Source organism: Xanthobacter tagetidis (assembly GCF_003667445.1).
GTDB classification, from domain to species: domain Bacteria; phylum Pseudomonadota; class Alphaproteobacteria; order Rhizobiales; family Xanthobacteraceae; genus Xanthobacter; species Xanthobacter tagetidis.
In genome coordinates, this window is the sequence record NZ_RCTF01000020.1 from 1 (window position 1) to 55,414 (window position 55,414).

A 55,414-nucleotide genomic window follows, 5' to 3' on the forward strand; every position below is an offset into this window, starting at 1 on the left:
AATCGTCGAGCGTGGTGGGGTGGGGCGTGTTGTTGGTCATGTCGATGCACATGGTCACGCCGCCGACCGCCGCCGCCGCCGAGCCGGTCTGGAAGTCTTCCTTGTAGGTGTGCCCCGGCTCGCGGAAGTGGCAGTGGACGTGCCAGATGCCCGGCAGCACGTCCCGTCCGGCGGCGTCGATGCGCTCCGCCGCCGCCTCGAACGGCCCGCCAATGGCCGCGATCCTGCCCTCCAGCACCGCGATGTCCGCCCGGTACGACGACGTCGGCGTGTGGATCGTGCCGTTTTCGATCACGAGGTCATAGGGTCGGGACACGTCACGCTCTCCGCACGTCAGTTGAGGCCAAGATAGGCGGCGCGGATATCCTCGCGCCTCAGGAGTTCATCGGCCGGGCCGTCGATGGTGATCCGCCCGGTGTCCAGCACGTAGCCGCGGGTGGCGATCTCCAGCGCGAGGCCCACGTCCTGCTCCACCAGCAGGATGGTGATGCCCCGCTCGCGGTTCACCTGCCGCACCGCCTCGGCGATGCGCTCGACGATCACCGGGGCGAGGCCGAGCGACATCTCGTCGATCAGCAGGAGGCTGGGGCGCGCCATCAGCGCCCGGCCGATGGCGCACATCTGCTGCTCGCCGCCGGACAGGAGGCCGGCCAGCCGGTCCTCCAGCCGCACCAATTCCGGAAACAGCTGGAACACCAGCGCCAGATCGTCGTCCTCGCCCTCGCGGGTCGCCCGCGCGGTCGCGCCGAGCTTGAGGTTCTGGCGCACCGTGAGGCCGGCGAACAGGCGCCGGCCCTCGGGAACCATGGCGATGCCGCGCCGGGCGCGCTCGTAGGGCTTCAGGGGCTTCAGGTCCGTGCCGGCGAAGCGCATGGTGCCGCCGCGCGCCGCCACGAGGCCGGTGAGCGCCCGCAGAAGCGTGGTCTTGCCGGCGCCGTTGGCACCCACGAGGGCGACGATCTCGCCCTGTGCCATGTCGAAGCTCACGTCCCACAATACCCGGCTGTCGCCATAGGCGACGGCGAGGCCGTTCACCGCCAGAAGGCTGGTCGCGGCGCTCATGCGGCGCCTCCCGCGGCCGGCTGAGCGGAGGCGTGCGCCTTCGCGAAGCGCTGACCGAGATAGGCCTCCACCACCTTGGCGTCGGACACCACCTCGCCCGGCGCGCCCTCGGCGAGCTTGGCGCCGAAATTCAGCACCATGATGCGGTCGCACAAGGCCAGCACAGCCTTCATCACGTGCTCGATGATGACGACTGTCAGTCCCGCTTGCTTCAAGCTTTTGACGAGGTCGATCATGCGCTCGATCTCGGTATGGTTGAGGCCCGCCATCACCTCGTCGAACAGGATGATGCGCGGACCCATGGCGAGGGCGCGCGCCACCTCCAGCCGCTTGCGGTCGGCCAGCGTCAGCTGGGGCGGCATCAGCTCCGCCTTCGGCGCGAGGCCGGTGCGCTCCAGCGCCGCGTCGGCCGCGGCCAGCCACTCGGCGCGGGTGCGCAGGCGGGCGTGGCCGAACATCGCGCCGATCGCCACGTTCTCGCGCACGTTCATGGCCTTGAACGGCTGTACGATCTGGAACGTGCGGGCGATGCCGAGGCGGGAGAGGCGATGCGGCCTGAGACCGGTCACGTCCGCACCGTCGAAGCGGATGGAGCCACCGTCCAGCCGATAGACGGCGGAGATGGCGTTGAGGAGCGTGGTCTTGCCGGCGCCGTTCGGGCCGATCACGCCGAAGATCTCGCCCGCCTCCACGTGGAACGAGACGCCGGCGAGCGCCTTCACGCCGCCGAAGCGGATTTCCAGGTCGCTTGCCTCAAGCAGCGCCATGGCGCGACCTCCAGCGCTGGATCAGGGTGCGGCCGGCCACCAGCATGCCGTTGGGGGCGACCAGGCAGATGGCGACGATCAGCACGCCGAAGACGATCTGATGCGCGGTGACGAAGCCGCCCCACACCAGGGTCGACAGGAATTCCAGCACGAAGGCGCCGAGCACCGGCCCGACCACCGTTCCCATGCCGCCGAGGATCAGCATCATGTAGGCCTTCACGCCGATGGCGGGATCGAAGGCGCTGGCCGGCTCGATGAAGGTGATCCAATAGGCCCATACGCCGCCGGCAAATCCGGTGATGCCGGCGGAGATGGCCCAGGCGGCGACCTTGCTGGCGGTGGTGTCGATGCCCATGACACCCGCGGCGCGCTCGCCGTCGCGGATCGCCCTGAGCGCATAGCCGAACGGGCGGGTGAGGATGAAGGCGACCAGCAGCGTCGAGACCACCATTCCGGCCAGCATGACAAGGTAGATGGCGCGGTAGAGCGGGCCGGGCGGCAGATCGGAGAGTGGCAGCGGCAGGCCCTGCGCGCCTCCGGTGATGCCTCCCACCTGGATCACCAGCTGGATCGCGGCGAGGTTGAGCGCGACCGTGGCGATGGCGAAGTAGTGGCCCCGCAGGCGCAAAATGGGCCAGCCGATCACGCCCGCGACCGCGGCGGAGACCGCCACCGCCGCGACCAGCGCCAGCGGGAACGGCAGGCCGAGCGTCATGGCGACACCGCAGCCATAGGCCCCGAAGCCGAAGAACACCGCATTGCCGAAGGCGTGGTAGCCGGCGAGGCCGACGATCACGTTCAGGCCCTGGGTGACGATGGCGTACATAAACACCGTCGTCAGCACGCGGAGCCAATAATTGTTCAGCACCAGCGGCGCGGCGGCGAGCAGGGCGACGCCCACGATGGCGAGCGCCCAGAGGACCAGCGCGCGGCGCCGGATGCGCGGAGCCGGGCTCATGCGTGCTCCCCGAAGAAGGCGCGACCGAACAGGCCCTGCGGGCGCAGCACCAGCACCAGGAGGAACAGCGCGAAGCCGACGATCTCCTGGTAGTTGGCGCCGAGATAGTAGCCTGACCAGGCCTGGACCAAGCCGTAGATGAAACCGGCGACGATGCAGCCCTCCACCGACCCGATCCCGCCGAGAACGGTGATGACGAACACCGCGCTGAGGAAGGTGAGGCCCATGCCGGGCATGATCGGAAACAGCATGGAGGCCAGCGAGCCGGTGGCACCGGCGAGCGCCGCTCCGGCGCCGGCCGTGAGCGCGTAGATGCGCTCGGGATTGATGCCCATGAGCGCGGCCACCTCCCGGTCGAGGGCCGTGGCGAGGATCATCTGTCCGGCACGGGTGAAGCGAAGGAAGGCGTAGAAGGCGATGCCGAGCGCGATCGAGAAGCCCGCCGCCACCAGCCGCACCACCGGGATGAGGACGCCGAACAGCTCGATCGAGCTGGCGGCGTACGACGCATTCACCGATCGCACGTCCGAGGTGAAGGCGTTGGAGACGGCGTCCACCATCACCAGCTCGATGCCGAAGGTGACCACCAGGGACAGAAGCAGGCTGGTGCGGATGATCTGGTTCAGGATCAGGACCTGAAGCACGTAGCCCAGCGCGAACATCGCCGCCATCGAGATCGGGATGGAGGCGATGGGATCGAGGCCGACCCAGTGATAGAGCCCGTAAGTGGTGTAGGCGCCCAGCATGATGAAGCCGGTGTGGGCGAGATTGATCACCCCCATCACCCCCCAGACCATGGAGAAGCCGATGGTCGCAATGCCGTACAATCCACCCAGCAGCAGCCCGTTAGTGGTCGCCTGCCAAAGCACGTTATTCCCTCCAAAGCGTTGAGAGTGCTTATTTTATGCTGGACAAACTACGGTAATTATGCATAGTTTATGCAAACTAAATCGGATCGTGCAACACCTCATGTCTGAACGCAGCGCACAAAGAAGACGCAGTGCTGGCGCCGAAGCCGGCACGGGGCGGAAAGTGGCTGGCCCGAAAGGCGGGATTTCCAAGGGCGGATCGAGCGAATTCGCCTATCAGGTGATCCGCGGCGAGATCGTCTCGCTCGCGCTCGCGCCGGGCAGCGACCTCGACGAGGCGGCGCTGGTCGCCCGCCTCGGCCTATCGCGCACGCCGCTGAGGGAGGCGGTGGTGCGCCTCGCCGGCGAGGGGCTGGTGCAGATCCTGCCGAACCGGGGTGCCCGGGTCGCCCCCATGGGCTGGAACGACATCCGAGAGCACCTGGAAGCCTTCGACCTCTCCCAGCGCCTCGTCACCCGCTGGGCCGCGCTGCGCCGGACCGAGGGGCAGATCGCCCAGATCGAGTCCGAATGCCGCGGCTTCGAGACCGCGGCGCAGAAGCGCGACAGCGAGGCCATGCTGGAGATCAACTGGCGGTTCCACGCGGCGATCGCCGCCTGCTGCCGCAACACGGTGATCGAGCGCTTCTACCTGCAATTGCTGACCACCAATCTGCGCATCTCCCGCCTCGCCATGACCTATGACTGCTTCCCGACCGAAGAGTCCTACGGGCTGCATGTGGGCAACATCCTGCGCGAGCACCGCGAGATGGTGGAGGCGATCCGCGCCCGCGACGGCGACCGGGCCGATGCGCTCGGCAGTTCGCATGCCGGGCTCGCCCGCAAGCGCGTGTCCGAGTGCCTCACCCAGAGCATGCTTTCGGACATGGAATTGCCGCTCGGCGGCGTGCCGGACAGTTTAGGCTGAGCCGAGAGAGGACGTCCGCCATGTGCGAGGTATGCGCGATCTTCGGCGCCGGCGAGCATTGGAGCGACTTCGCGCGCCAGCGCGACACGCGGTTTCCGTTCGCCGACATCCTGCACTATCGGGCAGAGCGCAAGCGGCGCATCGCCATGCTCAATGCCCTGCTCGTCCCTCTCGGCCTCCTGTGCGAGGACTGGGATGGGGAGGCGCTTGCCCTCACGGACGCGCGCGGGCGCACCCGCATCGCGCCGACGCTCGCCGACGTGTGGCCGGTGGCGGAGGGATTGTCCGGCGCCCGCGTCGACCCGCTTGCGGACGCCTTCTTCGCGCCGTCTTGCGAGATGGAGCGGACCGATGGATGAGCGCCTGCCCCTGATCGTCGTCACCGGCTTTCTCGGCAGCGGCAAGACCACCCTCATCCGCCGCTTCGTGGAGACCCCGGAAGGGGCCGATTCCGGCATCGTCGTCAACGAGTTCGGCGAGGCCGGCGTCGATCACAGGCTGCTGGTTCACGCCAGCGAGGCGGTGGAGCTGATCGACGGCGGCTGCCTGTGCTGCGCCCGCCGCGCCGACGTCGCCAAGGCGCTGCACGACCTCGTGCGCATGGCCAAGACCAAAGGCGGCTTCAGTCGGGCCATCCTGGAGACGTCGGGCCTCGCCGATCCGGCGCCGGTGATCGCGACCCTTGCGCGCGACCCCTGGCTGAAGGCCCATGTGCGCCTCGCCTCCGTGGTCGCGGTGGTGGACGCCGTGGCGGGCATCGGCAACCTGGAGCGCCGGCCCGAGGCGCGGCGGCAGGTTGCCATCGCCGACACGGTGGTGCTCACCAAAGGGGACCTGCGCGCCGCCCAGCCCCGCGCCGCCCTTGAGGCCGCGATCCGGGCGGTCTCGCCCGACGCCCGCATCCTCGATTCGCAGGACGAGAACTTCCGTCCGCGCGATGTCCTTGGCGGCACGGAAAGCTTCGCCGCCCCGCCCTCGCCCTTCCTGGCGGACGCGCCCGAGCACGAGGCCGACGTCGCCTCGTTCACCCTGCCGCTGGACGGCCGGGTGGACTGGCCGGCCTTCACCGTCTGGCTCTCGGCGCTGCTGCATGCCCACGGCGACCGGATCCTGAGGGTGAAGGGGCTGTTGCGCACCACATCCTCGGACCAGCCGCTGGCCATTCACGGCGTGCAGCACGTGATGCACCCGCCGACCCACCTCTCGGGCGCGGAGGCCGGCCCGTCATTCCTGGTGTTTATCGCGTCGGGGATCCGCAAGGCCGAGATCGAGCGCAGCCTGGGCCGCGCGCTCCGGCATCTGACGATGGCGTCGGCCTGAAGGCGCCCTCTTCGGCGCTTCGACGGGCGCGCGGCGGCGGATCGGGTCACTCCGGTTCCGTCGGGTGCGCGCCGGGCGTGCGCGATTTCGCAGGCGCGGAGAGGCCTTTGAGCGCCAAGGCGACGCCGGTCAAAGTCAGCGCCAAGGCGCCGCCCTCGCGCAGGCCGAACGGGTCGCCGAGAATGGCGGCCGCGGAGAGAGTTCCGAGCAGAGGGACCAGCAGCATGGTGATGGTCGCGATGCCGGTCGGCAGCCGCCGCAGCGCCCCGAACCAGGTCAGATAGCACAGGCCCATGGGCACCAGCGTCATATAGGCAAGGCTCGCGGCCGCAACGCCGGTCAAGGCGTCGAGCTGCGGATGCTCGAACACGAGGCCGAGCACGATCATGGGCGCGCAGCCGACCCCCACCACCCATGCGGTCTGCGCCAGCGGCGCCAGCGGCAGCGGCTTGGGGTTCGCCACCGTGCCCCACGCGAACAGCACAGCCGCCGCCAGCGCGAGGCCGACGCCGAGCATCTGGTCCCTGCCCGCCAGGCTGTGCTGTCCGCTCAGGAGCAGGACGACGCCGGCGATCGCCAGGGCCAGCGCGACGAGCGCCCGCAGGCCCGGCCGTTCTCCGCGCAGGGGCCACGCCAGCAGCATGGCCCAGATCGGCATCGAGTAGACCAGCAGGGCGGCCTCCGCGACGCTGATGAGGTTCAGGCTCACGGTCGCGAAGCCCATCCAGGCGAACACGCTGGTGAACGCCGTCAGCCCGAGTTGCGGCCAGATGCTTCTCGGGACATGCAGGCTCTCGCCCCGGCTGAGCGCCAGCAGGCCGAGCAGAAGGGCGGCTCCGACGCCGGCGACCCCGCGCGCGAAGAAGGCCGGCCAGACCTGCAGCAGGAACTTGATCGTCGGCCAGTTCAGGGCCCAGCCGATCGCCGTGATGAGCAGGAACGCCACGCCCCACAACCGGGCACGATCCATTGCGGGGCCTCCCGGAATTGCGGCGCGGCCGGTGCGCGCCTCGCCGCCCGGGGCACCCTATGATCCGAACCGCGCCATGGATGCAAGCGCGTTCGCGCCGCGGGTCGACCGGCGCAGGTCTCGCCCCGCCGCCCGCCGCGCCGGCTCAGCCGCCCGTGACCGGCGCTCCGGTCGGTCCGTAGCCGATGCGCGCGAGGCCCGTGGCGCGCTTGGCGAGCCACCACCCCGCATTGGTCGGCCAGCTCTCGAAGGCGGGATCGAGGCCGAGCGCCTGGGCCGCGTGGCGCGGCCAGTAGGGATCGTAGAGCGCCTGGCGGGCGAGGGCGACGAGATCGGCATCGCCGGCGCCGAGGACCGCCTCCGCCTGGTGCGCGTCGAGGATCAGCCCCACGGCGGCGGTGGCGATGCCGGCGCCCTGGCGGATCGCCCGCGCATAGGGCACCTGGTAGCCCAGCTGCCGGTTGGTGTTCTCGATGGCGGTGGATTCCCTGAGGCCGCCGGACGAGCAGTCGATCACGTCGACGCCGCGCGCCTTCAGCTCGCGCGCCAGGATCACCGAATCCTCGATCTGCCAGCCCTGCGGGTGGCCGTCGACGCTGGAGATGCGGAACATCAACGGCTTGTGCGCCGGCCACCGCCCGCGCACCGCCTGCGCCACCTCCAAGGCGAAGCGCATGCGGCCGGCAAGGTCGCCGCCATAGGCGTCGTTGCGGGTGTTGATGACGGGCGAAAGGAAGCTGGCGATGAGATAGCCGTGCCCGCCATGAATCTCGACGAGGTCGAAGCCGGCCGCGTCCGCCCGGGCGGCGGCGGTGGCATAGGCTTCGAGCACCGCCGCGATGCCGTCCGGCCCGAGCGCCCGCGGCACGGCGTGGCCCGGCCCGAGCGCCTCGGCGGTCGGGCTCACCACCGCCCAGGGCGGCTCGCCGTTGCGGGCGTCCGCGTCGGTGAGCGGCCCGCCGTCCCAGGGCCGGCGCGACGAACCCTTGCGCCCGGAATGGCCGAGCTGGATCGCCGCCAGAGCCCCCGCGCTCCGCAGGAACCCGGTCACGCGCCTGAGGCCGTCGATATGGTCGTCGGACCAGATGCCGAGGTCGCCGGGGGCGATCCGGCCTTCGGGCGTGATGGCGGTCGCCTCGGTCGTGACGATGCCGAACCCGCCGAGGGCGAACTTGCCGAGATGGACCAGCAGCCCGTCGTCGGCGAAGCCGTCCTTGGCCACATGCTGGTTCATCGCCGACAGCATGGTGCGGTTGCGGGCGGTCACGCCGCGCAAGGCGAGCGGCGTGAACAAAGCGGGCAGGGTCTCGCTCATGGCGCGCCTCCGGTCGTGGCTCAGGCCGGCTGCGAAAGGCGTGCTTCGCGCCAGGCCAGCGCCTTGCCGAGGCCCTGCTCGCGCACCACCTTCATGAAGCCGCGCTTGAGGTCGGTGCCCTCGGCCTCGATCAGGAGGTCGATCTCCAGCGCCTGGCGCAGGGCCGCCTGCATGCCCATCAGTTCGTAGGTGCGGTTGATCGCCATCTTGGTGCGCTTCATCACCATCGGGTCCATGCGGGCGAGCTTGCCCGCGAGCGCCAGCGCCTCGTCCATGAGCCTGTCGGGCGCGACCACCTGGTTGATGAGCCCCCATTCCAGCGCCTGCCGGGCGGGGATCGCGTCCTCGCCGGTATAGATCACGCCGCGCGCGACCTTGGGCGTCACGTACCAGGGCAGGATCATGGCGACGATGCCGGCGCCGAACTTCAGCTCCGGCTCGCCGAAGGTGGCGCCTTCCACGGCGATGGCGAGGTCGCACGCCATCATCAGCTCGAAGCCGCCCGCCAGCGCCGGGCCGTTGACCGCCGCGACCGACGGCTTCGCGAGGTTCCAGAACGACATGATGCCCTTGAAGTCGGCCTCCAGCAGCGGCGTCCATTCGGCGACGCCGGCGGGCTGGGCTTCCGCCTGGTCCTTGAGGTCGAAGCCGGCGGAGAACGCCGCGCCCGCCCCGGTCACCACCACGCTGCGCACCGCGTCGTCGGCGCTGATCTCCGCGCAGATCTCTTCCAGCTCGCGCAGCATGTGCTGGTTCATGGCGTTGGCGCGCGTCGGACGGTTGAACGTGACGCGGCCGATGCCGGCCTCGGGCTTGTCGTAGATCAGCGTTTCCCAGCTCATGGGACTGTCCTTTCGTGGTGATCGGTTAGCGGCGGCCGCCGGCGATGCGCGCGGCCGCCGGCTGGTGGCGCAGGCGCCACATGGCGAGGACGCCGAGCGCGGGGCCGATGGCGAGCACGGCGAAAGCGTGCTCCCAGCCGAGAGCGGCGATGACGAGCGGCATCGCCTGGATGGTCAGGAAGGTGAGCAAAAAGCCCATGGAGGTCTGGATGGTCAGCATGGTGCCCACCAGATGCGGGGCGGCAAGCTCGGCGATGCAGGCGGAGAACTGCGCGGAATCCGCCACCACCGTAAGGCCCCAGACGAGCGCGACCAGGATCAGCGCGCCGGCCCCGAGCGGCGGCAGCAGGCCGATGATCGCGGCACAGGTGCCGCTCGCCGCCATGGCCCCCATGGTGACGACGGTGCGGCCGAACCGGTCGGCGAGCAGCCCGGCGGCGACGCTGCCGACCGCGCCCGAGGCGATCACCAGGAAGGTGACGATGCCGGAGTTGCCCCGAAAACCGGTCTGCGGCAGCGCCCAGGCGAGGAAGGCGCCGATCCACGCCCACATGGCGTAGAGTTCCCACATGTGGCCGAGATAGCCGGCATTGGCGAGCAGAACCGGTCTCTGCCGGAGCGCTCCGAAGGCTTCGGCGAAGCGGAAGCGGCTCGCCTGCATGTGCTTGGGGCCGAGCGAGATGGCGAGGATGCCGGCGGCCGCCACCAGCGCGCAGGCCGTGGAAACGGCGATGGTGACGCGCCAGTCGATGCCGGCGACGGCGTTGAACAGATAGGGCAGGGAGGAGCCGAGCGTGAGGGCGCCCACGAGGGTGCCGATCATCAGGCCCACCGCGCGCTCGGCCCAGGCGGCGGCCATCTTCATTCCCACCGGGTAGACGCCGGCCAGCGCCGCCCCCGTGACGAAGCGCAGCGCCACGGTGAGGGCGCTGTCGAAGCCGGCGGCGAGCAGGCAGAGATTGGCGGCGGCGCCGACCAGGGTCGCTGCCGCGAACAGGCGGCGCGGGTCGAGCCGGTCGGCAAGGCCGGTGAGGGCGCTCGCGAGCGTGCCGGCGACGAAGCCGAGCTGAACCGCGCCGGTCAGCAGGCCCGCCTGCTGGCCGGAAAGGCTGCCGGCGGCGACGAGCGCGCCGGCGGCCGCGGTGGCGGAGAACCAGAGCGTCATCCCGCAGACCTGGCAGATGACGATCATGATGATCGAGCCGGCCTTGCCAAGCATCGGGAAATCTCCGGGAGGGTTCGATTGGTCGACGCGCCCGGAGCGGGGGCCCGGGCGCGTCGGGTGCGGCTCGCCCCTGATCCGGAGCGAGCCGACACGGGTGTCAGAGGCCCTTGCAGCCGGTGTCGGCCAGCTCGACCTTCATCTGGTCCCAGGTGATCGGGTCGAGGAGCTTCCAGCCCACCTTGGCGCCGAACATCTCCTGCGGCAGGGCCACCGCCTCCGCCATGTAGGCGCCCACCATGGCCTGGTGGTCGCCCTTGCGGATCTGGATCGGCCCGACGATGGTGTCGGCCTTCGTGGCCTCCAGCGCCTTGATGATGGTGTCGGGCGCGAAGTCGCTCGACGCCTCAAGCGCGGCCAGCATGAACTGGAAGCCGGCATAGGCCTGGATCGCCTGATAGCCCGGCACCACCCCGTTGGCCGCGTGATACGCCTTCACGAAGTCGCGGATCTTCGGGTTGGTCGCCTCCTGCATCCAGGAGGCGGTGAGGCCGCCCGCCACCATGCCCACGCCGTTCTTGCCGAGCGCCTGGAGCATGGAATCGGGGATGCCCACCGGGGCCATCATCACGAAGTTGAGGCCGAAGGCGCGCGCCTGGTTCACGAACGCGGTGAGGTCGTCGCCCACCGCCAGCGCGAGATAGATCGCGTCCGCCTTGCTCGCCTGGATCTGCGAGATGGCGCTCGACCAGTCGGCGGTGCCGACCGGACGTCCCGCATCGCCGGCGATCTTGATGCCGGGGATCTTGGAGAATTCCGCCTTGTTGGAATGGCCGTAGGCGAAGTCGTGGTAGACGATGAACCAGTTCTTCGCGAGCAGATCCGGCCGCTTCTGCATCATGATGCTGATGGCCTTCGCCGACATGGCATCGTTCGGCACCGTGCGGAACAGGAAGCGGCTGCACTGCTCGCCCGTCACCGCCACCGCCTGGGCGTTGGTGGTGATGATCGGCACGTTGAGGCGCGCCGCCTGGGCGTTGACCGCGAGCGTCACGGCGCTGCTGGCGCCGCCGATCAGGATCTTCGCCTTGTCCTCCAGGACCAGCTTCTGGGCCTTGCGGACCCCGTTCGCCGGGTTGGCGGCGGTGTCCTCGATGATGATCTTGACCGGCTGGCCCTTAACCGTCGCGCCCTTGGCCGCAAGCTCGAAGCCGCGCTTCATGTCGTTGCCGAGCGGGGCGAGCGGCCCCGTGGTAGGCAGGAACACGCCGACCACCAGGTCCTCGGCGCCCGCGGCCTGCGGCAGGCCCCACGCCGCGGCGGCGAGTGCGCACGCGGCGGCGAAATAGCGAATTGTCCTCATTGGCGTCGTTCCTCCCAAGGCTTTGCCTTTTGGTCATGGCCCCGTCGAGGGCGCGCCCGGCCGGGACCGGACGCGCCGCGAACGCGGCTTCTCCTCCGTTCCGGCCCCGTCCTCGCGGGATGCCGTGACAGATTTCGCGGACTGGTGGGCGGCTGCATCCCTGCGGCGCAGGGCATCGAGCGCCGCGGCCTTGATGTCGCCGATGAGCTGGAACACGGCGATGCGCGCCGCCGTGGGATCGCCGGCGCGGATACCGTCGACGATGCCGCACCAATTGTTGCTCCAGTCCTGCCGATGGCCGGGGTTCTCGAACACCATGCGGCTGAGCGGCAGGGTCTGGCGGCCGAGGGAGAACAGGATGCGCCGCGCGATCTCGTTGCCCGAGGCTTCGGCGATGTACATGCTCGCCTGGTAGACGAGCACGATGTACTCGGAGACGTTGCCGTTCCGCGACGCTTCGAACAGCTTCTCCGTCGCCTCGTCCAGCAGGTCCTGCACGGTGTCCGAATGGCGCAGCGCCAGCTCCTCGGCGCATACGCTCATGAGCGCGGCGCGGACCGGGAAGATGTCGTTCAGGTGCTTCTCGGTGAGCCTGGTGACCGAGGCGCCCCGGCGCGAGGCCATGGTGACGAGGCCTTCGCGTTCGAGCAGGCGCAGCGCCTCGCGCACCGGCCCCCGGCTCACCTCGAAGCGTTCGGAAAGCATCACCTCGTGCAGGCGCTCCCCGGGCAGGAACGTGCCGTTGATGATCAGCTCGACGAGGCGCTCGGCGAGCTGGTCCGGCAGCGTCTTGATGGCGTCGGGGTTGGCGTCGAACAGGTTGAAGAACGTGCCCGCCACGTCCGACCTCGACCCGAACCTGCCGCTCTGCATACGGGGCTTCCTGCTCACTTTGCCCTCCTAGGGTCCGACCAGCCGCGCCTGCGCCCGCACGGCGCGCGACGTCGTCGGATACACCGAAATCCCCTGGTCCATCAGCTTCACGCGCTGGTCCCGCACGAGATCGTCCTGGTGGCGGTCGCCCGAGGTGCGCAGCGCCAGGGACATCGGCGGCCCGTCGCGCCGCGCGCGGGCGACGGAGGCGCAGATCGCCTCGACCGCGGCGATGCCGGCCTCGTCGCTCGGCATGAAGTCGAGCACCCAGCCGACCTCCACGAACACGACGATGCGGTCGATGCTCGGGTCGCTCTTCAGGGCGTTGATGATCTCCTCGAAGATGTAGCGCTCGCCGTCCTTCAGCCCCCAGACGGGAATGTCGATGGGATTGGCGACGCTGGTCCCGGGAATGCCGAAGCGGCTGAGCACCGCGCCGGTCTCGGCGCTGAGCTGCGGGATCACCAGGCCCGCCCGGGCCGCCGCGTCGGCGGTGGTCACGCTGACGCCGCCGCCGGAGCCGAACAAGGCCAGCCGGTTGCCGGGGCCGCGGCCGTGGACGTGCAGCGCGAGCAGCGTGTCCATCAGGTCGTCCATGGCGCTGACCTGGATCACGCCGGACTGGGCGAGCCCCGCCTCCCAGAGCACCCGGTCGGTGGCGAGCGCGGCAGTGTGGCTGGAAGCGGCGACCTGGCCCTGCGCGGTCGCGGCACCGCGCAGGATCACCACCGGCTTGGTCATGGTCTGGGCGATCCGGAAGAACAGGCCGGGATCACGCATGGACTCGATGTAGAAGGCGGCGATCCGGGTGTTCGGATCGTCCTGCGCGTAGAGCAGGAAATCGACCATGTCGAGGTCGGCGCAGTTGCCGCAGGACAGCGCCTTGCCGACCGGCAGGCCCCACACCTGCGCCCGCCGCACCACGTCGCCGGCATAGGTGCCGCTCTGGGAGAAGAAGGTGATGCCGCCTTCGTTCACCGGATTGTAGCGCGCCGCGCCCACCGCCATGCGGCTCTTGGCGGAGAAGGTGCCGATGCAGTTCGGCCCCACCATGCGCATGGGACCATCGGCCACCTGGTCCAGCATCGCCTGCTCCAGCGCGCCGGTGTCGCTGGAGAATTCGGAGAAGCCGGCGGTGAGCACCTGGGCCACCGTGACGCCCTTGGCGCGGCACTGGGCGAGCACGTCGGGAACGTTCCGGCTGGCGACCGCGACATAGGCGCGGTCCACCGTGCCGGGGATGTCGGCGACGGAGGGATAGGCCTTCAGGCCGCAGATCTCCAGCGCCGTCGGGTGGACCGGATAGATGTCGCCGGTGAAGCCGAACTCCACCAGGGAATTGATGAGGTGGTAGCCGAGCTTGTCCTTGGAGGCCGAGGCGCCGACGAAGGCGATCGCCTTGGGCTCGAACAGCGACCCGAGGCCGCCGAGCCGCGCGCGGCGCCGGGCGATCGCCGCGGCGACCTCGGCATCGGTGCGCGGCAGGTGGGCGTCCGCGCCCTCCACCTCGCCCGCCACCGCGTCCACGGCGATCGCGCTCGCCCCGTTGACGATGATGGGGTTGATGTCGATCTCGCCGATCGGCTCGCGCATGATGAGGCCGCTCTCGCCGCCCACCGCCAGGATGCAGCGCGCGAGCTTCTCGCGGCCGGCGGCGCCGCCATTGGTGAAATGGCCGGGGAAGGCCGCGTCCACCAGCGCCAGCGCAGCGCGCTCGTCCACCGGCGCGAAGGCGGCGATGGGCTTCGTGCGCTGCTCGACGCCGGACCCGCCGGGACCGACCAGGATCACCGGGCCGTAATCCCGGTCGAGCCGGGCGCCGATGAACACTTCGAGGCCCGGCGGCACCATCTCTTCCACCAGCACGCCGTCGATGTCGGCGTCGGGGTGCGAAGACCGGCAGGCCGCCATGATCGAGGCGAAGGCCGCCGCGGCCCCGTCCGCCTCCACCGAGAGGTGCACGCCGCCGGCGTCCACCTTGTGGACGATGTCCGAGGAGACCACCTTCAGCGCGCACGGCCGGCCCACGGCCTTGACCGCCTCCACCGCCGCCTCCGGCGAGGTCGCGAGGCGCGGCGCCGTGGTGGCGATGCCGTAGCGCGCGAGCAGTGTCTTGGATTCGATCTCCGTCTTCATCGACTGGTCTTTCGCTCGATCATTGGAAATTGGGGGAGCGCTTTTCGAGGAAGGCGCGCAGGCCCTCCTCGGCGTCCGGCCCGCTCTGGAGGCGCGCTCCCTCGGCCCATTCGAAGCTGCGCGCCGCGTCGGCGCCCTCGCGGGCATAGAGGTCGAGGCCTTTCTTGATGCCGGCCACCACCACCGCGGAATTGGCGGCGATGGCGCGAGCCAGCTCCATCGCCTTCTCAAGCGCGCCGCCCGGGGCGGTGAGGTGGTTGACGAAGCCGACCCGCAGCGCCTCCGCGGCTCCCACGCGCCGGCCGGTGGCGAGCATCTCGAAGGCAAAGCCGATGGGCATCAGCGCCGGCAGGCGGCTGACCTGCCCGCCGATCGGCAGGAGGCCGAGCCGGGCGCCGGGTGCGGCGAAGTCCGCGTTCTCGGCACAGATGCGGATGTCGCACGACAGCGCCAGGATAAGGCCGCCCGCATGGGCGACGCCGTTCACCGCCGCGATGGTGGGCGTCGCCATGCGCGCCGGCGCGGTGAAGGGCGCGTTCAGCGCCTCGTCGGCGGCGTGGTCGCGGTCGTCCAGGAGCTCGTTGAGGTCGTGGCCGCTGGAGAAGGCGCGGGTCCCCGCGCCGGTCAGCACCACGCAGCGCACCGCCGGGTCCGCCTCCGCTTCCGCCAGAAGGCGGCCCAGCCTCTCGGTCATGGCGTGGGTGAAGGCGTTGCGCCGCGGCTCGTTGTCGAACGTCAGGACGAGGATGCCGCCGTCGCGGCGGGCGAGGATGTCGGGCATGGCTCAGCTCACCGTCAGAAGGCGTTCGATCGCCGCGGGCTCGGCGAGCGCCTCGGCACGGGTGAAGGAGCGCACGATCTGGCCATTCTCCATGATGTGGAAATGGTCGCCCACGGCGAGCGCCAGCGGCAGGCTCTGCTCCACCAGGATGATGCCGATGCCGCGCCCCCGGGCGACCTCGATGGACTGTCGGATCGCCTCCACATAGGTGGGCGCGAGGCCCTCGGTGGGCTCGTCCAGCATCATGTAGCGGGGGTTCACCAGCATGGCCCGTGCGACCACCAGCATCTGCTGCTCGCCGCCGGAAAGCGTGCCGGCCTTCTGCTCCATCCGCTCGCCGAGACGGGGGAAGATCTCCACCGCCGCCGCGATGTCGAAGGCGGCGTCGCGCGGCGCCATGGCGCGCGCCACCTCCAGGTTCTCGCGCACCGAGAGGTTGGCGAACACCTTGCGGTCCTCGGGCACCAGAGTGATGCCCATCTGCGAGCGCCGGAAGGTCGGCCCGCCGAGCTCCTTGCCGTCCAGGAGGATGCGACCCTCGGTACGGTCCACGAGTCCCATGGCGGCGCGCAGCGTGGTGGTCTTGCCCATGCCGTTGAGGCCGAGCAGACAGGCGACGGAGCCGGCCTCCACCTGCATGTTCACGCCGTGCAGGATTTCGCTCTGGCCGTAGAAGGCGTGGAGGTTCTCGAAAGTGATGGCGCCGGTCATGCCGCGAAGCTCCCGTGCAGGTAGGCGCTGCGAACCGCGGCGTTGTCGCGGATCTCGTCAGGCGGCGCGTCAGCGATGACCGCGCCGTGCTGCATCACGGTGATGCGGTCGGACAGGCGCATCACCATGCCGACGTCGTGCTCCACCACCACCACCGTGAGGCCGAGCGTGTCGCGCAGCATGGTGATGAGGCTGGCGACCGTCTCGCGGTCGCCGCGCGACATGCCGGCGAGTGGCTCGTCCATGAGGATGAGGCGCGGCTTCAGCGCGAGGCCGATGGCGATGTCGAGCGCCCGCTGGAAGCCGTGGGCGAGGTCGCCCGCCTTCGCATTCGCGCGGCTGTCGAGGCCGACGCGGGCGAGGATGTCGCGCGCTTCGGCGGCCACCATCTGCGCGTCGCCCCGGCTCTGCCAGACGGCGCGACTGATGCCCTCCCGCGCGCGGATCGCCAGAGCGACGTTCTCGTCCACCGGCAGCTCTTTGAAGATGCTGGTGCGCTGGAAGGTGCGGGCGAGGCCCGCGCGCGCCAGCCGGTCCGGCGTCCAGCGGGTGATGTCGACATTGTCGAACGTCGCCGTGCCCGAATCCGGCGGGATGGCGCCGGTGATCAGGTTGAACAACGTGGTCTTGCCGGCGCCGTTCGGCCCGATAATGGAGTGGATGCTCGCCTCGGCCACCGCGAAGCGGGCGTCGTTGACCGCCTTCAGCCCGCCGAAGCTCTTGGACAGGCCTTCGACCTTGAGGATCATGGCGCTCATCTCCCCTGGCCCTGCATGCGCCGCCAAGCGTGGCCGAGCACACCGAAGATGCCGCCGGGGGCGACGATGACGATCAGGATGAACAGGCCGCCGAAATAGATCAGCCAGGCGCTGGTGAGGCTGCTGACGTAGTGCTCGGCGAAGGTGAAGACGATGCCGCCCAGAACCGGGCCGACCAGCGTGCCGACGCCGCCAAGGACGACGAACATCAGGATCTTGCCGGATTCGAACCAGGAGAGCAGGTCCGGCGAGGCCGCGCCGTTGAACAGCGCCAGCAGCGCCCCGGCCAGGGCGCCGAGCCCGGCCGACATCACGAAGGCGAGCAGCTTCAGGCCGTTGACGTCGATGCCGATGAAGCGCGCCCGCTCGGCGTTCTCCCGGATCGACAGCCAGGCCCGACCGAGCGGCGAGCGGCGGATATGGAGGCTGGCCGCGAGCGCCGCGAGCAGCACGCCGTAGAGCAGCCAGTACCAGGTCTGCGCCTGAACCACGGGCTGGCCGAGCACGGTCATGACCGGCACGCCCTGGAGCCCATCCTCGCCGCCGGTGATGTCCGAGGCGACGAACACCAGCGCAAACATGATCTGGCTCAGTGCCAGGGTAAGGATCGCGAAGGTCTTGCCGATCTGCCGCACCAGCACCGCGCCCGTGACGGCGGCCACCAGGCAGGCGGCGATCACGGTGGTGGGCACCACGATCAGCATCTCCGGCGTCACCAGCTTGGCGAGGAGGCCGGCGACATAGGCGCCGAAGCCGAACCAGGCGGCATGGCCGAAGGAGAGCAGGCCGGTATTGCCGGTGAGCAGATCCAGGCTCAGCGCCAGGATCGCGGCGATCACCGCCTGCGAGGCCAGCATCAGGAGGAAGGGCGCGCCTGTGGTCCAGAAGGGCACGAGGGCGCCCGCCACCGCCACCAGCGCGGCGCCGGCGATGAGCAGGCCGCGGCCGGAGGCGCGGCGTTCGAGGGCGGGGTTGGCAGCAAGGTCGCTCATTCCGTCCTCCCCTCTCCGAAGAAGCCGCGCGGCCACTTGATGAGCATGGCCATGACCAGCAGGAACAGCGCCATGAGGGCGAGCTGGCCGCCGAAATAGCCCTCGCCGAACACGATGATGAGGCCGACCGCATAGGCCGCGACCACCGCCCCGCGCAGGCTGCCGAGGCCGCCGAGGATCACGGTCATGAAAGCGAGGATCAGGATCTTGTCGCCGACGGTGGCGAACGCGGTGAAGATCGGCGCCCCGGCCACCCCGGCGGCGGCGGCAAGGGCCGCACTGATGCCGACCACCGAGTGCATCAGGCGGCCGCGGTCGATGCCGAGGCAGGCGCCCATCTCCGGGTCGTCATTGGCGGCCCGCACCCGGAGCCCCCAGGTGGAGTTGCGCAGGAACAGAAGCAGCGCCGCCGTAAGCGCCACCGCCAGCAGCGAGACGAAGATGCGGTAGATCGGGAGGGTGAGGCCGCCGACCGAGACGATGCCTTCCAGCTGCGACGGCACCGGCAGGATCTGCACGTTGCGCCCGCCCAGCTCGTAGAGCACGCCGGTGATGAGAAGCGCGAGGCCGAAGGTCAGGAGAAGGCTGTCCACCATCGGCCGGTGGCGGATGCGCGCCAGGATCGCCCAGTCGAGCACCACGCCGACGAGCCCGACGCCGAGCGGGGCGAGGATGAGCGTGAGCCAGAACGGCAGCCCCGCTCCGGAAAGCCAGACGCCCGCCATGGCACCCAGGCTGAACAGCGCCCCGTGCGCGAAATTCACGATGCGACCGACGCCGTAGATCAGGGTCAAACCGAGGCTGCACATGAGCAGCACGGACCCCAGGACGACGCCGTTCACTGCAAGCGAAGCCGCCAGCATATGAACCCTCCCTAGTTTTCTCGCCGCTTTGCGCGGTCTGGGAGGCGATCGTATGGATGACTTTGAGAATGTCAACAATCTAACAAATTTAAACGCGCCACCTCGCAGGACCTTCGCGGCGGCGGAGTGGATCGATGGCGGTGCGATGGGAGCGGGCGCGGCCTCGCGTCACGCGCTGCGGCTTCGCCGCGCCTGGGTCGGCGGGGCGCTGCCGATCATTGCCGGCGGGCGGACGTGGAAGCGCCTGGGCGCAGGCGGCGGATCCTTCGGACAGAGGCGCTGCCGGTCCGCGGATCGCGCCGGCAGCAGCCGAGCGGCCCTAGATGCCGGCGCCGCCGTCGCGCGCGGCCTTCGCCGCGCTGTCGGCTTCCGCCTTCGCCTGGGCCATGAACTGGGCGCGGGCCAGCGCCGCGAAGCGGCCGTCCAGGGCCACCAGCTCGTCGAATGTGCCGGCCTCCACCACCTGCCCGCGCTCGAACACCAGGATGCGGTCGGCATTGCGCACGGTGGCGAGCCGGTGGGCGATGACGAAGGTGGTGCGGCCCTTCATCACCGCGTCGAGCGCGGCCTGCACCTTCTGCTCGGTGGCGGCGTCGAGCGCGCTGGTCGCCTCGTCGAGGATCAGGATCGGCGGGTTCTTGAGCAGCGCGCGGGCTATGGACAGGCGCTGGCGCTCGCCGCCGGAGAGCGCGCGCCCGCGCTCGCCCACCACCGCCTTCAGCCCCATGGGGTTGCGCTCCACCAGCTCCAGCGCCTGGGCGCGGGCGAGCGCCTCGCGCAGCTCGGCCTCGGTGGCGTCCGGCCTGCCGACCCTGAGGTTCTCCTCGATGGTCCGGTTGAACAGCAGCGGCTCCTGGAACACCACGCCGATGGCGCGTCGGAGCGAGGCGAGCGTCACGTCGCGGATGTCGGTGCCGTCGACGCGCACGGCGCCGGACTGCGGGTCGAACACCCGGTGCAGCAGCGCCAGCGCCGTGGACTTGCCCGCCCCCGTGGTGCCGACGAGCGCGAAGGTCTGGCCCGGCGCCGCGTGGAACGACACGTCCTCCAGCGCCGGCCGCTTGCCGTCATAGGAGAAGGAGACGTCGTCGAACGCGACATCGCCCGCGATCGGCGCGTCCTTGCCGAGTTCCTTCGCGCCGGGCCGCTCGCGCACCGCCCCGACCGTGTCGAGCACGTCGAAGAACTGGGCGAGGCGCGGCCCGGACATCATCAACTGGTTGAAAAAGCTCACCGTGTGGTCGAGCCGGGCGATCAGCATGTTGGCGAACGCCACGTAGGTGACGATGTCGCCGATGCCGGCGAGCCCCTTGGTGTAGAGCCAGGTGCCGATCAAAAGGATCGCCAGGATGGTGAGCGTGGTCGCCGCCTTGGTGGCCATGGAGACCATGGCCCACCAGGACAGCACCGGGATCTGGATCGCCAGCACCCGGTTCACGGTGTCCTTCATGCCGGACACCTCGGCCTCGATTCGGGTGTAGCTCTGGATCACCGCGACGTTGCCCAGCGCGTCGGAAGTGCGCTCGGCGAGGTCGGAATTGTAGGCCTCCACGTCGCGCTGCATGGCCTCGGTGCGGCGGATCACGAACGCGGTGACGATGCCGAACACCACCATCAGCACGATCAGCACCAGCCCGAGCCGCCAGTTGATGTAGATGCCCACCGGCACCAGCACGATCAGCGAGGCGATGGCGGCGCAGTCGTCGCGGAAGAAGGAAAGCCACAGGCCCCACAGCGCGTCGACGCCCTCCAGCATCACCTTGAGCAGGCGTCCGGAATGGGTCTCGCCGTGATAGCTCATGGGCAATTGGAGCACGTGCTCGAAATATTGCGCCAGCACGCCCAGCCGGCGCCGGTGCGACAGCCGGTCGGCATGGAGCGAGATCAGCACGCCGGCGCCGATGTTGAACAGGCCGAAGCCGACCCAGGCCGCGAGCAGCGGCACGAGGTCGTGGAAGGTCGGCACGCGCCCCGCCGCCTGCGCGCCGGACAGCGCCTCGACGATCCGCCCGAACAGGATCGGCTCGGCGAACTGCGCCATGGCGAGCAGCAGGTTCGAGATCAGCAGCACCGCCCCCACTTTGGCCTGCGGCCCGAGGAGGGAGATGGTACGGGCGTAGATGCGCAGAAGATTCATTGGGTCGCGCCGGCAGAACGGATGCATGACATGAGCGCTGCGGTGGGCGGCGCACAAGCGTCAACGTTGCTGCGGCGCTGTTTTTCCGCTCCGCGTGTTTCGCGCGCGACAGGCCCCGCACCAGAGGGCCGCTCTTTCCCGCGCCCCGGGCGCCTGCTAGAAGCCCGCCATGGCTTTCGGGATGAACAGGCGGCGCATAGCCGTAACGCGGCGAATTATCGGCCCGGCCCCCCGCCGGCGCGCCTGAGCGCGCGCGGGGCCGCCGGGCAGACCCGCCTCATCCTCATGCCCCCCTTTTCGCCGAGCGGCCCGACCCCATGACCGACAAGACTGCGACCGAGACGACCGCCACCGACTATTCCAAGACCCTGCTGCTGCCGCAGACCGACTTCCCCATGCGCGGCGGCCTGCCGCAGAAGGAGCCGGAGCTGCTTCAGCGCTGGAAGCGGCTCGACCTCTACAACCGCCTGCGCGAGGAAGGCCGCGGCCGCGACCGCTTCGTGCTGCATGACGGCCCGCCTTACGCCAACGGCAACATCCATATCGGCCACGCGCTCAACAAGATCCTGAAGGACGTGGTGACGCGGTCCCAGCAGATGCTGGGCTTCGACTCGAACTACGTGCCCGGCTGGGACTGCCACGGCCTTCCCATCGAGTGGAAGATCGAGGAGGAGAACTACCGCAAGAAGGGCAAGGCCAAGCCCGACTTCACGGACGCCGCCGCCATGGTGGCGTTCCGCCAGGAATGCCGCGCCTATGCCGAGCACTGGCTTTCCGTGCAGCGCGAGGAGTTCAAGCGCCTGGGCGTGGAAGGCGACTGGGACCACCCCTATTCCACCATGGCCTACATGGCGGAAGCCCAGATCGCCCGCGAGATCATGAAGTTCGCGCAGAACGACCTGCTCTATCGCGGCTCCAAGCCGGTGATGTGGTCGGTGGTGGAGAAGACCGCTTTGGCCGAGGCCGAGGTGGAGTATCAGGATTTCACCAGCGACACGGTGTGGGTGAAGTTTCCGGTGGCCTTCTATCTGAAGGAAGAGATCCGACAGATTGACCCAAGCCTTTGGGACGCATTGCGTGGCGCATCGATTGTCATCTGGACCACCACGCCGTGGACCATGCCTGGAAATAGGGCTATCTCGTTTTCTCCGAAGATTGCCTATGGCCTGTTTGAAGTTACTGAGGCGCCAGAGGATAATTGGGCGAAGCCCGGAGATAAATTCGTCCTCGCGGACAAGCTTGCAGATGAAGTCTTCAAGCAAGCTCGGGTGACTGCGTTCGCGCGTAGGTTCGATGTTCCGGATTTTGTTCTGAAGTATATGGAGACTCGCCACCCCCTCGCCGCCCTTGACCTCGGCGGCTACGACTTCAAGGTCCCCCTCATCGAGAGCGACCACGTCACCGATGATGCCGGCACCGGCTTCGTCCACACCGCGCCGGGCCACGGCCGGGAGGACTTCGAGGCCTGGGTGAACCATCGCCAGTGGCTGATCGAGCGCGGCATCAGCCCGGCGATCCCCTACACGGTGGACGAGGACTCGTTCTATACCGCCCAGGCCCCCGGCTTCGAGGGCCGGCGCGTCATCACCGAGAAGGGCGAGAAGGGCGATGCCAACGGCGCCGTCATCGAGGCGCTCGTCAAGGCCGGCAACCTCTTGGCCCGCGGGCGGGTGAAGCACCAGTATCCCCATTCCTGGCGCTCCAAGAAGCCGGTGATCTTCCGCAATACGCCGCAATGGTTCATCGCCATGGACCAGGATTTCGCGCTGCCGGCGCCCACCGGCGCTGCGGCGCCCGGCAGCAACGCCCCCCACACCCTGCGCGGGCTGGCGCTCGCCGGCATCAAGGCGGTGGAGTGGGTGCCGGCGGCGGGCGAGAACCGCATCACCGGCATGATCGAGAGCCGGCCCGACTGGGTGGTCTCGCGCCAGCGCGCCTGGGGCGTGCCCATCGCCGTGTTCATCAAGGACAACGGCGACGGCTCCGTCGAAATCCTGAAGGATCCCGAGGTCAATGCCCGCATCGCCGCCGCCTTCGAGGCGGAAGGAGCGGACGCCTGGTTCCGCGAGGGTTCCCGTGCGCGCTTCCTCGGCGCGCGCGCCGGCGAAGGCTGGCAGAAGGTCGACGACGTGCTCGACGTGTGGTTCGACTCAGGGTCCACCCACGCCTTCACCCTGGAGGTGCGCGCCGACCTCAAGGCCGCGCGCCCGCCGCAGGGCCGCGACCGGGTGATGTATCTCGAAGGCTCGGACCAGCACCGCGGCTGGTTCCATTCCTCGCTGCTGGAAAGCTGCGGCACGCGCGGGCGCCCGCCTTACGACGTGGTGCTGACCCATGGCTTCGTGCTCGACGAGGACGGGCGCAAGATGTCGAAGTCGCTCGGCAACGTGGTCGCGCCGCAGGAGGTCATCAAGCAGTCCGGCGCCGACATCCTGCGGCTGTGGGTGTGCGCCTCCGACTATTCGGACGACCTCAGGATCGGCCCGGAAATCCTCAAGACCACCGCCGACACCTATCGCAAGCTGCGCAACACCATCCGCTGGCTGCTCGGCTCGCTGCACCATTACCGCCCCGCGGAGCGGGTGGCGTTCGCCGACATGCCCTCGCTGGAGCGCTTCATCCTGCACCGGCTGGCGGAGCTCGACGGCGAGGTGCGCGCGGCCTATGCGGCCTTCGACTACAAGAAGGTGCATGCGCTGCTCACCCAGTTCATGAACATTGAGCTCAGCGCTTTCTATTTCGACGTGCGCAAGGATGCGCTCTATTGCGATCCGCTCTCGTCGGTGACGCGCCGCGCCTGCCTCACCGTGCTGGACGAGGTGTTCAACCGCGTGGTCGCCTGGCTCGCGCCGATCCTGTGCTTCACCTGCGAGGAGGCCTATCTCGCCCGCACCGGCGATGAGGAGGGCTCGATCCATCTCAAGTCCTTCCCCGCCACCCCGGCGGACTGGCGCGACGAGGCGCTGGCCGATCAGTGGCGCCGCGCCCGCCTGGTGCGGCGGGTTGTGCTGGGGGCGCTGGAGGTGGAGCGCGCGGGAAAGCGCATCGGCTCCTCGCTGGAGGCGGCGCCGCGCGTGCACGTGGCCGACCCCGCCCTCGCCGCGGCGCTGGACGGGCTCGACCTCGCGGAGATCTGCATCACCTCCGACGCCACTTTGCTGAAGGACGAGGGACCGCAGGACGCGTTCCGCCTCGCCGAGGTGCCCGGCGTGGCGGTCGAGCCGGCGCTCGCGCAGGGCAGGAAGTGCGCCCGCTCCTGGAAGATCTCGCCGCTTGTCGGCACGGACTCCGAATTCCCCGACGTGACGCCGCGCGACGCGGCGGCGCTCAGGGAGTTCGCGGCGGCCCGCGAGGCGGCGCAGTAGATGGCCGTGCCTCCCGCCGCCCCCCAGGCCCGAGGGGCCGGCCGCCACCTGCGTCTCGGCCTGCTGGTCGCCGTCCTGGTTCTGGTCGCCGATCAGGCGAGCAAGACCGCCGTGCTCCATTGGTCGCTGGACTGGAGCGTGCAGCTTTACCGCATCACGCCGTTCCTGGATTTCGTGGCGCTCTGGAACTACGGCATCAGCTACGGCCTGTTTCCGCAGGGGGAGGAGGGCCGCTGGGTGCTCGTGGCGGTGAAGGTCGCGGCGGCGCTGCTGTTCGCGGTGTGGCTGTCGCGCACCCACCGGCGGCTCGATGCGATCGCCCTCGGCCTTCTGATCGGCGGGGCCATCGGCAATGCGGTGGACCGGGTGGTCTACGGGGCGGTGTTCGACTTCGTGTCGCTGCACGCCTTCGGCTACCGCTGGTATGTGTTTAACCTTGCCGACGTGGCCGTCGTTGTGGGCGTCGGCCTGCTCCTGTACGATACCGTCTTTAGTCGCGCCTCAAATTCGCCGCCCTCGGCCGCACCATAGCGGGCGCGAAAGGTCCGATGAGCGCGCTCGGACCCGGCGGGAACGGCCGGACGCAGACCGGGAGCGCGAGCCGTAGAGGAACGAACCATGCGCGTGAGCACGCCATCAATTCTGGATGCCGCCCTGAAGGCGGCGCGCCACGGCCTTCTGCCGTCTGCCGGCGCTTCGGCGTTCGCGGCGTTCGTGTTCGCCGCCGGCATGGGACTGGCGCCCGCTCCCGCCGCGGCGCAAGGCTTCGAATCCGACTTCCTCAAGAACACCATGCAGATGCTCGGGCTGACCGAGGAAGAGGAAAAGCCCGATATCGACTATCGCGAGCGCGCGCCGCTGGTGGTTCCGCCGACCACGCCCGACAGCCTGCCGCCGCCCACGAGCAGCACCGCGGCCGCCAACCCCAATTGGCCCAAGGATCCGGACCTCGCGCGTCAGAAGGCGCGGTCGGCCGCCTCCAAGGCGCCGATCGTGCGTGACGATCCCGGCCAGCCTCTGCTGCCGTCCGAGCTCAACAAGGGCCGCCGCAAGACGGCGCCCACCTACGCGAACAACGAGCCCGTCTCGACCGGGACGAAGCGCGACGAGATCATGCCCAGCGAGCTTGGCTTCAAGAGCTGGGCCGGCATCGGCAGCCACGATCCGTGGAAGGACAAGCCGATCACCTTCAACGGCGAACCAGAGCGCGAGAGCCTGGTGCAGCCGCCGGCCGGCTACCAGACGCCGGCCCCCAACGCGCCCTATGGCGTGGTGGAGAAGAAGCAGGAAGCCTTCAAGATTCCCAACTTCTTCGACCTCCAGAACAATTGACCGGCGGGTGGGAGCGCGAGGCGCTATACCGCTCCCGGTCCCGCGCGCGAGCCCGGTCCCGCACCCCCGTGGCCGGCCGCGTCGGCATGCCTGAGAGATTCACAACGTGTTGATGAGCCGCATTGCCATGGTCGCCATTCTTGCCGTCGGCGCCGCTGTCGCCGCGCCCCGCCTCGCCGATGCTGCCGGTCCCAAGGTCACGCAGTTCCGTCTCGACAACGGGCTGGAGGTTATGGTGATCCCGGACCACCGCACGCCGGTCGTCACCCACATGGTCTGGTACAAGGTGGGATCGGCGGACGAGCAGCCGGGAAAGTCGGGCATCGCCCACTTTCTTGAGCACCTGATGTTCAAGGGCACGGAGAAGCACCCCCAGGGCGCCTTCTCCGATACCGTGGCGCGCCTCGGCGGCCAGGAGAATGCCTTCACCTCCACCGACTACACCGCCTATTTCCAGCGCGTCGCCAAGCAGCATCTGGAAAAGGTGATGGAGTTCGAGGCCGACCGCATGACCGGCCTCAAGCTTTCCGACGAGGTGGTTCTGCCCGAGCGCGACGTGGTTCTGGAGGAGCGCCGCATGCGCACCGACAGCCAGCCCGGCGCCCGCCTCTCCGAGGCGATGCAGGCGGCGAGCTACGTCAACCATCCCTACCAGCACCCGATCATCGGCTGGGAGCACGAGATCAAGAAGCTCAACCGCGAGGACGCGCTGGCCTTCTACCGGCGCTTCTACGCCCCCAACAACGCGCTGCTGGTTGTGGCCGGCGACGTGACGCCCGAGGAGGTGCGCGCGCTCGCCGAGAAGACCTACGGCACGGTGAAGCGCGCCGACACGCCGCCGCGCGAGCGCCCGCAGGAGCCGGAGCCGCAGGCCCATCGCCGGGTCTCGCTGGCCGACGCCCGCGTCGCCCAGCCGAGCCTGTCGCGCTCCTATCTCGTGCCCTCCTACCGCACGGCCGCGCCGCGCGAGGCGGAGGCGCTGGAGGTGCTCTCCCAGATCCTGGGCGGCGACCAGACCGGCCGCCTCTACCGCAAGCTCGTGGTGGAGAAGGGCCTCGCGGCCGGCGCTGGCGGCTGGTACCAGGGCACGTCCTTTGACCCGACCCGCTTCGCCGTCTCGGCGACGCCGCGGCCCGGCGTGAGCCTGGATGAGCTGGAGACCGCCCTCGACGCGGTCCTGGCCGAGCTCGCCGAGAAGGGGGTCGACGACCTGGAGCTGGCCCGCGCCAAGACTCAGCTCACCGCCGACGCCATCTATTCCCAGGACAACCAGGCCACCATGGCGCGGATCTACGGCGCGGCGTGGGCCACGGGCCAGAGCGCGGACGACGTGCGCGAGTGGCCGGCGCGGGTGAAGTCGGTCACGGCGGACGACGTGAAGCAGGCGGCGCGGCGTTATCTGGTTCTCGATCGCGCGGTCACCGGTTACCTGAAGCCGGCGCCGGCCAAGAAGGACGACCGCTCGTGAGAGCCTTCGCCCGCCTTGCGGCGATGCGCCTTGGCGCCCCCTTCCTGCCGATGATGATGGTGACGATGGCCCTTTCCCTCCTGTCCGCCAGCGCGGCGCAGTCCCAGTCGAGCCGCATCACCGAGGTCACGAGCCCCGGCGGCATCAAGGCCTGGCTGGTCCATGACACCACCCTGCCGCTGATCGCCGTGGAGTTCGCCTTCCTCGGCGGCGCGGCCCAGGACGGGCCGAAGGCGCCGGGTCTCGCCAACCTCACGGCCGCTCTGCTCGACGAAGGGGCCGGCGACCTCGACGCCCAGGCGTTCCAGAGCGCCCTCGCCGACGCCGCCGTGGAATTGCGTTTCGACGCCGGCCGCGACGAGACCCGCGGCTCGCTGCGCACGCTCTCCGAGAACAAGGACAAGGCCTTTGACCTGCTGCGCCTCGCCGTGACGGCGCCGCGCTTCGACGACGAGGCCATCAACCGGGTGCGCGAGGCGCAGATGGCGGTGCTGCGGCGCCGCTCCACCGATCCCAACTCCATCGCCAACGAGCGCTGGTTCGCGCTCGCCTTTCCGGGCCACGCTTATGGCCGGCCGGTGGACGGCACGCTCGAAAGCCTGCCGCCTTTGACCCGGGCCGACCTGAAGGCGTTCGCGGCCCGCACGCTCGCCCGCTCTAACCTGAGGGTGGCGGTGGTGGGCGACATCTCCGCCGAGGAGCTGGGCCGCCGGCTCGACGCGGTGTTCGGTGCCCTGCCGGCCAAGGCCGACCTCGTCCCGGTGACGGACGTGACGCCCAAGGGCCTCGGCACCACCGACGTCATTTCCCTCGACGTGCCGCAATCGGTGATCGTGATGGGAACGGTGGGCCTGGAGCGTCCCGACCCGGACTTCATGGCCGCCTACGTGCTCAACCACATCCTCGGCGGCAGCGCGTTCTCGTCGCGCCTGTTCAAGGAGGTGCGCGAGGCGCGCGGGCTGGCCTATTCGGTCTATTCCTACCAGGTGGCGCTCAACCATGTGGGCCTCTGGTTCGCCGGCACCGCCACCAAGAACGAGCGCGCGGGCGAATCCATCTCCATCATCCAGAGCGAGTTCCGGCGCATCCTCGACGAGGGGCCGACGGAAGAGGAGCTGAAGGAAGCCAAGAGCTATCTTGTGGGCAGCTACGCTTTGCGCTTCGACACCTCCTCGAAGGTGGCGGGGCAGTTGCTCCAGATCCAGCTCGACGATCTCGGCATCGACTATATCGATAAGCGCAATGCGCTGATCGAGCAGGTCACGGTCGCCGACATGAAGCGCGTGGCGCAGCGGCTTACGGACGCCCGCAAGGCGCTGGTGGTGGTGGTCGGCCGCCCGGCGGGCCTTTCCGGCGGCTGAGCCGATAACCATGACGGCGGTTTCGTGCCGTGCGATGGCACCTTCCGGCCAAAGGTGTTTCGACCCGCGCGCGCTTCTTGCTATAACCCCACGGGGCGAGGCAAAGCTTTGGAGTTGAGCGGGAATGGCCCTTGGAACGGACGCCGTGCGGATGCGCGGGATCGGGCAGGTGCGCAGGCGGGGCTCCGCCCGCGCGGCCTTCGCCGCGCCGGCGGCGATCGCGGCGCTTGCTCTCGCGCTCGCCGGATGCGGGGCCGGTGAGGGGCTCGACGGCGCCTTCGGCGCGCAGGACGTGGGCGTCGCTGGCGCCAGCGCCGGCGTGTCCAGCACGCCCGGTTCGCTCACCGTGGGTTCAGGCCCCAACGCCATCGAGTACGAATGCCCGAAGGTGACGGTCCGTACCGGCGCCTCCACCTGGCAGGTCCAGGCGCGCGAGGGCGGACTGCGCTACCAGGGGACCATCGGCCAACTGGCGCGGGAATGCTCCATCTCCGGCGCCAACATGGCGGTGAAGGTGGGCATCGAGGGCCGCGTGCTGGTGGGCGAGAAGGGCACCGCGGGTGCCCTGGAGGTGCCGATCCGCATCGCCGTCGTCCAGGAAGGCCCGAACCCCAAGACCGTCGCCACCAAGTTCTTCGTCCTGCCGCTGGAAATTCCCCAGGGACAGGTCAGTTCCACATTCGCCGTGGTCGAGGATCAATTGACCTTCCCGCTGGTGAAGCCGGACGAGATCGAGCGCTACGTGATCTATGTGGGCTACGACCCGCAGGGCGAGCCGAAGATCCGTCCCGCGCGCTCCGCGCAGCCGCGCCCGTCCGCCTCGTCGTCGTCGTCCCCGAGGCCGGCGGCCCCGGCGCCCAGCGCCGCGGCGAAGCCAAAGCCCGCTGCCACGCCGGCGGCGGCGCCCGCGGGCGATCCCGGCGCGCCGAAGGATGACGTGTTCGGCCCGCCGCCGTCCGGACCGACCTCAAACACCTCGTCGTCCGGCGGCTTCGCCCCGCCGCCGTCGTCAGCGGCGCCGGCGTCCTCGGGCGGCTTCGCGCCGCCGCCGCGCTGAACGCATCTCCCCGCGCCGCACCGGCGCGGGGGCGTGATCGTCCGCCTCAGCCGTCCGCCTCAGCCGATGGCGCGCGCGTGGTCGAGCGCCATGTCCAGGCGGTCATTGCCCCAGAACAGCTCCCCGTCGCGGGTGACGAAGCTCGGCGCGCCGAACAGACCGAGCCGCTGCGCCGCCTCGGTCTCGCCGCGCAGCTTTTCCTTGTTGGCCGGCGCCTCGGCCTCGGCAAGGATGTCGTCGCAGAAGTGGCCGAGCCCCGCCAGCACCTGGCGCACGGTCTCGCGGGCACCGATGTCCCGCCCCTCGACGAACTCCGCCACGTAGATCGCGCGCGAGAATGCCGGCCGCGAGGCGTCGTCGAGCCACACCGCCACCCGGGCCGCCAGCAGCCCATTGGCCGGAAAAGGCTCCGGCCGCGTCACCGCAGGCAGGCCGGCGATCCGCACCAGACGGTCGAGGTCGCTCCACATGTGCGCGCGCTTCAGCGGCATCGTGTTGAAGGGTGAATCCTCATAGCCCTGCGCCCGGAAGATCGGACCCAGCAGGAACGGACGCCAGCGCACTTGGACGCCGGCGCGCTCCGCCAGAGCGGCGATGCGCATCGCCGAGAGATACGAATAGGGCGAGCCGAACTCGTAGAAGAAATCAAGGGATGCCCCGGGCATGCGCGCCTCCGCCAGCCATGTCTGGCGCAGTGTCCTGCGGCGTCCGCCCGCCGACAAGCGCGCCCGGCGCAGGACCGCCCTGCGGCGGCGCGGGGCGCGCGGCCACCGGCCCGGGCGGCATCGCCATCCGGCGGCATTCTCCCTTAGATTGGAGGAGACAGGCGGGCGGATCGATCGGATCGGTCCGGCACGGAAGCATCCATGTCCGCATCGACCCCATCGCCGGACCCCGGCGGCCCCGCCGCCCCGCCGCCGTCCCGGCTGCCCGGCTGGGTCGGCGGCCTCGTCGGCTGGAAGCACCTGAAGCTCGGGCTGCGCGCCACCATCGCCGCCGTCGCCGCCTACGGGCTTGCCTACGGTCTGGCGCTGCCCAACGGCTACTGGGCGGTGCTCACCGCCATCCTGGTGGTCCAGTCCACCATCGGCGCCAGCCTGTCCGTGGCTCTGGACAGGGCGCTGGGGACGGTCGTCGGCGGCGTGATCGGCGTTGCGGCGGCCGATCTCGTCGGGCCTTCGGTGCCTCTCACCTTCCTCGCCCTCGCCATCGGCGTCCTGCTCACCAGCACGCTGGCGGCGCGCTATGCGAGTTTCAAGCTGGCGCCGGTGACGGTCGGCATCGTGCTGCTGTCCGACCCGACCCATGCCGAGCCGCTGCTCTCGGGCCTCCACCGGGTGATGGAGATCACCATCGGCGGGGTGGTCGGGGTCGCCTGCGCGATCCTGATCCTGCCGGAGCGGGCGCTGGTCAGCCTGTTCCCCCATTGCGCCACGGCGCTGCGCCTGTCCGCCCGCCTGCTGGAACTCGGGCGCGACGGCCTGCTCGGCCGCGGGCTCGACCCGGCGGCCCTCGACCGGCTCAATGCCGGTGCGCGCAAGGCGCTCCGGGCGGCGGACGCGCGGGTCGCCGATGCCCGTGCCGAACGGGTGGGCCGGCTCGCCAGCCATGCCGATCCGGCGCCCGTGGTGCGCACCTGCCGGCGGCTGTGGCATTCCGTCATCATCCTGCTGCGTGGCGCCGACCGGCCCTTGGCCGAGCCGCTGGCCTCGCGCATGGCGCCCCACCTCGACGCCGCCGTCACGACCCTGCGGGCCCACATGGAGGCGCTCGCCGCCCGGCTGGACGGCGGCGACCTCGGCGACTTCGGCGCGACTGTGGCTGCCGCCCGCTCCGCGGTGGCGGCGCTGGAGGCGGAGGCCGAGCGCCTCAATGCCGAAGGTGCGCTCGACGCCGCGAGCGGCGAGACCCTCGCCGCGCTGTTCGCCGCGGTCTCGGCCTGCACCCATGTGGAGGAGAACCTGGAGGACCTTGCCGCCCGCCTCGACGAAGTGACGGGCGCCGACGACTGAGGCCACGAAACAGGCGTTGATTTGGAACGGTTCCGGGAGCAAGGATACGCTATCCCGCGTTGCACAATTATGGAGAGACCCGTCCATGTCCGCCAGCGCCGCCCTCCGTTCCCCGGACGCCGCTCCCCTCGACGCGGTGGCCCTCGGCCGCGCGGCCACGGACCGCCTGGAGAAGTTGCTGGCGGAAGCGACCTCGGCGGTGCGGGCGCGGGTGGGCGAGGGGGGCCGGCTCTCCCCGGCGCTGCTGGAGGCCGAGCAGCGCGCCACCCACGGTCTCGCCTGGCTCGCGACCTACGTCTTCTCGGTACGCGAGCTGGTCCATTACGCCGACCGCCTCACCGAAATGGGCAAGTTCGGCGCCACCGAGAAGCTGATCGTGCAGATCGGCCTCGGCGAGTACGTCGCCCAGATCCTCGGCGGCATTCCCATGAGCCAGGGCGAGACGGTGCGTCTCGCCGATCTCTACGTCTCCGACGAGACGCTGGAGGCGCTGCGCACCGACCCCGCCATCGCGGCGCTGATCGCCAAGGGCAATACGGCCGCGAGCCGCGCCGCGCTCGCCGACATCATCCGCGGCGCCCATCCCACGGGCACCATCGGCGAGGCGGGCCTCGACGAGACCATGGAGGCGATGCGCACCGAGATGCACCGCTTCGTGGAGGCGGAGGTCGCCCCCCACGCCCACGACTGGCACCTGAAGAACGACTACATCCCGCTTGAGATCATCTCCCAGCTCTCGGAAATGGGCGTGTTCGGCCTCACCATCCCCGAGGAGTTCGGCGGCCTCGGCCTTCCCAAGGAGGCCATGTGCGTCGTGACCGAGGAATTGTCGCGCGGCTATATCGGCGTCGGCTCGCTCGGCACCCGCTCGGAGATCGCGGCGGAGCTGATCCTCGCCGGCGGCACGGATGAGCAGAAGGGCCACTTCCTGCCCAAGATTGCCTCGGGCGAAATCCTGCCCACGGCGGTGTTCACCGAGCCCAACACCGGCTCGGACCTCGCCTCGCTGCGCACCCGCGCGGTGAAGGAAGGTGACGTCTACAAGGTCAACGGCAACAAGACCTGGATCACCCATCCGGTCCGCGCCGACATCATGACCCTCTTGGTGCGCACCAATCCGGCGGAGCCCGGCTACAAGGGCCTTTCCATCCTGCTCGCCGAGAAGCCGCGCGGCTCGGACGAGAATCCGTTCCCGGCCGAGGGCATGACCGGCGGCGAGATCGAGGTGCTCGGCTATCGCGGCATGAAGGAATACGAGATCGGCTTCGACGGCTTCGCCGTGCCGGCCAAGAACCTGCTCGGCGGCGAGGAGGGGCAGGGCTTCAAGCAGCTCATGACCACCTTCGAGAGCGCCCGCATCCAGACCGCCGCCCGCGCCGTGGGCGTGGCCCAGGCGGCCATGGAGGTGGGCCTGAAATATGCCGAGGAGCGCGTCCAGTTCGGCAAGCCGCTCATCGCCTTCCCCCGCGTCGCCGACAAGATCGTGATGATGGCGGTGGAGACCATGATTGCCCGCCAGATCACCTATTTCGCCGCCCGCGCGAAGGACGAGGGCCGCCGCACCGACCTGGAGGCCGGCATGGCTAAGCTGCTCGGCGCCCGCGTCGCCTGGGCGGCGGCGGACAACGCGCTGCAGATCCACGGCGGCAACGGCTTCGCGCTGGAATATCCGGTCTCGCGCATCCTGTGCGACGCCCGCATCCTCAACATCTTCGAGGGCGCGGCCGAGATCCAGGCCCAGGTGATCGCCCGCCGCCTGCTCGACGGCGGGAACTGAGCCGCCCCTGTTCGCGGCCGTGGCTGCGGCGGATCAGTCCGCCGCGCCGCGCTCGTCTTCGTCGGCTGTCGCCTCCTCTCCCGGCACGTATTCCAGGATGTCGCCCGGCTGGCAGCCGAGCGCCGCGCAGATGCGCGCGAGCGTGTCGAAGCGCACGCCGCGCACCTTGCCGGACTTCAGCAGCGAGACGTTCTGCTCGGTGATGCCGATGCGCTCGGCGAGTTCGCGCGAGCGCATCTTCCGGCGTGCCAGCATCACGTCGAGATTGACCACGATGGGCATGAGGCTTCCCGCCCTTTCCGTCCGGCTCAGATGAAGCCTTCGTTCTCGCGCGCGATGCGCGCCGCCTCGCGCATCACCGCGCCGACGCCGATCACCAGCATCCCCACGAGCACCGATACCACGTCGTGGCTCGACAGGCTGATGGCGAGGACCCGCTGGCCGGGGGGATTGCCCAGCGTCAGCACGACGCCGAGCAAGGTCGAGACCAGCGGATTCAGCAGCGCCTGAAGCGCCACCGCCGCGCCGAACCGCTCCAGACGGGTGGCGAGGGTCCCGGTCACGGTCTCACCGTTCCCAAAGTCGCGGAAGATCAGGCGCACCTCGTTGAGTCCGTATGCGAGGACGGCGAGCGGCACCGCCGCGATCAGGAAGCCCAGCGTCATGCTCAGGCCGTCCAGCGTCACCGGATAGCCCGAGATCCCTACACGCGGCACGACGATGGCCTCGATCCAGGCCGGTCGGAGCCAGATGCCGAGGCCGCCGCCGACCAGCGCGAGGAGGATGAACAGGGTGACGGCGGACAGCAGCCGCCCGCGGTGCCGGAGGCGGGCGAGGCGGGGGTCTGAGAGTGCATGCGACATGCGGGAACCTTTCCTTGACGCAGGAAGAAATTATCATAAAACAATAAATAATCAACCCTCGATGAGATATCCCATGTCGCTCCTCCGCACCCTGTCCTCACTCGTCGCCACCGTGCTTCTCACCGCCGGCTGTTCCCACGTGCCGCTCACCAGCCTGCCCCGGCTTGCGAGCCTCGATCCGGTGACCATGGATCTATCCGTCCTCCGGGCGGCGGTGCGCGCGCCGGGCGCGCTGCGCCCCGAGCCGGGCGGCGCCACCTTGACCATGTCCTTCTGGCTCGCCGGATCGGAGAGTCGCAAGACCACCGTGTCGGCGCAGCTCGATGAGGACGGGGATGCCGCCGTGCGCGCCGCCATGAAGGCGGACGAGAAGCCGGGCTTCCGCCTCACCGTGTTCCGCCTCTCGGAGGACGGCCGGCGCCGGCTCGAGGCGGCGCGGGACGAGGTGCGCGCGCTCAAGGCACGCGAGGCGTCGGGCGGCGGCCGGGTGCGCGGCACGCTCTCGGTCGGCATGAAAAGCTGCGCCGCGTCCGCGCTGCCGGAGGGGCCGATCCTGCTCAGCACCTATCTGCGCGACAAGCCGTCCGGCACGTTCATTCCGCTGGTGGTCGATCTCGACCTCAAGGCGATCGCGGCCGAGGCCGGCACCGAAGTGCCGGCGATCGGCCCCTGCGCGCCATGAGCCGGTGCGTGCTCAGGCCTGCCCATCGGCGCGCGGCGCAGGCAGGTCGATCTCCTGCATCCGGTGCCCCGTCAGCTTCAGGAATGCCTTCAGCGCCTCGGGCGCGAGCACGGTGGTGCGGGTATTGGTGAGCGGATGGCAGCCGATGGCATCGGCACGCATCAGCGTCCGGTCGATGGCCACGTTCACGAGCTGCGCCGTGTCATTGGCGAGCGCCAGCAGGCTCACCGATCCCGGCAGAACCCCGAGCATCTCGTAGAGCGCCTCCGCCGAGGCGAAGGAGAGCGAGCCGCGCGCGCCCAGAGGATCGCGCAGCGCCTTCAGGTTGACCGGTGCGTCCTCGGCCACGCTGACCAGGAAATAGGACTTCTTGCCGTCGCGCAGGAACAGGTTCTTGGTCTGGGCGCCGGGCAGGACCCCGCGCAGCGCCTTGGACTCCGCAACTGTGTGCAACGGCGGGTGGTCGAACGTCTGCGATGCGATCCGGTGGCGCACCAGCAAATCGAGGAGCGAATCGGGATCGTGTTGCATGACCATGCGCGGCTGAAGGAGGCAACCGAAATAGCCGCTATCGGGTCCGCACCGCAAGGCGGAGCGGGCGCGGAGCGGACGGCACGGGGGGCGGAAAGCCGCATGCTCCACCGAATAATACCAGGGGTTCTCCGGCAGCATCGCCGCAACCAAAAGCGAATTTCGCTTTTCGATTGCGGTATGATGTGGCTATTCTGCCGCCGTCCGCTGGCGGAACGCCGCCGCGACCAGCCCCGTGCACCGGACCGAGCCGTATGTCCCCTTTCACGGGTGGGGCGCTTCTTGCCCCGCCGCCTATCGCGCATCACGATGAAGTCGCGTTCTGGCTTGCCGGGACCGGCGAGGAAGCCAGGGCGAAGATCCGAGCCAATCCGCGCCTGCGTCAGGCCATGCTGGTTGCCGCGGACGGCATCATCAGCGTCCATGACCGCAATCCGCTCCTGAACCGCGTCCTCAATGACCGAGGCCGCACCGCGTTCGGGTTTTTCGTGCTGTATCTGGACGCCACCTCCGACGCCATCGGCACGGGGTTGACGGCGGCACGCATGGCGGCGCTCTGCCAGGAGACCGGCCTGTGCAGCCGCGGTCGCGCCAAGGCGCTGCTCGCGCTGATGCGGTGGGGCGGCTATCTGGAGCCCGTGGTCGGGCGCGGCGACCGGCGCGAACGGCCGCTGGCTCCCACCGAACGCATGCGCCAGCTGTTCCTGATGCGCTGGCGGGTCCAGTACTCGGCCCTGCGCGAACTGGGCGGCTCGGCCGACGGCGTTCTCGAACGCCTGGAAGAACCCGGCTTTCTCTCCCAGCTCGCGGTGCGCTTCGGCGCCATCTATCGGGCAGGCTACCGCGTGCTCGACCACGCTCCCGCCGTCGCGCCCTATTGCGAGCGCGACGGCGGCATGCTCGTGCTGTTCGCGCTGCTGTCCGCCGCCGCACTGGGCGGCCGCGCGCCCACCGCCACCGAGCTTGGCCGGCGGTTTTCCCTGTCGCGCACCCACACGCTGCAGATCCTGCGCGATGCGGAGGCGGCCGGATTGGTGGTCCGGGCCGGTATCGTCGAGGACGGCGTGCCGCTTTCCGGCGGCCCCGGCTTCGCGCTCTCTCCCGAGGGCTTGCGCGCCGTGGAGGACTTCTCGGTCGCCGCGTTCGCGATGTTCGAGTGCGGCGCGGCCTGGACGCTGGCCGACCATCCCACCGCGGGATGAAGATGCGATGCACAAAGTCTTTCGCTTCCGCACAATTGGCCTAGACTGACCACAGCAGGGAGGCGGCGCAGCCCGGCCACCGGGGCGCGCCGCGGTCGCGGCGACCTTGCCGCCGGCCTCCTGGGGAGTGAGCCCGTCACGGGCTCTCGGGTCGGATTGCGGGCCGGGAGCGGCCGCTTTTGGCGGGACATCCAGATGACGAACTTGAAGGCCCCGAACGCGATGCGGGCGGCGGACGGCGAGGCCAAGGACGAGCCGCTGCGCGAAGACATCCGCCGCCTCGGCCGCATCCTCGGCGACACGGTGCGCGAGCAGCAGGGCGAAGAGGTGTTCGATCTGGTGGAGCGCATCCGCCAGATCTCCATCCGCTTCCACCGCGACAATGACGAGGCCGCCCGCGATGAACTGGAGAGCCTGCTCGCCGGCCTCGACCCCGAGCGCGCGGTCGAGATCATCCGCGCCTTCAGCTACTTCTCCCACCTCGCCAACATCGCCGAGGACGAGCACCACATCCGGCGCAACCGCGCCCACGCCATCGCCGGTTCCGCGCCGCGCGCCGGCAGCCTCGCCCATGCCTTCTCCCATGCTCGCGAACGGGGCATCTCGGCCGAGGCGCTGATCGGCTTCTTCAGCGGCGCACATGTGAGCCCGGTGCTCACCGCCCACCCCACCGAGGTCCGCCGCAAGAGCACGCTCAACCGCGAGATGGAGATCGCCGGCCTGCTGGAGCGCGCCGAGCGCATGGAGCAGACGCCGCAGGAACGCGCGGAGCAGGAGGAGGAGCTGCGCCGCGCCGTGCTCACGCTCTGGCAGACCGCCCTCCTGCGGCGCATCAAGCTGACCGTGCTCGACGAGGTGGCGAACGGCCTCAGCTATTACGACTACACCTTCCTCTCGCAGCTCCCGCGGCTCTACTGCCAGATCGAGGACCAGCTGGCGCACATGGCCGGCGACGGACGCGCGGTGGAGCTGCCCTCGTTCCTGCGCATCGGCAGCTGGATCGGCGGCGACCGCGACGGCAACCCATTCGTGACCGCCGAGGTGCTGTCCGAGACCGTCCGGATGCAGCGCGAGCGGGTGCTGGCCTATTACGATGCCGAACTCCACGCGCTCGGGGCGGAACTGTCGCTGGCCGGGCGCCTCGTCGGCGTGTCCGAGGAACTGGCGGCGCTCGCGGTCGCCTCGCCGGACCGCTCGCAGGAACACCGCGAGGAGCCCTACCGGCTGGCGCTTGCTTATGTGCGCGGACGCCTTGCCGCGACGGCGCGCCGCCTGTCCGGCGCAGGCGTGCCGGATGTCGCGCCCGATGCGCTGGCCGACCATCCCTATGCCGGACCGGGCGAACTGAAGGCCGACCTCGACACCCTCCATCGCTCGCTCGGCGCCAACGGCTCGGCCATCCTGGCGCGCGGGCGCCTGCGGCACCTGCGGCGGGCGGTAGACGGCTTCGGCTTCCATCTCGCCTGCGTCGACCTCAGGCAGAATTCGGACGTGCACGAGCGCGTGGTCGCCGAGCTGTTCGAGAAGGTGGCGCCCGGCACCAATTATCTCGGCCTCGCCGAGGGGGCGCGCATCGACCTGCTGCTGAAGGAGATCGGCACCGCCCGCCCGCTGTCCTCGCCGTTCGTGGACTACGGCGCGGAGACGGTCTCCGAGCTCGCCATCCTCACCACCGCCGCCGCCGCGCACCGGGCGCTCGGGCGAGAGGTGATCCCGAACGCCATCATCTCCAAGGCCGAGGGGGTTTCGGACCTGCTGGAGGTGGCGCTGCTGCTGAAGGAGGTGGGCCTCGTGACCGCCGACGGCACAAGCGCGCTCAACATCATCCCGCTGTTCGAGACGATCGCCGACCTCCAGGCCTGCGCCGAGGTGATGGACCGCGCGCTCGCCATCCCCGCCTATCGCGCCTTGGTGAAGAGCCGCGGCGACGAGCAGGAGGTGATGCTCGGCTATTCCGACTCCAACAAGGACGGCGGCTTCGTCACCTCCGGCTGGGAGCTCTACAAGGGCGAGATCGGCCTCATCGAGGTGTTCCGCAAGCATGGCGTGCGGCTGCGCCTGTTCCACGGCCGCGGCGGCTCGGTGGGGCGCGGCGGCGGCCCGAGCTACGACGCCATCCTCGCCCAGCCGGGCGGGGCGGTGAACGGGCAGATCCGCATCACCGAGCAGGGGGAGATCATCTCCTCCAAATATTCCAATCCGGACGTCGGGCGCCGCAACCTGGAAATCCTTGTCTCGGCCACGCTGGAGGCCTCGCTGCTCCAGCCGCAGCACACCGCGCCGCGGCCGGAATTCCTCAGCGCCATGGAGGAAATCTCCGCCGAGGCGTTCCGGGCCTACCGGCACCTGGTCTACGAGACCGAGGGGTTCGAGGACTATTTCTGGTCCTCCACCGTCATTTCCGAGATCGCGACGCTGAACATCGGCTCGCGCCCCGCCTCGCGGGCGAAGACCCGCGCCATTACCTCGCTGCGCGCCATCCCGTGGGTGTTCTCCTGGGCGCAGTGCCGGCTGATGCTGCCGGCCTGGTACGGCTTCGGCACCGCGGTGGAAGCGTTCGCCGCGCGCCGGCCGGACTACGGCCTGTCGTTCCTGCAGGCCATGTACCGCGAGTGGCCGTTCTTCCGGACCTTGCTCTCCAACATGGACATGGTGCTCTCGAAAAGCTCGCTGGCGGTCGCCTCGCGCTATGCCGAGCTGGTGCCGGACGCGCGGCTGAGGGAGGAGATCTTCGGGCGCATCCGCGCGGAATACGGGCTCACCATCGCCCATCTGCTCGCCATCATGGGGCAGGCGCGGCTCCTGGAGGGCAACCCGCTGCTCGACCGTTCGATCCGCAACCGCTTCCCCTATCTCGACCCGCTGAACCATCTCCAGATCGAGCTTCTGAAGCTCCACCGGGGCAATGGCGGCGACGACAAGGTGCTGCACGGCATCCAGCTGACCATCAACGGCATCTCGGCCGGCCTGCGCAATTCGGGCTGAGCGGGCGGCGATGCATGCCGCCCGCCGCTCCGCCCCCGCCGCTCGCGGTATTTCGCATCTGGCTCAAGAGTTCGCAGCAGCGCGGCCGCCGCTTGCGTTATGTCTTTCAAGAATCAAACGAACACGGAGCGGCGAATAGCATCCGGCGGGCGCCTGGCTTGCGCGGTGGCCATCATGGGCACCGCGCAGCTCGGCGCCGAGCTCAACCCGCAGGAGGTGAAGCTCATCACCGCCTTCCTGCATTCGCTCACCGGCAAGGTGCCGCAGGTGATCTATCCGGTGCTGCCGGTGGAGACCGCGGCCACGCCGAAGCCCACCGTGGAGGTGGTCAAGCCCTGACACCGCCGGGGGCGGCCCTGAACCGAGCGGGCGCCAAGCGGCGCCCGCTCACTGGCGCCCGCTCACTGGCAGGCGCAGCTGTAGCTGGAGGCGCGCACCTCCTGCTTGCCGTAGGGCACCATGCACACATTGGCCCAGCTGGGCGTCAGGTTGAAGCCCGGGCGCCAGCCCTCGCCATTCTGATTGGCCGCGCAGACATAAAACAGGTTCTGGCTGTTCTTCCAGGCGCCGGTCGAGACCGGCTCCATCTTCTTCATGCCGCAGACGTCGCGGCAGGATTGGCCGTTGGCCGGATGCCAGACCACGTCGGCGGACGCCGCGCCGCCCAGCAGCGGCAGTGCGGCGAGCGCAGCCGCCAGAGCAAGTTGAACACGCATGTGAAAGCCCCCTCCGACGCGCCGCCCCCGAAGAGCGATCCGCCCCGGTGGTTTCGGCCCGCGCCGCGCCGGCGTCGTGCCGGCACCGGCCCTCCCGGCGGTCGCTCGCGAGGGCAGATACCGATTTCACAAGCTTGGCCTTACTACAAGAATGACCCAAAGGAAGGGGGGCCTACCGGCTCAGTCCAGCCCCTGGATGTGGCCGATGAACGGCAATTGCCGGAAGGCGTGGGCGACGTCCATGCCGTAGCCCACCACGAACACGTCCGGGCACGCGAAGCCGACGAAGTCGGCGTCGATCTGCACCGCCCTTTTGCCGGGCTTCTCCAGCAGCACGCACACCAGCACCCGCCGCGCCCCGCGCGCCATCAGCAGATCCTTGGCGAAGGCGAGGGTGCGGCCGGATTCCAGGATGTCGTCGATCAGCAGCACGTCGCGGCCGCGCACGTCGCTCTCGATGTCCTTGAGGATCTCCACCTGGCCCGAGGAAATGGTCGCTTCGCGGTAGGAGGACAGGTGCACGAACTCCACCTCGGGCGTGAGGCCGGAGGCATGGAGCGCGCGCAGGAGGTCGGCCGCGAACATGAACGAGCCCTTCAGCACCGCGACCGCCAGGAGGGCGTCCGGCCGCGCCAGCGCGATCTCGGCGGCCAAAGCGTGGTTGCGGGCGGCGATGCGGTTCTCGTCATAGAGGACGGTGATGTTGGGCAGCGTCATGGTTCCTCGTCTGGGGGGAGGGGCGAGCATGGACCGGCGCTCCGACCCCGTCCAGGGGCAGGGCGGTTTCGCCGCGCCGCGCTTGGTTTATGGTTGTCCGCGTGCGCCTTGGACGATTCGCGGGGGTGGCGTCGGTGGTCCGGTTCGAGAATGTGGGATTGCGCTACGGGATGGGCCCGGAAGTGCTGAAGGACGTGTCCTTCGGCATCGAGCCCAATTCGTTCCAATTCCTCACCGGACCCTCGGGTGCGGGCAAGACCACCTTGATGCGCCTGATGTTCCTGTCGCTGAAGCCGACGCGCGGGCTCATCACTCTGTTCGGGCGCGACGTGTCCTCGCTCGATCCCGACGAGGTGGCGGTGCTGCGCCGGCGCATCGGCATCGTGTTCCAGGATTTCCGCCTGCTGGACCATCTCACCACCTACGAGAACGTCGCCCTGCCGCTGCGCGTGCTCGGCAAGGAGGAGACCAGTTACCGCGCGGAGGTGACGGAATTGCTGCAATGGGTCGGGCTCGGCGACCGCATGGACGTGCTGCCCCCGGTGCTGTCGGGCGGCGAGAAGCAGCGCGCCGCGATCGCCCGTGCCCTGATCGGCCGGCCGGAATTCCTGCTCGCCGACGAGCCGACGGGCAATGTGGACCCGACGCTGGCGCGCCGCCTGCTGCGCCTGTTCATCGAGCTCAACAAGTCGGGCACCTCGGTGCTGATCGCCACCCACGACATCGCGCTGATGGACCAGTTCGACGCGCGGCGCCTCGTGATCGCGGACGGACGGCTCTATGTCTACGACTGAGACCGAACGCGTGGAGAAGGCCATCTCCGGCGCTCCCATGGGCCCCGCCGGGAAGCCGGCGCGCCCCTCGCGCGCGGCGGCGATCGTGCCGCGCGCCACGGTCGCCGGCCGGGCGCTGGTGGCGGTGGTGGCGATCATGACCTTCCTCGCCTCCCTCACCATCGGCACCGCGCTCGCCGTGCGCGCCACCGCCGCGACCTGGCGCGCCGACGTGAAGCGCGAGGTGACGATCCAGATCCGCGCCGGCGAGAAGGCCGCGACCGACGCCCAGGTGCAGGCGGCGGTCGACCTCGCCAAGGGCACCGCCGGCATCGCCGGCGTCCATGTGCTGACGCCGGAGGAGACGTCCCGCCTGCTGGAGCCCTGGCTCGGGGCGGGACTGGACCTTGCTGATCTGCCGGTCCCGCGCGTCATCGTCCTGCGGCTCGACGGCACCGGCCGGGCGGACCTGCCGCGGCTGAAGCGCACCTTGTCCGACCGCATCCCGACCGCCACCCTGGACGACCATCGCAACTGGTCGGAACGGCTCGCCCTGATGGCGCAGGGCGTCACCGTCACCGGCATCGGGCTCCTGGCGCTGGTGGCGCTCGCCACCATCCTCACTGTGGTGTTCGCGACCCGCGCGGCGGTGGCGACGAACCGGTCCGTCGTCGAGGTCCTGCATTTCGTGGGCGCCCGCGACGGCTTCATCGCCGCCCAGTTCCAGCGCCATTTCCTGCGCATCGGCGCGGAGGGCGGGCTGATCGGCGGCCTCTCCGCGTGCGCCATCTTCCTCGCCGTCGCCTTCCTGCCGCGTTCGGGCCTGCTGCCCGCGGGCGAGGACCAGACGGCCTTCCTCGGCTGGCTCGATCCCGGCCCGCTGGGATTTGCCGGCATCGGCCTCGCGGTTGTAACGGTGGCGCTTGCCACCGCGCTCACCTCGCGCGTGACCGTTTACCGAACGCTCAGGACGATTCAATGATCCGCCCGGTGCCTCGCGGCTGGCGGCGGGGCCGTCCTCGCGCGCGCCGCATTCGCGCATCATGGTCGCCGTCATGAGCCTGTCCAACGGAGCCCTGGCCCCGCGCCGGGCGGAAAAAGAGGCGCGCAGGACCTCGATGGGGCGCACGCTGCTGCGCCGCGCCGTGACGCTGGTCGTGCTCTTGGTCGGCCTCGCCGGCGTGGCGGGCCTCGCCGGCTTTCTCGTGTTCACCGCCCAGATCGCCGCGCGCGAACCGTCCAGCGTGAAGAAGGCCGACGCCATCGTCGTGCTCACGGGCGGGGCCGCACGCATTCCGGACGCCTTGGCTCTGCTGGCGGAAGGCCATGGCCGGCGGCTGCTCATCACCGGCGTCAATCCGTCCACCTCGTCCGACATGCTGCGCGAGAGCCTGCCGCAAAGCGACGCGGACCGGCTCATCGCCTGCTGCGTCGATCTCGGGCACAAGGCCCTCAATACGCTGGGCAATGCCATCGAGGCGTCGGAGTGGACCCGCAGCCAGCGCTTCCGCTCGATCCTGGTGGTGACAAGCTCCTGGCATATGCCGCGGGCGATGCTGGAACTGGAGCGCGCCTTGCCCGAGGTGGAGTTTGTGCCTTATCCCGTCGTCTCCACGCGGATGCAGGCGGAGCAATGGTGGCGCGATCCCCCGACCTTGAAGCTTATCCTCAAGGAATACCTCAAATACGTGATGGCTGCGGTGAAGATCCGGCCGGCGCAGGCGGTGGCGGCGCCGGGCGAACAGGCGCGCGTTGGGCCGTGAGCCCCGGCGCGGTCCGGCGCCACCGGTCGGCCACGCGGAGGGCGGCGTCGTGAGCGTGGTCCGCTCCGCCCTGTTCCAGGCCGCGTTCTATGGCGTGACGCTGCTTTACATGCTGGTCTTGCTCCCGGCCTTGCCTTTCATTTCGCGGCAGACCCTGTGGCGCACCGGCGTCACGGCGTGGGTCTGCGCGGTGGCGTTCCTGCTGCGGGTGATCGTGGGCATCCGCGCCGAGGTGCGCGGGACCGAGAACATCCCGCCGGGCCCGCTGCTGATCGTGGCGAAGCACCAGTCGGCGTGGGAGACGCTGGCGCTGCTGCCCTACTTCTCCGACCCCGCCTTCATCCTGAAGCGCGAGCTGATGCGGATCCCGATCTTCGGCTGGTTCGCGGCCAAGACGCGCATGATCCCGGTGGACCGGTCCGCCGGGTCGAGCGCGCTGAAGGCCATGACGCGCACCGCGCGCGCCGAGATCGCCGGCGGCCGGCAGATCCTGATCTTTCCCGAGGGCACGCGCCGCCCGCCGGGGGCACCGCCGGAATACAAGTTCGGCGTCGCCCACCTCTATGCGAGCCTCGGCGTGCCGTGCCTGCCGGTGGCGCTCAATTCCGGCCTGTTCTGGCCACGCCGGGCGCTCAACTTCCGGCCCGGAACCATCATCGTGGAGTTCCTGCCGGCGCTGCCGGCCGGGCTGCCGCGGGATGCGTTCATGGCGCGCATCGAGCACGATATCGAGGCCGCCAGTGACCGCCTTCTCGCCGAGGGGCGGGCGGCGCTCGGCGCGGAGCGAGGGGCAGGGTGAGGTAGGCGGAAACGTCCTGTTATCCACACTCTGTGGAAAACTCTTGATGGGGTGCGGCGACCGTTCTAGTTTCGTTCTCATGAACGCGACTGATTCGCTCCTCCTTCCCCTGGCCGATGCGGGCCGGCTCAACGGCCTGAGCAACGGCGCCCTGGGCGCGCGCTACCGCTTCTGGCGGGATGCGGACGGCGTCCGCCATGTCTTCTCGGTCTATCCGGCCGACCAGGCGCCCGATTATCCGGACGCCATCGCCCTCGTCACCCGCCGCACCCCCGCCGGCCCGATCGCCATGTGGGCGGGACGGCCGGGCGCCGATGCGCGGCGCATGGCGGAGCGCCTCGATGCCGAGGAGATTCACATCCATGTGTTCGGCGACGCGCCGGCGCCGGCCTTGCGCGGGCTGATCCGCGACCGCGCTCCCATCGAGCGCGCGACGCCGCGCCCGGCCGACAGCGCCGCTTCGCTCGGCCTGCTGATCGCGCGCCGCGCGGCGGCCTGAGCCGTCCCGCCTCAGGCGCCGGCATGCCCCGGCCGCAGCTGGCGGGCGATCCAGGCCAGATCGGCGTCGGCCAGGCCCAGCGCCTCCAGCGCCGAGACGGTGGCGACCACGTAGTCGACGTTGGGGCCGGACTTGCCGTGCGAGCGCCGCACCAGCTCCATTTGTTCCTGGAGCCCGAGGCCCCTGGCGTACTGGGGGTGCGCGCGGTTCACCACATAAGCCAGGGCCGGCTCGGTGCGGCGCGATCCGTCGAGCAGCTGGATGCGCCGCGTGCATTCGCGGTAGACGCCGGAAATCTGCTCGCGCTCCGTCAGATAGGCATGCACCGCCGGCCAGTCTCCCGCCGCGACGCGGTACGCGATGCCCCGGCACGAGCCGCCCACGTCGAGCCCGAGGACCAGGCCGGGCTGTTCCGGCGTCCCCCGGTGGTGGAACGAATAGACGCACAGCGCCCTATGGGCGCCGATCAGCCGCGCCTCGCACCGCTCCGCGAAGGCGAAGCCGGGGTTCCACATCAGCGAGCCGTAGGCGAACACCCAGGTGTCGTGCGACGTGTCGTGCGACGGCCTGGCGGAGGGAGCAAACGGGCGATCGATCGGCGGCACCGGATCGGGCGGCATGGCGGCAAGGTCCCGCGGGGTACGTTGACAGACGGCGAAGAGCGTCGCCTAACAGCGCCAGAGCCCCGCCGCAAGCACGAGCCAGGTTGCCCATGTCCGATGACGCCGCACCGTCCGCCCGCAGGAAGTCCTGGATCGTCTTCGTCCCGCTGGCCCTGTTCCTGCTCGTCGCAGTGATCTGGAGCGGGGTGTGGGTCTATGCCTCCAACCGGGCCGAACGCGAGATCGAAGCCTGGGTCGCGCGCGAGGCGCGGCTCGGTCGGATCTGGAACTGCGGCGAGCGCCACCTTGCCGGCTATCCGTTCCGCTTCGAGCTGAAGTGCCGGAGCCCGAGCCTGGAGACCCGCGGCGGCGATTCCATCATCATCACCGCGGCTTCCGCCCAGGTGGTGGCGCAGATCTGGGCGCCGAACCACATCGTCGCCGAGTTCCAGGCGCCGGCGCGGGTGATGGATCGGGGCTCCGGCAAGAGCTACGCCGCCACCTGGCAGGTGCTCCAGATGAGCGGCGTGGGCGACCTTTCGGGGCAGCCGCAGCGCTTCTCGGTCCAGGTCATGGAACCGCGCCTTCAGGAGGCGCAGGACCCCGGCGCGGCACCCGCTCCCGCACCCGCACCGGCGACGTCCGCCGCAGCGCCGGGTTCAGGCGATGCCGTGATCGGCGCGCATCTGGTCGAGTTCCATGTGCGCCGCACGCCGGGGCCGAGCGGCGCCCTCGACAATGTGGACTTCGCCTTCGGCGCCAAGAACGCCCGCGCCGCGGTGCTGGACCGCGCCGGCAGCCCCGGCCCGCTCGATGTGACGATCCAGGGCACCGTGACCGCGGCGGCAGACCTTCGTCCCATGCCGGTGGAGCAGCGCCTGAGGGCGTGGGCCGCGGCGGGCGGCGTCGCCCGCCTGGAGCGCCTTGCCCTGACCACGCCCACCGTCGCTGCCACCGCGTCCGGCGCGCTCTCGGTCGACCCCGCCGGGCTTCTCAACGGCAAGCTCGATCTCGGCTTCGCCGGCTTCCAGGATCTGGTGGCCGGCCTCGGCCGGGCGGGCGCCATCCCGTCCGACCTCGCGCCGATCGTCTCTGCGCTGGCCATGGTGGGAAAGCCGACCACCGTGGAGGGCCGCAGGGGGGTGAGCTATGCCCTGTCGTTCAACAAGGGCGCGCTCCGGTTCGGCCCGCTGCAGGTGGGCTTCGTGCCGCCGCTGTTCTGAGGCGCGCCGGTCAGCCGCCCGGCGGGATCACCTTGTAGAGCTGGAATCGGTCGCCCTCGAAGGCGAGCTTCAGCCGGTCGGGGTCCGGGTTCGGCGCCCCGCGCTCGGTGAACAGGAGGTAGACATAGTCGAAATGCTGGGGCCACAGGTCCCAGTAGCGGGCACCGTCCACCGTCGGCTCGTCCTCGGCGATCAGCAGTTGCTCCAGCTGGGGCGGCGTCCCGTCCTCGGTGTCGACGGTGGCGGCATAGGGCTGCCTCACGCGCAGGATCTGCTTGCCCTTCACCGTGAAGGCGGTCGTGACCAGCGACGACTTCTCGATCATGGCGAGGCAGGCCGCGTGCATCAGGCCGAGGTCGCGCACGTCCTCGCCGCCGTTGACGTCGGCATAGGCCACCAGCACCCGCGAGCCGGTCTTGATGTCGCCGACCGAGCGCCGGAAGTCGAAGGTCCAGCGGGTGAGCTGGTCCCACACCACCTGCACCTCGGCGACCCGCACGCCCACCATCACCAGCAGCACCACGAGGAAGCCGCGCCGCGCCAGCCGGTGCCGCAGGTCGACGCTGATGGTGGCGAGCACCATGAAGGCGATGGCCACCGGGATGCGCTGGTCCGCCATGTAGGTGGCGAATGCGACGCGGGGCATGGCGAGATAGACCGCGCCGGCGACCAGCAGGAGCGTCGCCAGCAGCGGGTGCACGCGCAGCAGCCGGTGGCGCGCCGCCCAGATGCCGGCGGCGACCACGACCGCCGTGAGCGCGAACGCCACATAGTCGAAATAGACGTTGAAGATGAGCTCGATGCCCTCGATCTTGCCCTTCGGCTCCCAGTAGTTCTCGCCCGACAGGCCCCAGGTGGGGCTTGCCAGCATCAGCGGCCCGACCAGCGCGAACGGCAGCCCGGCGGCGACGAACGCGGCGAGGCGCGGCGCCAGCGGCCGCCCGCGGCCCTGCCACAGGCGCAGCAGTTCGAAGGCGAGCAGGCCGATGCCGTAGATGCCGGCCGCCACCAGGTGGCAGAAGAACAGCGCCACCACGAACGCGGTCGAGGCGGCATACCGCCAGGGCCACGGCTTGTCCCGCAGCGCCACCCAAGCGGCGAGCGCGCACAGCGCGAGCCCGATGCCGAAATAGTAGTTCATGACGCCGATGAGGAAGACGCCGTTATAGAGCAGCGGGAAGGCGAGCAGCTGCACCGACGACCAGCGCCCGAACAGGGCCCGGTGCAGCGCCATGGTGCCGCCGGCGATGAGCGCGAAGCACATCAGCGTGTAGATCTCGCCCGCCGCGTAGATGTTGGTGAAGCGGTCGATCACCGGCACCAGCAGGTCCATCATCAGGTTCGGGATCACCGCCCACTCCACGCGGTAGAAGCGCGCGAGGTCGGCGTCGTGCGGCAGCACGGCGATCACGTGCATCCGGGCGAGGTGGTTCACGTAGTCCGACAGCGGAGGGATGGGATGGGTGACGATGGGGATTGCCACCAGCGCCAGGCCGATGAGGAAGGCCGCGGCGATGACGCGGCCCGGCAGGTCATGGTGCGGCCGGGCCGGCAGAACCGGGTGCGCGGCGGGCTTGCTGCCGGCGGCCGGCGCTGAGGGGGCGGTTCTGGCGTCCATGATCGGGGTTCCGCGGGGAGGACGGCGGCCCGAGCCATGCCGAGCGCCGATGCGCCGGAACGGGCGCCGCCGAGGCGGCTCATGACATGGAGATTGTGGTGGCGCCATGGCTTGCAGGTGACGGCCGGGCAAATTTTGCACCTTCCGTAACGTCGCCTTGTCCCGGCGCCCGCCCTGGCGGCGGCCTTTCCCGGCGCGGTCGAACCGGCTAGAAGGGCGGCGGCCGGCGCGCGCCGGCCCCGGAGCGCGCGGACCCGGCCCGGCCGGTCCGCCCGGAACGTCAGACCGCCATTCCCGAGAGCGAGCCTTTCATGAGCGAGCCGTTCCCCGCCAACGAGGCGCATCTTCAGGCCGAGGTCCTCGCCCGCGCGCTGCCGCACATGCAGCGCTATGACGACGCCGTCGTCGTGGTGAAGTACGGCGGCCATGCCATGGGCAACGAGGACGTGGCGCGCCACTTCGCGCAGGACATCGTGCTCCTGGAGCAGGCGGGCGTGAACCCCGTGGTGGTGCACGGCGGCGGCCCGCAGATCGGCGCCATGCTGGAGAAGCTCGGCATCAAGTCGCAGTTCGCGGCCGGGCTGCGCATCACCGACAAGGCGACGGTGGAGATCGTCGAGATGGTGCTCGCGGGCTCCATCAACAAGCAGATCGTCGGCTTCATCAACGAGGCGGGCGGCAAGGCCATCGGCCTGTGCGGCAAGGACGGCAACATGGTGCGCGCCCGCAAGGCGACGCGCACCCTGGTGGACCCGGACAGCAAGATCGAGCAGGTGGTGGACCTCGGCTTCGTCGGCGAGCCCGACACCGTCGACACCATGGTGCTGGACCAGATCCTCGGCCGCGAGCTGATCCCCGTGCTCGCCCCGGTGGCGGCGGCGGTGGACGGCGGCACCTACAATGTGAACGCCGACACCTTCGCCGGCGCCATCGCCGGCGCGCTCGGCGCCAAGCGCCTGCTGCTGCTCACCGACGTGCCGGGCGTGCTCGACACGTCGAAGACGCTGATCCCGAAGCTCACCATCGCCGAGGCGCATGCGCTGATCGCCGACGGCACCATCTCCGGCGGCATGATCCCGAAGGTGGAGACCTGCATCTACGCCTTGGAGCAGGGCGTGGAGGGGGTGGTGATCCTCGACGGCAAGGTGCCGCACGCGGTGCTGCTGGAACTGCTCACCGACCACGGCGCCGGCACGCTCATCACCCGCTGACCGGAGGGGCGCGCGGGAAGGCCCCGGCGCCTACATCCCCGGAATGTCGCTGGCGCCGGGCCCGAGCGGGCGCTGCATGAGCACGGTGTCCACCCAGCGGCCGAACTTCAGCCCGGTCGCGGCGAGCGTTCCCATATGGGCGAAGCCGCAGGCGCGGTGCAGCGCGATCGAGCCCTCATTGGCGCTGTCGCCGATCACCGCCACCATCTGGCGGTAACCGCGCCGCTCGCAGGCGTCGATCAGCGCATCGAGCAGCGCGCGGCCGATGCCGCGGCCATGAAAGGCCGCCGCCACATAGATGGAATCCTCCACCGTGTGCCGGTAGGCCGCGCGCGGCCGGAAGGCACTGGCATAGGCATAGCCGGCGAAGGCGCCGTCGATCTCGGCGGCGAGGTAGGGATAGCCCTGATCGGCGATCGCCGCCATGCGCCGCGCCATCTCCTCCCGACCCGGCGGCACCAGCTCGAAGCTCGCCGTGCCCTCGCGCACGGCCTGCGCATAGATGGCGGTAATATGGGGAAGGTCGGCGGCAGTGGCGGCGCGGATGAGCATGGGGCGGGGGCAGGACATTGCGCAGGTGGGGGCGCCGCAAGCATATCGCCGCGACCCATCCGCTCAAACAGAAAAGCCCCGGCCAAGCGGCCGGGGCTTCTCCTCATCTCGCGAGAGCGGCGTCGCGGCTAGGCCTCAATCCTGGCTGCGGCCGCCGAACAGCTGCAGCAGCATCATGAACATGTTGATGAAGTCCAGATAGAGCGCCAGCGCGCCCATGATGGCCTTCTTGCCCATGACGGCGGCGTCGTCGCCGGCGAAATACATCTCCTTGATCCGCTGCGTGTCGTAGGCGGTGAGGCCCGCGAACACGAGCACACCCACCACGGACACGATGAACTGGAGCATCGAGGAGCCGAGGAAGATGTTCACGACCGAGGCGATGATGATGCCGAACAGGCCCATCATCAGGAACGAGCCCATGCCGGAGAGGTCACGCTGCGTGGTGTAGCCGTAGAGGCTCAGCGCGCCGAACGAGGCGGCGGTGATGAAGAACACCCGGACGATGCTCTCGTGCGTGTACACGAGGAAGATCGTCGACAGCGAGATGCCCATGATGGCCGCGAACAGCCAGAACGTCAGCTGGGCGGCGGGCACGCTCATGCGTTCCACGCGGAAGCTCAGGAAGAACACCGCGCCGAGCGGCGCAAGCATGACCACCCAGCGGAACGGGCTCTGGAAAAGGAACTGACCCACAGCGGTCAGCGCCATGCGTCCGGTGGCCGGGTCCGTCGTCACCGCCATCATGAAGGTGCCGAGCGCGGCCGCGCCGGTGATGGCGAGGCCCAGCGCCATGTAGTTGTAGACGCTCAGCATGTATGAGCGGAGGCCCTGGTCGATCGCGGCCTGCGAGCGCGCCACCGTCGTGTTCCAACGCCCGGCGACGTTGCGATCATAGTCGGACATCGTCGTTCCCCTTGAAAAGATCTCCGACCGCCCGCGCCGCAAGGCTTCGGGCAGTCCGCCGCTAATATGGTGGGTTCCAAATGGGGCGGCAAGACGAGGTACATGAAATTTACGCAAGGTGAGATCGCGCGCTGGGCGTGCATTCCACATCGATTGCGGCCTATAGTGAATTCCGGTCGGGGGCGCGGGCCATGGGGGGGCGTGGCGACGGATCGGGACGAGGTGCCGGGCTGCGTGCAATTCAGGCGCGGCCACGCCGGCACGCCCTCGCCTTTATCCCGCCGCTCGATCTGGCGCTCGCGCTCGGCATGCTCCTCGGCCTTGGATGCCTGTTCACGCCGCGGCCGGCCCTGGCGGGCGCCTGGACGCTGCCGGCCGGCGGCGGCCAGGTCATCGTCCAGACCACGGTGGCGACCTCCAACCAGGAATTCGGCCCCTCCTCGGACCTGCTTTCCAGCCGGCCCTACGACAAGGCGGAGGTGGACCTCGTCTTCGAGTACGGCGCCACCGACTGGCTGACCCTGATCGCCGCGCCGCAATTCCTCGCCGTGCGGCTCGGGGAGCCGGGCTCCGCCTCCTATGCGGGGCCGGGCTATACCAGCCTCGGGGCGCGGGTGCGGCTCTATGAGAGCGAAACCTTCGTGCTCTCGGCGCAGGCGGTGGCGCGCATTTCCGGCACCGGCAATTCCCAGAGCGCGGCGGCGGTGGGCTACGAGGACGGCGAGCTGGACCTGCGCGTGCTGGCCGGGCTCTCCTTCACGCTGTTCGGCAAGCCGGCTTATCTCGATCTCCAAGCGGCGCAGCGCCAGCGCTCCGGGCCGCCGCCGGACGAGTTCCACCTCGACGCCACCTTGGGCGTGCGGGTGGCCGAGCGCTGGCAGGTGCTGGCGCAGTCCTTCAACGTGGTCTCGGAGGGTGCGGGCGAGGGCCCGTATTTCGGCGCCTCCTACGAGTATTACAAGCTGCAGCTCGGCGCGGCCTATGACTGGACGCCGGCGCTGACGCTCCAGCTCTCCGTCGTCGGCACCTATTTCGCCCGCAACGCGCCGCAGGAGAACGGCCTCGTCCTCAGCGCCCAATACCGCTTCTGACCGGCCCGCCGGTGGTCACGAGGCGAATTCCGAGCGCGATCGGGATGATGCCGAGGAGATCGAGCGGCGGCACGCTCTCGCCCAGCAGCAGCCAGCCGAACATCAGGCCGAGCGGCGGCATCAGGAAATGCAGCGCGCTCGCCTTGGTGGCGCTCGCCCGCGACAGGATGAAGAACCACAGGCTGAACGCCGCCACCGAGGCGCCGAGCGTCAGATAGAGGAAGGCGGCGGCGAGCGGCAGCGAGGGCTGGATCGCATCCAGGCTCTCCGTCATCAGCGCCACCGGCAGCAGAGCGAGCCCGCCCGCCAGCGACTGGATGCCGCTGCCCATCCACAAGGGCGCGCCAGTGCGCACCAGCTTGAACAGCAGGGTGGCGGCGGCCAGCGTCACCAGCGCCGCGAGCACGAACAGCGTTCCGGTCAGGTCCTCCGCGCCCGAGCCGATGCGCGAGCGCACCACCAGCGCCACCCCCGCCATGCCGAGGCCGAGCCCCGCGAGCTTCAGCGGCGTCAGCCGCTCGCCCAGCAGCGGGCCGGCCGCGAGCGCGGTGAGCAGCGGGTTGGCGCTGATGATGACGGCGGTGAAGCCCGAGGACACCGTGGTCATGCCCACATAGCTCAGGCCGAGATAGCAGGCATTGTTCAGCACCCCCATGAGCGCCAGCGCCGCCACCTCGCGCGCCGGAATGCGCTTCAGCTGACCGAGCAGGGCGCAGGCCCCGAGGATCAGCGTGCCGGCCAAAAGGAAGCGGCCGGCGAGCAGCAGCAGCGGCGGGCAGTAAGCGAGCGCCACCTTCGCCGCGGCGAAGGCCGAACTCCACAGCAGGCAGAAGGCGAGGATGAGCACGGGCGTGTAGTCCCGGCTGCGGACGGCGGCGGCGTGCATTTGGCAAGTCTCCCGGGGCGCAGAAAGCACGCGCGGTTTGCATTGGGAAATTGAATGTGCCCATCATCCGCATTCGAAAAACGAATGTGTGTGCCGTGATGCTGGACCCCGATCTCCTGAAGGCCTTCGTGAGCGTGGTGGAGGCGGGCGGCTTCACGCGGGCCGGCGAGCGGGTCCACCGCACCCAGTCCACGGTGAGCCAGCAGATCCGCCGCCTGGAGGAGCAGCTCGGCCGGCACCTGCTGCTGCGGGACGGGCGCGGGGTGAGCCTGACGCCGGAGGGCGAGGTGCTGCTCGGCTATGCCCGCCGCATCCTGGCGCTCCATGCCGAGGCCGAGGCGGCGCTCACCGGCCCCGCGCCGGCGCCCGCCCTGCGGCTGGGCATTCCCGACGACATTCCCGTGGCGGCGCTCACCGAGGTGGTCTCCGCGTTCGCGGCGGCGCGGCCGCAGGTGCGCCTCGCGGTGCAGTGCGGCCTGAGCACCGATCTCCTGGCGGCGCTCGCCCGCGGCGAACTCGACATCGCCCTCGCCAAGCGTGAGCCGGGAGCGGGCCCGGCGCACCGCGCCTGGGCGGAGCGCCTCGCCTGGGTGGCCGGGGCCGGTCGCCTGCCGCCGGACGGGGTGGTGCCGCTGGTCGCGTTCCGCCAGGGCTGCCTCTATCGCGGCCGGGCCGTGCATGCGCTGGAGCGCGCCGGGCGGCCCTGGCGCATCGCCTATGAAAGCTCGGACCTGCTCGGCATCCAGGCGGCGCTGAAGGGCGGGCTCGGCGTCGCCGTGCTGTCGCGCCGGGCGATCACCGCCGACCACCGCGTTCTCACTGCCGGCGAGGGCTGGCCCGACATCGCCCCTACCGAGCTTGCCTTGTGCGCCAGGGACGATCTCGGCGCGGCAGGGCGCGATCTCGTCGACCTCCTCGCCGCCTTCTGCGACGCCGAGGAGGCGCGCCCGCTCGCGGCCTGACGGCTCAGCCGGCCGCCGCGTGCTTCGCCAGCAAGGCGCGGCCCACCTGGCCTGCGCCCAGCAAACCGGGCGTGGCGTGCATCACCACGTGCACCGGCATCAAAGTGAGCCGGTCGGTATAGGGCGGATGGTCGTCGAACGCGGCGCGGAACGGGCTGTCCGCGAACATGTGCGCCATGGCGCGGCCGATGCCGCCGGCGACGTAGACGCCGCCGCGGGCGTCGAAGGCGAGCGCCAGGTCGCCCAGCACCCGGCCGAGCAGGCGCAGGAACACGTCGCAGGTTTCCCGCTCGCTGCGCTGGCCGTGCACCGCGGCCTTGATGATGCCGTGGGTGGTGAGGCTCTCGCCGGTGAGGATGCGGTGCAGGCGCACCAGGCCCTGGCCGGAGAGCACGTGCTCCACCGCCACCGGGCCGAGGTCGCGCACCAGATGGGCGATCACCCGCGCCTCGTCGGTCGTCACCGCGCCGAGGCGCATGTGGCCGGCCTCGCTGGCGAGCACGATGTTGCCCTCGGGACGCGGCAGCAGCACGGCGGTGCCGAGCCCGGTGCCGGGGCCGCAGACCAGCATGGGTTCGCCCGGCGCCGCCCGCCCGGCGCCGACCTCGATCAGGTCCTCGCGCTTCAGCAGCGGCACCGCATGTGCGAGCGCCACGAAATCGTTGACCACCGCCAGCTCGGCAAGCCCCATGGCGCCGGCGAAGGCGGTGCGGCTGAAGCGCCAGTTGCGGTTGGTGAGGCGCACGTCCTCGCCGTCGACGGGGGCCGCCACGGCGAACGCGCCGAGCGTCGGCCGCGCGCCGCCGAGGCCGGCGAGATAGGCGCCCACCAGATCGTCGAGGCTGGCATAGGAATCGTTGGTCTCGATGCGCACGTCGAACGGCAGACCGTCGGCACCGGCGCGGGCGAGCCGCGTGGTGGTGCCGCCGATGTCCGCGAGGAGAAGCATGGGGGCCATGGGCAATCCGGTGGGAACGGGAGGCGAACTTTAATCGGCCGGCGCGCCGAAGCAACTGCTCCCGGCGCCGGGCGGCGCTCAGAGCACCACCACGCCTCTATGCTTGGCCTCGCCTTCCGGTTCCACGTGGATGGTGATTTCCGTGTCGTCCATGTCGGTTTCGAGCGCGCGCTCGATGCGGTCGCAGATGTCGTGCGCCGCGGCCACGCTCATGCTGCCCGGCACCACCAGGTGGAACTCCACGAAGGTCATGCGCCCGGCATGGCGGGTGCGCAGATCGTGCGCCTCGATGGCGCCTTCGGCATGGGTGGAGACCAGTTCGCGGATGCGGGCCACCACGTCCGGCGGCGGCGCGGCATCCATGAGGCCGCCCACGGATTCGCGCATCAGGCCCCAGCCGGTCCACAGCACGTTGAGCGCCACCAGCGCCGCCAGCAGCGGGTCGAGCTGCGGCCAGCCGGTGATCGGCACCAGGATGAAGCCGGCGAGCACGCCGAGCGAGGTGACGACGTCGGTCAGGATGTGCTTGCCGTCGGCGATCAGCGCGGGCGAGCGGTTGGCCCGGCCGACCCGCAGCAGCACCATGCACCACACCGCGTTGAGGGCGGTCGCGGCGCCGTTGAGCAGCATGCCCTTCACCGGCTGGTCGGGCAGGCGCGGGTCGAGGAAGCCGTGATACGCCTCGCGCAGGATGGTGAAGGCGGCGAGCACCACCAG

54 protein-coding genes and 1 pseudogene (1 of these 55 cut by a window edge) are annotated in these 55,414 nt (G+C 70.1%); 24 read left to right on the forward strand and 31 right to left on the reverse strand.

Annotation, left to right across the window (positions count from 1 at the left end; all coding sequences use genetic code 11):
- From D9R14_RS19055 to D9R14_RS19075, 5 genes and pseudogenes are all read right to left on the reverse strand, one after another.
- Window positions 1-316, reverse strand: a pseudogene (locus D9R14_RS19055) (dihydroorotase); the annotation flags it as partial.
- A gap of 17 nt (window positions 317-333) precedes the next feature.
- Entirely contained in the window at window positions 334-1,062 is a 729-nt protein-coding gene (locus D9R14_RS19060) for an ABC transporter ATP-binding protein (protein WP_121624943.1), read from the reverse strand.
- Entirely contained in the window at window positions 1,059-1,829 is a 771-nt protein-coding gene (locus D9R14_RS19065) for an ABC transporter ATP-binding protein (protein ID WP_121624944.1), read from the reverse strand. Before D9R14_RS19065 ends, D9R14_RS19060 begins: the two co-directional genes overlap by 4 nt.
- Window positions 1,816-2,787: a branched-chain amino acid ABC transporter permease gene (locus D9R14_RS19070; RefSeq protein WP_121624945.1), complete on the reverse strand. Its 972-nt coding sequence runs from the start codon at window positions 2,785-2,787 to the stop codon at window positions 1,816-1,818. Before D9R14_RS19070 ends, D9R14_RS19065 begins: the two co-directional genes overlap by 14 nt.
- Window positions 2,784-3,656, reverse strand: a complete 873-nt coding sequence (locus tag D9R14_RS19075; protein WP_121624946.1) for a branched-chain amino acid ABC transporter permease — start codon at window positions 3,654-3,656, stop codon at window positions 2,784-2,786. The genes D9R14_RS19070 and D9R14_RS19075 overlap by 4 nt, the downstream gene beginning before the upstream one ends.
- Before the next feature lie 163 nt (window positions 3,657-3,819).
- On the opposite strand from D9R14_RS19075, the gene D9R14_RS19080 reads away from it, so the two are divergent.
- From D9R14_RS19080 to D9R14_RS19090, 3 genes are read left to right on the forward strand one after another with little or no spacing between them, the layout of a single operon-like run.
- On the forward strand, window positions 3,820-4,563 hold the full coding sequence (locus D9R14_RS19080; RefSeq protein WP_170168683.1) for a GntR family transcriptional regulator: 744 nt from the start codon (window positions 3,820-3,822) through the stop codon (window positions 4,561-4,563).
- A 20-nt stretch (window positions 4,564-4,583) separates the two neighbouring features.
- Entirely contained in the window at window positions 4,584-4,922 is a 339-nt protein-coding gene (locus tag D9R14_RS19085; protein ID WP_121624948.1) for a hypothetical protein, read from the forward strand.
- Window positions 4,915-5,883: a CobW family GTP-binding protein gene (locus D9R14_RS19090; RefSeq protein ID WP_170168684.1), complete on the forward strand. Its 969-nt coding sequence runs from the start codon at window positions 4,915-4,917 to the stop codon at window positions 5,881-5,883. The genes D9R14_RS19085 and D9R14_RS19090 overlap by 8 nt, the downstream gene beginning before the upstream one ends.
- Window positions 5,884-5,929: 46 nt before the next feature.
- Here D9R14_RS19090 and D9R14_RS19095 read toward each other — a convergent pair whose 3' ends face one another.
- The 13 genes from D9R14_RS19095 to D9R14_RS19155 form a co-directional block, all read right to left on the reverse strand.
- Window positions 5,930-6,853: a DMT family transporter gene (locus D9R14_RS19095; RefSeq protein ID WP_121624950.1), complete on the reverse strand. Its 924-nt coding sequence runs from the start codon at window positions 6,851-6,853 to the stop codon at window positions 5,930-5,932.
- A gap of 145 nt (window positions 6,854-6,998) precedes the next feature.
- Window positions 6,999-8,168: an NADH:flavin oxidoreductase/NADH oxidase gene (locus tag D9R14_RS19100; protein ID WP_121624951.1), complete on the reverse strand. Its 1,170-nt coding sequence runs from the start codon at window positions 8,166-8,168 to the stop codon at window positions 6,999-7,001.
- 20 nt (window positions 8,169-8,188) lie between these two features.
- Complete coding sequence (locus D9R14_RS19105; protein ID WP_121624952.1) at window positions 8,189-9,010, reverse strand: enoyl-CoA hydratase/isomerase family protein; 822 nt, start codon at window positions 9,008-9,010, stop codon at window positions 8,189-8,191.
- Between the two features lie 25 nt (window positions 9,011-9,035).
- A complete protein-coding gene (locus D9R14_RS19110) occupies window positions 9,036-10,229 on the reverse strand; it encodes an MFS transporter (RefSeq protein WP_121624953.1) in 1,194 nt (397 codons plus the stop codon).
- A gap of 103 nt (window positions 10,230-10,332) precedes the next feature.
- Window positions 10,333-11,535: an ABC transporter substrate-binding protein gene (locus D9R14_RS19115; protein WP_121624954.1), complete on the reverse strand. Its 1,203-nt coding sequence runs from the start codon at window positions 11,533-11,535 to the stop codon at window positions 10,333-10,335.
- Between the two features lie 33 nt (window positions 11,536-11,568).
- Window positions 11,569-12,408 (reverse strand): GntR family transcriptional regulator, encoded by an 840-nt coding sequence (locus tag D9R14_RS19120; protein ID WP_121624955.1) that lies wholly within the window; start codon window positions 12,406-12,408, stop codon window positions 11,569-11,571.
- 27 nt (window positions 12,409-12,435) lie between these two features.
- Window positions 12,436-14,574 carry an acetate--CoA ligase family protein gene (locus D9R14_RS19125; protein WP_281042025.1) on the reverse strand — a complete coding sequence of 713 codons (2,139 nt, stop codon included), beginning with the start codon at window positions 14,572-14,574 and terminating at the stop codon, window positions 12,436-12,438.
- Window positions 14,564-15,325, reverse strand: a complete 762-nt coding sequence (locus tag D9R14_RS19130) for an enoyl-CoA hydratase/isomerase family protein (protein ID WP_121624957.1) — start codon at window positions 15,323-15,325, stop codon at window positions 14,564-14,566. Before D9R14_RS19130 ends, D9R14_RS19125 begins: the two co-directional genes overlap by 11 nt.
- 3 nt (window positions 15,326-15,328) lie before the next feature.
- Window positions 15,329-16,036 (reverse strand): ABC transporter ATP-binding protein, encoded by a 708-nt coding sequence (locus D9R14_RS19135; protein ID WP_121624958.1) that lies wholly within the window; start codon window positions 16,034-16,036, stop codon window positions 15,329-15,331.
- Window positions 16,033-16,785, reverse strand: coding sequence for an ABC transporter ATP-binding protein (locus tag D9R14_RS19140; RefSeq protein WP_121624959.1), 753 nt, complete (start codon window positions 16,783-16,785; stop codon window positions 16,033-16,035). The genes D9R14_RS19135 and D9R14_RS19140 overlap by 4 nt, the downstream gene beginning before the upstream one ends.
- Window positions 16,786-16,790: 5 nt before the next feature.
- Complete coding sequence (locus D9R14_RS19145) at window positions 16,791-17,786, reverse strand: branched-chain amino acid ABC transporter permease (protein ID WP_121624960.1); 996 nt, start codon at window positions 17,784-17,786, stop codon at window positions 16,791-16,793.
- On the reverse strand, window positions 17,783-18,649 hold the full coding sequence (locus D9R14_RS19150; RefSeq protein WP_121624961.1) for a branched-chain amino acid ABC transporter permease: 867 nt from the start codon (window positions 18,647-18,649) through the stop codon (window positions 17,783-17,785). Before D9R14_RS19150 ends, D9R14_RS19145 begins: the two co-directional genes overlap by 4 nt.
- 319 nt (window positions 18,650-18,968) lie before the next feature.
- Window positions 18,969-20,786, reverse strand: coding sequence for a glucan ABC transporter ATP-binding protein/ permease (locus tag D9R14_RS19155; RefSeq protein WP_121624962.1), 1,818 nt, complete (start codon window positions 20,784-20,786; stop codon window positions 18,969-18,971).
- A 317-nt stretch (window positions 20,787-21,103) separates the two neighbouring features.
- Between D9R14_RS19155 and ileS the strand changes: the two genes are divergently transcribed.
- The 6 genes from ileS (at window position 21,104) to D9R14_RS19185 (ending at window position 29,369) form a co-directional block, all read left to right on the forward strand.
- Entirely contained in the window at window positions 21,104-24,151 is a 3,048-nt protein-coding gene (gene ileS, locus D9R14_RS19160; protein ID WP_121624963.1) for an isoleucine--tRNA ligase, read from the forward strand.
- Entirely contained in the window at window positions 24,152-24,682 is a 531-nt protein-coding gene (lspA, locus tag D9R14_RS19165) for a signal peptidase II (protein WP_121624964.1), read from the forward strand.
- 87 nt (window positions 24,683-24,769) lie between these two features.
- Window positions 24,770-25,483: a hypothetical protein gene (locus D9R14_RS19170; protein WP_121624965.1), complete on the forward strand. Its 714-nt coding sequence runs from the start codon at window positions 24,770-24,772 to the stop codon at window positions 25,481-25,483.
- A 127-nt stretch (window positions 25,484-25,610) separates the two neighbouring features.
- Window positions 25,611-26,951, forward strand: a complete 1,341-nt coding sequence (locus D9R14_RS19175) for a M16 family metallopeptidase (protein ID WP_245420896.1) — start codon at window positions 25,611-25,613, stop codon at window positions 26,949-26,951.
- Window positions 26,948-28,312: a M16 family metallopeptidase gene (locus D9R14_RS19180; protein ID WP_245420897.1), complete on the forward strand. Its 1,365-nt coding sequence runs from the start codon at window positions 26,948-26,950 to the stop codon at window positions 28,310-28,312. Before D9R14_RS19175 ends, D9R14_RS19180 begins: the two co-directional genes overlap by 4 nt.
- A gap of 124 nt (window positions 28,313-28,436) precedes the next feature.
- On the forward strand, window positions 28,437-29,369 hold the full coding sequence (locus D9R14_RS19185) for a hypothetical protein (protein WP_121624967.1): 933 nt from the start codon (window positions 28,437-28,439) through the stop codon (window positions 29,367-29,369).
- Window positions 29,370-29,428: 59 nt separating this feature from the next.
- Here the strand turns inward: D9R14_RS19185 and D9R14_RS19190 are convergent, their stop codons facing one another.
- Window positions 29,429-30,034, reverse strand: coding sequence for a 2-hydroxychromene-2-carboxylate isomerase (locus D9R14_RS19190; protein WP_121624968.1), 606 nt, complete (start codon window positions 30,032-30,034; stop codon window positions 29,429-29,431).
- 201 nt (window positions 30,035-30,235) lie between these two features.
- On the opposite strand from D9R14_RS19190, the gene D9R14_RS19195 reads away from it, so the two are divergent.
- Complete coding sequence (locus tag D9R14_RS19195; RefSeq protein WP_121624969.1) at window positions 30,236-31,381, forward strand: FUSC family protein; 1,146 nt, start codon at window positions 30,236-30,238, stop codon at window positions 31,379-31,381.
- 85 nt (window positions 31,382-31,466) lie between these two features.
- The gene (locus D9R14_RS19200; RefSeq protein WP_121624970.1) at window positions 31,467-33,158 is read left to right on the forward strand and encodes an acyl-CoA dehydrogenase family protein; all 1,692 of its coding nucleotides are present in this window, start codon (window positions 31,467-31,469) and stop codon (window positions 33,156-33,158) included.
- Window positions 33,159-33,191: 33 nt separating this feature from the next.
- Here D9R14_RS19200 and D9R14_RS19205 read toward each other — a convergent pair whose 3' ends face one another.
- Window positions 33,192-33,440, reverse strand: coding sequence for a helix-turn-helix domain-containing protein (locus D9R14_RS19205; protein WP_121624971.1), 249 nt, complete (start codon window positions 33,438-33,440; stop codon window positions 33,192-33,194).
- Window positions 33,441-33,466: 26 nt separating this feature from the next.
- The gene (locus D9R14_RS19210; protein WP_121624972.1) at window positions 33,467-34,021 is read right to left on the reverse strand and encodes a DUF2975 domain-containing protein; all 555 of its coding nucleotides are present in this window, start codon (window positions 34,019-34,021) and stop codon (window positions 33,467-33,469) included.
- Window positions 34,022-34,094: 73 nt separating this feature from the next.
- On the opposite strand from D9R14_RS19210, the gene D9R14_RS19215 reads away from it, so the two are divergent.
- Window positions 34,095-34,703, forward strand: coding sequence for a hypothetical protein (locus tag D9R14_RS19215; protein ID WP_121624973.1), 609 nt, complete (start codon window positions 34,095-34,097; stop codon window positions 34,701-34,703).
- Window positions 34,704-34,715: 12 nt separating this feature from the next.
- Here the strand turns inward: D9R14_RS19215 and D9R14_RS19220 are convergent, their stop codons facing one another.
- Window positions 34,716-35,240, reverse strand: coding sequence for a prolyl-tRNA synthetase associated domain-containing protein (locus tag D9R14_RS19220; RefSeq protein ID WP_394096749.1), 525 nt, complete (start codon window positions 35,238-35,240; stop codon window positions 34,716-34,718).
- A 248-nt stretch (window positions 35,241-35,488) separates the two neighbouring features.
- On the opposite strand from D9R14_RS19220, the gene D9R14_RS19225 reads away from it, so the two are divergent.
- From D9R14_RS19225 to D9R14_RS19235, 3 genes are all read left to right on the forward strand, one after another.
- On the forward strand, window positions 35,489-36,436 hold the full coding sequence (locus D9R14_RS19225) for a hypothetical protein (RefSeq protein WP_147453069.1): 948 nt from the start codon (window positions 35,489-35,491) through the stop codon (window positions 36,434-36,436).
- Between the two features lie 195 nt (window positions 36,437-36,631).
- Entirely contained in the window at window positions 36,632-39,421 is a 2,790-nt protein-coding gene (ppc, locus tag D9R14_RS19230) for a phosphoenolpyruvate carboxylase (RefSeq protein WP_121624975.1), read from the forward strand.
- Between the two features lie 174 nt (window positions 39,422-39,595).
- Window positions 39,596-39,760, forward strand: coding sequence for a hypothetical protein (locus D9R14_RS19235; RefSeq protein ID WP_210210877.1), 165 nt, complete (start codon window positions 39,596-39,598; stop codon window positions 39,758-39,760).
- 62 nt (window positions 39,761-39,822) lie between these two features.
- Here D9R14_RS19235 and D9R14_RS19240 read toward each other — a convergent pair whose 3' ends face one another.
- Both D9R14_RS19240 and hpt read right to left on the reverse strand, forming a co-directional pair.
- Window positions 39,823-40,137 (reverse strand): hypothetical protein, encoded by a 315-nt coding sequence (locus tag D9R14_RS19240; protein WP_121624976.1) that lies wholly within the window; start codon window positions 40,135-40,137, stop codon window positions 39,823-39,825.
- Between the two features lie 180 nt (window positions 40,138-40,317).
- Window positions 40,318-40,854 carry a hypoxanthine phosphoribosyltransferase gene (gene hpt / locus D9R14_RS19245; RefSeq protein WP_121624977.1) on the reverse strand — a complete coding sequence of 179 codons (537 nt, stop codon included), beginning with the start codon at window positions 40,852-40,854 and terminating at the stop codon, window positions 40,318-40,320.
- Window positions 40,855-40,988: 134 nt separating this feature from the next.
- Between hpt and ftsE the strand changes: the two genes are divergently transcribed.
- From ftsE to D9R14_RS19270, 5 genes are all read left to right on the forward strand, one after another.
- Window positions 40,989-41,648, forward strand: a complete 660-nt coding sequence (ftsE, locus tag D9R14_RS19250; protein ID WP_121625033.1) for a cell division ATP-binding protein FtsE — start codon at window positions 40,989-40,991, stop codon at window positions 41,646-41,648.
- Window positions 41,635-42,609 carry a cell division protein FtsX gene (locus D9R14_RS19255; protein ID WP_147453070.1) on the forward strand — a complete coding sequence of 325 codons (975 nt, stop codon included), beginning with the start codon at window positions 41,635-41,637 and terminating at the stop codon, window positions 42,607-42,609. The genes ftsE and D9R14_RS19255 overlap by 14 nt, the downstream gene beginning before the upstream one ends.
- Window positions 42,610-42,745: 136 nt before the next feature.
- A complete protein-coding gene (locus D9R14_RS19260; RefSeq protein WP_170168685.1) occupies window positions 42,746-43,390 on the forward strand; it encodes a YdcF family protein in 645 nt (214 codons plus the stop codon).
- A 49-nt stretch (window positions 43,391-43,439) separates the two neighbouring features.
- Window positions 43,440-44,189, forward strand: a complete 750-nt coding sequence (locus D9R14_RS19265) for a lysophospholipid acyltransferase family protein (protein WP_245420898.1) — start codon at window positions 43,440-43,442, stop codon at window positions 44,187-44,189.
- Window positions 44,190-44,268: 79 nt separating this feature from the next.
- Window positions 44,269-44,688: a hypothetical protein gene (locus D9R14_RS19270; RefSeq protein WP_121624980.1), complete on the forward strand. Its 420-nt coding sequence runs from the start codon at window positions 44,269-44,271 to the stop codon at window positions 44,686-44,688.
- An 11-nt stretch (window positions 44,689-44,699) separates the two neighbouring features.
- Here the strand turns inward: D9R14_RS19270 and D9R14_RS19275 are convergent, their stop codons facing one another.
- Window positions 44,700-45,308, reverse strand: coding sequence for a gamma-glutamylcyclotransferase (locus D9R14_RS19275; RefSeq protein ID WP_121624981.1), 609 nt, complete (start codon window positions 45,306-45,308; stop codon window positions 44,700-44,702).
- 92 nt (window positions 45,309-45,400) lie between these two features.
- Here D9R14_RS19275 and D9R14_RS19280 point away from each other — a divergent pair, with 92 nt between their 5' ends.
- The gene (locus tag D9R14_RS19280) at window positions 45,401-46,513 is read left to right on the forward strand and encodes a DUF2125 domain-containing protein (RefSeq protein ID WP_121624982.1); all 1,113 of its coding nucleotides are present in this window, start codon (window positions 45,401-45,403) and stop codon (window positions 46,511-46,513) included.
- A gap of 10 nt (window positions 46,514-46,523) precedes the next feature.
- On the opposite strand, the gene D9R14_RS19285 is transcribed toward D9R14_RS19280, so the two are convergent.
- Window positions 46,524-48,131: a glycosyltransferase family protein gene (locus D9R14_RS19285; protein ID WP_121624983.1), complete on the reverse strand. Its 1,608-nt coding sequence runs from the start codon at window positions 48,129-48,131 to the stop codon at window positions 46,524-46,526.
- Between the two features lie 311 nt (window positions 48,132-48,442).
- On the opposite strand from D9R14_RS19285, the gene argB reads away from it, so the two are divergent.
- Complete coding sequence (gene argB, locus D9R14_RS19290; RefSeq protein ID WP_121624984.1) at window positions 48,443-49,342, forward strand: acetylglutamate kinase; 900 nt, start codon at window positions 48,443-48,445, stop codon at window positions 49,340-49,342.
- Between the two features lie 30 nt (window positions 49,343-49,372).
- Here the strand turns inward: argB and D9R14_RS19295 are convergent, their stop codons facing one another.
- Together D9R14_RS19295 and D9R14_RS19300 are read right to left on the reverse strand one after the other, a co-directional pair.
- Entirely contained in the window at window positions 49,373-49,912 is a 540-nt protein-coding gene (locus D9R14_RS19295) for a GNAT family N-acetyltransferase (RefSeq protein WP_121624985.1), read from the reverse strand.
- Between the two features lie 117 nt (window positions 49,913-50,029).
- On the reverse strand, window positions 50,030-50,800 hold the full coding sequence (locus D9R14_RS19300; protein ID WP_121624986.1) for a Bax inhibitor-1/YccA family protein: 771 nt from the start codon (window positions 50,798-50,800) through the stop codon (window positions 50,030-50,032).
- Between the two features lie 191 nt (window positions 50,801-50,991).
- Here D9R14_RS19300 and D9R14_RS19305 point away from each other — a divergent pair, with 191 nt between their 5' ends.
- Window positions 50,992-51,891 (forward strand): transporter, encoded by a 900-nt coding sequence (locus D9R14_RS19305; RefSeq protein WP_147453071.1) that lies wholly within the window; start codon window positions 50,992-50,994, stop codon window positions 51,889-51,891.
- Here D9R14_RS19305 and D9R14_RS19310 read toward each other — a convergent pair.
- Complete coding sequence (locus D9R14_RS19310) at window positions 51,869-52,777, reverse strand: DMT family transporter (protein ID WP_121624988.1); 909 nt, start codon at window positions 52,775-52,777, stop codon at window positions 51,869-51,871. The two genes, D9R14_RS19305 and D9R14_RS19310, sit on opposite strands and share 23 nt — an antisense overlap.
- Window positions 52,778-52,875: 98 nt before the next feature.
- Here D9R14_RS19310 and D9R14_RS19315 point away from each other — a divergent pair, with 98 nt between their 5' ends.
- On the forward strand, window positions 52,876-53,739 hold the full coding sequence (locus D9R14_RS19315) for a LysR substrate-binding domain-containing protein (protein WP_121624989.1): 864 nt from the start codon (window positions 52,876-52,878) through the stop codon (window positions 53,737-53,739).
- Window positions 53,740-53,743: 4 nt separating this feature from the next.
- On the opposite strand, the gene D9R14_RS19320 is transcribed toward D9R14_RS19315, so the two are convergent.
- Both D9R14_RS19320 and D9R14_RS19325 read right to left on the reverse strand, forming a co-directional pair.
- Window positions 53,744-54,697 (reverse strand): glucokinase, encoded by a 954-nt coding sequence (locus D9R14_RS19320; protein WP_121624990.1) that lies wholly within the window; start codon window positions 54,695-54,697, stop codon window positions 53,744-53,746.
- A gap of 78 nt (window positions 54,698-54,775) precedes the next feature.
- On the reverse strand, window positions 54,776-55,414 hold the 3' portion of the coding sequence (locus D9R14_RS19325) for a cation diffusion facilitator family transporter (RefSeq protein ID WP_121625035.1). It continues 252 nt past the right edge of the window; 639 of the gene's 891 nt are visible here — the last part of the coding sequence; the start codon falls outside the window, past its right edge — the gene reads right to left on this strand; its stop codon occupies window positions 54,776-54,778.

Bases quoted from the DNA above. Each gene is read 5' to 3' on its own strand.
- D9R14_RS19060 (WP_121624943.1), bottom strand. From the start codon at position 1,062: ATGAGCGCCGCGACCAGCCTTCTGGCGGTGAACGGCCTCGCCGTCGCC.
- D9R14_RS19065 (WP_121624944.1), bottom strand. From the start codon at position 1,829: ATGGCGCTGCTTGAGGCAAGCGACCTGGAAATCCGCTTCGGCGGCGTG.
- D9R14_RS19070 (WP_121624945.1), bottom strand. From the start codon at position 2,787: ATGAGCCCGGCTCCGCGCATCCGGCGCCGCGCGCTGGTCCTCTGGGCG.
- D9R14_RS19085 (WP_121624948.1), top strand. From the start codon at position 4,584: ATGTGCGAGGTATGCGCGATCTTCGGCGCCGGCGAGCATTGGAGCGAC.
- D9R14_RS19090 (WP_170168684.1), top strand. From the start codon at position 4,915: ATGGATGAGCGCCTGCCCCTGATCGTCGTCACCGGCTTTCTCGGCAGC.
- D9R14_RS19095 (WP_121624950.1), bottom strand. From the start codon at position 6,853: ATGGATCGTGCCCGGTTGTGGGGCGTGGCGTTCCTGCTCATCACGGCG.
- D9R14_RS19100 (WP_121624951.1), bottom strand. From the start codon at position 8,168: ATGAGCGAGACCCTGCCCGCTTTGTTCACGCCGCTCGCCTTGCGCGGC.
- D9R14_RS19105 (WP_121624952.1), bottom strand. From the start codon at position 9,010: ATGAGCTGGGAAACGCTGATCTACGACAAGCCCGAGGCCGGCATCGGC.
- D9R14_RS19110 (WP_121624953.1), bottom strand. From the start codon at position 10,229: ATGCTTGGCAAGGCCGGCTCGATCATCATGATCGTCATCTGCCAGGTC.
- D9R14_RS19115 (WP_121624954.1), bottom strand. From the start codon at position 11,535: ATGAGGACAATTCGCTATTTCGCCGCCGCGTGCGCACTCGCCGCCGCG.
- D9R14_RS19120 (WP_121624955.1), bottom strand. From the start codon at position 12,408: ATGCAGAGCGGCAGGTTCGGGTCGAGGTCGGACGTGGCGGGCACGTTC.
- D9R14_RS19130 (WP_121624957.1), bottom strand. From the start codon at position 15,325: ATGCCCGACATCCTCGCCCGCCGCGACGGCGGCATCCTCGTCCTGACG.
- D9R14_RS19135 (WP_121624958.1), bottom strand. From the start codon at position 16,036: ATGACCGGCGCCATCACTTTCGAGAACCTCCACGCCTTCTACGGCCAG.
- D9R14_RS19140 (WP_121624959.1), bottom strand. From the start codon at position 16,785: ATGATCCTCAAGGTCGAAGGCCTGTCCAAGAGCTTCGGCGGGCTGAAG.
- D9R14_RS19145 (WP_121624960.1), bottom strand. From the start codon at position 17,786: ATGAGCGACCTTGCTGCCAACCCCGCCCTCGAACGCCGCGCCTCCGGC.
- D9R14_RS19150 (WP_121624961.1), bottom strand. From the start codon at position 18,649: ATGCTGGCGGCTTCGCTTGCAGTGAACGGCGTCGTCCTGGGGTCCGTG.
- D9R14_RS19155 (WP_121624962.1), bottom strand. From the start codon at position 20,786: ATGAATCTTCTGCGCATCTACGCCCGTACCATCTCCCTCCTCGGGCCG.
- ileS (WP_121624963.1), top strand. From the start codon at position 21,104: ATGACCGACAAGACTGCGACCGAGACGACCGCCACCGACTATTCCAAG.
- lspA (WP_121624964.1), top strand. From the start codon at position 24,152: ATGGCCGTGCCTCCCGCCGCCCCCCAGGCCCGAGGGGCCGGCCGCCAC.
- D9R14_RS19170 (WP_121624965.1), top strand. From the start codon at position 24,770: ATGCGCGTGAGCACGCCATCAATTCTGGATGCCGCCCTGAAGGCGGCG.
- D9R14_RS19175 (WP_245420896.1), top strand. From the start codon at position 25,611: ATGGTCGCCATTCTTGCCGTCGGCGCCGCTGTCGCCGCGCCCCGCCTC.
- D9R14_RS19185 (WP_121624967.1), top strand. From the start codon at position 28,437: ATGGCCCTTGGAACGGACGCCGTGCGGATGCGCGGGATCGGGCAGGTG.
- D9R14_RS19190 (WP_121624968.1), bottom strand. From the start codon at position 30,034: ATGCCCGGGGCATCCCTTGATTTCTTCTACGAGTTCGGCTCGCCCTAT.
- D9R14_RS19195 (WP_121624969.1), top strand. From the start codon at position 30,236: ATGTCCGCATCGACCCCATCGCCGGACCCCGGCGGCCCCGCCGCCCCG.
- D9R14_RS19200 (WP_121624970.1), top strand. From the start codon at position 31,467: ATGTCCGCCAGCGCCGCCCTCCGTTCCCCGGACGCCGCTCCCCTCGAC.
- D9R14_RS19205 (WP_121624971.1), bottom strand. From the start codon at position 33,440: ATGCCCATCGTGGTCAATCTCGACGTGATGCTGGCACGCCGGAAGATG.
- D9R14_RS19210 (WP_121624972.1), bottom strand. From the start codon at position 34,021: ATGTCGCATGCACTCTCAGACCCCCGCCTCGCCCGCCTCCGGCACCGC.
- D9R14_RS19215 (WP_121624973.1), top strand. From the start codon at position 34,095: ATGTCGCTCCTCCGCACCCTGTCCTCACTCGTCGCCACCGTGCTTCTC.
- D9R14_RS19220 (WP_394096749.1), bottom strand. From the start codon at position 35,240: ATGGTCATGCAACACGATCCCGATTCGCTCCTCGATTTGCTGGTGCGC.
- D9R14_RS19225 (WP_147453069.1), top strand. From the start codon at position 35,489: ATGTCCCCTTTCACGGGTGGGGCGCTTCTTGCCCCGCCGCCTATCGCG.
- ppc (WP_121624975.1), top strand. From the start codon at position 36,632: ATGACGAACTTGAAGGCCCCGAACGCGATGCGGGCGGCGGACGGCGAG.
- D9R14_RS19235 (WP_210210877.1), top strand. From the start codon at position 39,596: ATGGGCACCGCGCAGCTCGGCGCCGAGCTCAACCCGCAGGAGGTGAAG.
- D9R14_RS19240 (WP_121624976.1), bottom strand. From the start codon at position 40,137: ATGCGTGTTCAACTTGCTCTGGCGGCTGCGCTCGCCGCACTGCCGCTG.
- hpt (WP_121624977.1), bottom strand. From the start codon at position 40,854: ATGACGCTGCCCAACATCACCGTCCTCTATGACGAGAACCGCATCGCC.
- D9R14_RS19255 (WP_147453070.1), top strand. From the start codon at position 41,635: ATGTCTACGACTGAGACCGAACGCGTGGAGAAGGCCATCTCCGGCGCT.
- D9R14_RS19260 (WP_170168685.1), top strand. From the start codon at position 42,746: ATGGGGCGCACGCTGCTGCGCCGCGCCGTGACGCTGGTCGTGCTCTTG.
- D9R14_RS19270 (WP_121624980.1), top strand. From the start codon at position 44,269: ATGAACGCGACTGATTCGCTCCTCCTTCCCCTGGCCGATGCGGGCCGG.
- D9R14_RS19275 (WP_121624981.1), bottom strand. From the start codon at position 45,308: ATGCCGCCCGATCCGGTGCCGCCGATCGATCGCCCGTTTGCTCCCTCC.
- D9R14_RS19280 (WP_121624982.1), top strand. From the start codon at position 45,401: ATGTCCGATGACGCCGCACCGTCCGCCCGCAGGAAGTCCTGGATCGTC.
- D9R14_RS19285 (WP_121624983.1), bottom strand. From the start codon at position 48,131: ATGGACGCCAGAACCGCCCCCTCAGCGCCGGCCGCCGGCAGCAAGCCC.
- argB (WP_121624984.1), top strand. From the start codon at position 48,443: ATGAGCGAGCCGTTCCCCGCCAACGAGGCGCATCTTCAGGCCGAGGTC.
- D9R14_RS19295 (WP_121624985.1), bottom strand. From the start codon at position 49,912: ATGTCCTGCCCCCGCCCCATGCTCATCCGCGCCGCCACTGCCGCCGAC.
- D9R14_RS19300 (WP_121624986.1), bottom strand. From the start codon at position 50,800: ATGTCCGACTATGATCGCAACGTCGCCGGGCGTTGGAACACGACGGTG.
- D9R14_RS19305 (WP_147453071.1), top strand. From the start codon at position 50,992: ATGGGGGGGCGTGGCGACGGATCGGGACGAGGTGCCGGGCTGCGTGCA.
- D9R14_RS19310 (WP_121624988.1), bottom strand. From the start codon at position 52,777: ATGCACGCCGCCGCCGTCCGCAGCCGGGACTACACGCCCGTGCTCATC.
- D9R14_RS19315 (WP_121624989.1), top strand. From the start codon at position 52,876: ATGCTGGACCCCGATCTCCTGAAGGCCTTCGTGAGCGTGGTGGAGGCG.
- D9R14_RS19320 (WP_121624990.1), bottom strand. From the start codon at position 54,697: ATGGCCCCCATGCTTCTCCTCGCGGACATCGGCGGCACCACCACGCGG.